Raw genomic sequence first — 57,671 nt, forward strand, 5'->3', positions numbered from 1 at the left:
CATTCCAATGATGTTCAATAATGTTGACTTTCCAGATCCAGAGGGACCCATGATCGAAATAAAATCCCCCTCTTCAATATTTAGACTGACATCTTTTAGTACAAATGAACGTGTACTTCCAACATTATACCATTTAAATAAGTGTTTTAACTGTATCATTTTATCTATTTTTTTGTTGGTTATTTGAGCTGTATATAATAATCAAAGTTTCTAATATAGTTTATGCTGGATATCTTGCTATTTTTACTTATTCGTCTTTTAAGCTTTCCATTGGATTAGCTTTAGTTGCTTTTATAGACTGCAAGCTGATTGACAGGAGTGTAATACTGAGCACAATAAATATAGCAATCAAGAAATACCACCATTGGATTTGAATGCGATAAGCAAAATGGTTTAACCATTTATCAAATACCAGATAAGCCATTGGTACAGCCATGATACTGCCTAAGATACAAATTCTTAAAAAAGGTCTGTTTAACTGTAAAAAGATTATCTTAATAGAAGCACCTAAAACCTTACGGATACCAATTTCCTTCTTTCTTACCGATATATGATAAGCAGACATGCTTACTAACCCCAATGCAGCGATAATCACTGATAAGAGCGTGAAACTATTAAATGCAGTCTGTAGTTGTACTTGCTTTTGATTCAATAAGGCATATTGCTGATCCATAAAAGTATAGTCTAATGGAAGGGATTCAGAACTCGGATTTTTTTTCCATTCTTCTGTAACAGCAGCAATAGCTTCTTGTACCTTTCCAGGGGCTGTTTTAATCATTAAAGTGGTTTGATATCTTGCGGGGCCACATTCATCTTTAAAAGAGTATAATGCTGGTTGCGCCAAGCTTTCAAATCCATATGCTTTACTATCCTTGACAATAGCAATGACCTCAAAAGTAACGTCACAACCCGCTATCTTTGTCCCAAGAGGTTGTGCAATACCCAGTGATTTTGCTGCAGTTTCATTGATAACAGCATAGTGTGCACTTGTGTCTTTTACAATTTTATCAACAGCGATTGTACTGTTTCCTGTAACAGTCGATATTCCTAGTGTTTTGAAATACCCCGCATCAATACCGATATGGTCCAAGTCAAACTTCCGTTGAGAATATGAGAATTGTTTTTTGGGAGGAATTTCTCCTTCACCAGGGATATTCGTTGCTGAACTGACAGATTCAATGTTGGGGTTTAATTGTAATCTTACCTTAAGATTTTGGTAGGTACCGTCCAATTTCGCATCATAATATAAGCCTATGCCTTTAAAGTTTATGACCTGTGCTGGTTCAAAACCTTTGTCGGTTGTCTGTACAAAGTTAAGCTGTTGTCTTACGACAATCATACCGGTGATAAAAATAACAGCAATGATAATTTGAAAGGTCAGTAGCGCATTACGGAAAGTACTTTTTTTCGATCCGGAGGTTAATTCACCTTTTAATAAGTTCACCGATTTAAAACCTGAAAGAACTATTGCAGGATAGATACCCGATAATAAGGTTGTAAAGACAATAACAACTACTAGTTGTATGATACTGGTTTTTGTTAAAAGATATTCCTTGAGATCGTCGTTAAACCATTTTTGTAAAACATTTCCTGTTAATATTAATAATATCAGACTTAATAATGCAGCGATGGAAGTTACTAGAAGTACTTCAAGTAGTTGTTGACGAATGAGGGACCAGCGTGATCCGCCAAGAATTTTTTTAACGGCAAGTTCTTTGACACGTTGATTAGCCTGTGCCATGATCATATTGGCAAAGTTGGCCGATGCCAATACTAAAATTATAAGGGACAGGATACCGATGATCCATATGATTAGATAAGGTGTGGCACTAGCAGCTTTTGGTCTCAGGTGGAGATTTGCTAAAGGATCGAGGTAAATAGAACCATGAGTAAAACTTGAAGCGGCCATAATTTCACGCTTTGCAATTTCATCCTGATAAAGCTTGTCTATTTTTTTTGTGATCGAATGGATATCTGAACCTTCTTTTACCTGAATATAGGTATTAAATAGAAATGGATTTCCAGAATCCAACTCACTAGGAGTTTCTCTGATCATCAGCAAGTCATAATCAATTAATGACTTTTTTCGATCATCTAGAATACCGTATATGTTTTCAGTCAATCCCATGGATTTACTGAGGTAAGGCAAAGGTATCGGCTCATCAAATTTGAGATCACTTTCTTTAAAAAGTACTTTTGCCAAATTTTCTTTCATTAAAGTCGCTTCTACTTGCTCCTTAGTTTTGTAGAGCGGACCTGTTTTACTTTGGATTTGAAAGATTTTTGCGGCTCCAGAATCAATTAAAGCTGTATTTTTAACATACACTGTAGATTCTCCAAACATAGGATATCCGCCATAATTATAATTTACTTTTCTGCCTGCAAGCTCAATCTCAGGTATTCGTTCTTTAATAAGCGGAGCAAAGGAAGGTGGCAGTAGATCAGAATATCCGCCATTTGCTGTCAGTCCAACCTGATAGATCCGATCATAATTGGGGTTCCATTTATCATAGCTTGTTTCTCTATTGATGTATTGGTACGACAGGATAAAACCTGTAAATCCCAACATCAGTCCAAATACGTTCAACAATGAAAAAAACTTATTTTTCAATAGGCTTCGCCATGCAATTTTGATTTCGTTTAAGATCATATGTCGCCTATTTAGTTCTTTGTTAAAAATGAAATTTATGAAGTCAGTATAAAACCCGAAGATGCAATTGCGTTGCCATTTTCTTTTATTATTGATTATCAGAGTGTTGTTTTTGTGTTGAACCTGCGTTACTGTTCGATATCGAACAGTAACCGTTCAGTATTGGACAAGAAATCTTTATTATTTGTTAATAGCAGAAAAATTAAACAAATCGTGCATAGTCAGTTAGACAGTACTAATGCGTGATTAGGATAGAAATAGGGGAGGCGGGAAATTTCAATTTGTAGGGTGGACTTTAATAAGAGACGTCAGTAATTTTTCGCTTGCTTAGTTAGAAAAGCAAGCGAAAAATTCAACACTCTTATTAACATGTAATCTATTGACTTTTATATGTTAAAATTATGGTTTAGATTTAGTTAATAGAAATCTAACGATACAGAACCTGAAGAAGTACGGGCATCTATTTTTTTGCCACCTCCATTAATTGCACCCTGAGCTAAAGATCTGTTAGATTTGCCAGAAAAATTTTGAGCGGACGGAAGATTGACCCGTGAACCTTTTAGGTCGACGTTATATTTTCCTTCTGGTACTTTAATCTTCACGCTGCCACCAGATGTAGCTAATGTAATGTCATCCGACATCCGCTTCATATCCATAGTAATACTTCCGCCACTTGTATGTGCATCAACTAATCCTTCTACATTCTTACCATTAATTGATCCGCCACTTGTAGCAATACGGATATTTCCAGAACAATTATCCAGATTTATAGATCCTCCAGAAGTGTTGAGCTGTATATCGCCCTGACTGTTACTAGCAGTGATATTGCCACCTGAAGTCTTACCTGAAATATTTCCAGCTAACGATTTAATTTGTAAACTTCCACCCGACGTTCGGAATGTTTGCTTGCCATTTAGTGCACTCAGCTGTATACTGCCTCCTGAAGTGCTCAGATTGCTGTTGACAGACTCAGGAACTGTTACATAAAAAGCGACAGAAACCGAACTGTTACCATTGTTTCCTTTTTTGCGTTTAGCAGATGCGGTCAATTTTCCACTTTCTAACTGGATGACAACGTCATACTCTTCATGCAGTAATTTTTCTAAATCCGCTGATGAATTGAGTAAGTTTCCGTTGCGAGACACCCAGACTTCAACCGAACCAGGTTGATTATTAGATCCGGTTACTTTAATTGCCCCGGCCGATGTGCTGACTTCGAGATCTTTAATTTTGCTGTTCTGAAAAGTTTCTTTCCGTACCATTTTTTGACCGAAAGAAACCTGTACCAACAATAGTAATAATGTGGTTTGAATAAATCTTTTCATATTCGTGTTTTTATTAAGATATTAATTAGCGTACCTTATTAAGGTTCAATCACAATGTATTCACTAAAACATACAATCATTTTGCCATTCTCCTTATCGATTAGTAGTCAGTGATTTGTTATTTTTATTTTAAAAATTACCTGTTCGCTATTGAACAGTTTACGTTCGGTTTTGAACAATAATGAATCTCAAACCTGCAACAAATACAGCTGGTGATCAGAAAATCCTATTCATTTCTTAAGCTATCCACAGGGTTAGTATGAATTACCTTTAACGTTTGCAAGCTGATTGTTGCCAAAGCAATCAGAATAGCACATCCACCAGCAATAATAAAATATATCCAACCGATGTCGATACGATAATTAAAGTCCGCAAGCCATGTGTTCATGGCCCACCAGCCAATAGGTGTGGCAATGACAATAGAGACAAAGACAAGTTTCATAAAATCTTCCGATAATAATTTCAATAAGCGCATATCACTTGCCCCTAAAACCTTTCTAACACCTATTTCTTTAGTTCGCTGTTGCGTGATATAGGTGACCAGTCCAAAAAGACCAAGTGAAGCGATAAAGATGGCGACAACTGCAAAGCAGGTGAAAATATTTTTTGTTCGCTCCACATCTTGATATAATATTTTAAAACTCTCATCCATAAAGCTATAATTGATCTTTTGATTTGGACTAAACTGATCCCAGACTTTTGCTATCGCATTCAGTGTCTCATCCATATGTTGCGGTTTTACCTTAATAGACAACAATGAAGGGCTATCCCGGAGTACCAGACCAACCGGAGCTGTACCTTCACCTTTGAGCGATTCGAAAATAAAATCATCGACTACCCCTAAAATTGTCCATGTTTCACCATTCGTAATCTTTGTACCGATTGGATTCTTAATTCCCATTTCTTTAACCATCTGTTTGTTAACGATGATTCCCATGCTGTCCGAGGCTATCTGCGCATTGAAGTTGCGGCCTTCAGACATTTCAATTTCAAAAGTAGCCAGATACTCTTGATCGACTCTCCAAAACTGACCCTGAGTTGCAAGATCAAGTTCGCGTCTTCCATCTAGCCAAAAAGCGTTACCATTTCTCTTTGCACCATCTATCGGAACTGGAAGATAGTCGCTAACGGAAATATGACTCACGGAGGGAATGGAAATTAGTTCATTTTTAAATGGACCAAGCTGATCGCCTATTACATTTAGGCCTCGCAGTACAATAACCTGATCCTTGTTAAATCCTAGATCTTTTTGCAGCATGTATTGAATTTGCTGATGACTGATCAATGCCCCAACGATTAAAATAATCGATGTTGAAAATTGAAAAATGACTAAACCATTTCGTAGCAACGAAGGGTTTGCATTGTTAACCAGTTTATTTTTTAATGCCGTGATAGGTCTAAAACCAGAAAGATAAAGTGCTGGATACGTCCCTGCGATGCTCCCGATCAGAATAGTCGACATGAATAAACAAGGTATAAAATACCACGTGAACCACGGAATTTCAATTGATTTATGAGCGATATTATTAAAGACAGGCAGTAATAGGTGAGCGATAAGTAGCGCTAAAAATAGAGAAATAAAGCTATAGCTTAATGCCTCCGTCATAAACTGACTGATTAGACTTTTTCGGTTAGATCCAATTGTTTTTCGGATACCGATTTCTTTTGCTCTAGTCGTGGCATTGGCAGTCGATAAGTTTACAAAATTGATACAAGCTATCAGTAGGATAAACAGAGCCACCGATGCAAAAGTCCACACCATGCGAATATCACCGCGATTTAGTGTCGATACTTGATCATCTTCGATATCAGATGAATGTAAATGAATGTCCAAAGCATTTTGAAGACTGATCTTAATTTGATGGACAATAGGTCCTATTTTTCTTCCCGCTTTTATCAGTTCCGGAATGTAATGGCCAGTGATGTAAATTTTATTAATCTCTTTTTCAACAAGATCTATATTTGCCTGTGGAGTCAGTTTGATATAAATCGTGTAATTATTGCTTGTCCATTTGTTCTGTTCACCAGGGTGAAATGGTTCTCCGGCCAAGGACATAAAGAAACCATATCCAGATAAGGTCGAATTACTGGGAATATCATCGATGACCCCAGTAATGGTAAAAGCCTTTGACTTATTGTTATTGAGATAGATCTGTTGACCAACAGGATTACCCTTAAAGTATTTAAGCGCTTTACTTTTGGTCAGCACTATGGTATTCGGTTTATCTAGAGCATGCTGTAACTGACCATATTGCATCGAGGATGGAAACATATCCAATATGGATTGGTCGATATAGACAAATCCATCATCATAATGACTATCGGGCAAATTATTAATCGATAGCTGATTACTACCTGCTCCTAATTGAGGATTTGGGAGTATTCTACCGGAGGTCTCTATGGCAGGAATTTCCTCTTTTAATGTTTTAGCTCCGGGAGCAGAAAGCGATACCCAGCGATTGATTTTATTTCCCTCTGGAGCTTGGACAATGAGACGATAAACACGATCCATTGACGGATATGACTTGTTGTAACTTATTTCATGTTTGATGTAGAGAACGATCAGTACACAAATTGCAATACTAAAAGCAAATCCGCCAATTTTAATACTGGAATAAAACTTATTCTTTGAAATATTGCGCAGGGCAATTTTAAGGTTATTTACCAACATAACAACAGTATTAATTTACACAGCCATATCCTATCACGATAATAATGTGGCGTAACTTATAGAGACAATTGTGTTGCCAAACAGTTATATTGCTGTTAATGAGTTTATTGTATCTTTTTTTGGTAGGTTGTATTTGTACGGAAATGAACAGTTTCCGTTCGCTTCCGTACAAATACTTTAGTCAGGATCTAAAAACCGATCGGTTATATTGTCATTGGACAGGACAGATCATTTTATTTTTATTATTCAGGTTCCTTCAAGCGTAGGTCTTCACATAATTTAAGCATCATCTCATTTGGATCACTATCCGTTGCCAGAGCAATAAGATACATTTCATCTAACCGCAATTTTGCTGTATCATTCATCGTTAGTTCATTGATACGTGCTTTACTTAGTCCCGTCTTGCGTGCCACCATAGATTTATTGACGGATTTCTTTGCTAAAATCTCTCCAAGTTTTGTCATTATAATACTATTTACTGTCTGCTCATCTGTATAGATAAAAATACAAAATGTTGTATTTAAATATACAATCATTGCGAATATTGCCAGTTATTCGGTTTGTTTGTATAGAATATGTATATAAATAAATTTATAAATGAGAAAAACTTAAAGGAAAAACTGATAATTAAAAAAAACTTATGTTGACAAGAAGGAAAATTTCTACATAAGAAGAATGTACATAATAGACGTTATATTAAAAAATGCCGGCTGTCCATCATCGAACAACCGGCATAACATAAACATATTAATCTCTTAAAAAGAGATTTTAAACAAACACTAAAATCCTTTATTATATTTATTACGAACCTTACTCATCGCGCAGGCTATCTACAGGATTGGTTCGAATAACCTTTAACGTTTGGAAACTGATTGTAATGATAGCAATTAGAATGGCAGAGAAGCCTGCCAATAAAAAGTACAGCCAATTTATTTCGATGCGATAGTTGAAGTCCTGTAGCCATGTATTCATAGACCACCAGGAAATAGGAACAGCAATTACGATAGCGATGAATACTAGTTTGATAAAGTTGCTGGAAAGTAGTTTGATAAGACTAATGCTACTCGCTCCAAGTACTTTTCGGATACCGATTTCTTTTGTACGCTGTTGGGTGATGTATGTAGCAAGGCCAAATAAACCTAATGAGGCAATGAAAATAGCGATAAAGGCAAAGCTTGTAAAAATATTTTTTGTACGCTCAACATCCTGATATAAACTTTCAAAACCTTCATCTAAAAAACTATAATTGATCTTTTGATTGGGCGAAAATTTATCCCAAACTTTAGTAATCTGAGTAAGAGATTGATCTATCTGACCAGTTTTAACTTTTATAGATAAGAGGGAAGGACTGTTTCCAAGAGCTAAAGAAACTGGTCCAGATTCTTCTTTTAACGATTCAAATATAAAATCGTCCACCACTCCAATGATAGTCCAGGACTGACCGTTATTGATTTTGGCACCAATCGGATGTGTGAGTCCCAATTGTTCCACAAGCGTTTTGTTCACAATAGTCGCCGAACTGTCTGAAGCCAATTTGGGATTGAAATTGCGCCCTTCAGACAACCGCAACTCAAATGTGGATAAATAAGTGTCGTCCACAAGCCAAAATTGCGCCCCTCTAGCAAGTTGCACATCTTTTTTATCATCACGCGAGAAACCGTTTCCATTTCGTTTCACACCGTCAATAGGTACTGGAAGGTAGTCTCCCACAGAAACATCAGAAATGTAAGGAAGTGATTTTAATTCATTTTTTAGACTACCTAAATCCTGAGATAAAGTGGTGATGCCACGCACTACAATCACCTGATCTTTACTGAAACCCAGATCTTTGTTTAAAATAAAATTGACCTGTTGATTGGCAATAAATGCACTCACGATTAGAATAATAGAAGTTGCAAATTGAAACGTAACAAGACCATTGCGTAATAAAGAAGTTTTTGGATTAGAATCCTGTTTATTTTTTAATGCTGAAATAGGTTTGAATCCCGATAGATAAAGTGCCGGATAAATACCAGCTAAACTTCCAATAAACAGCAAAGAAACAAGGAGCGTCGGAATAAAATACCAGCTAAATATTGGAATCTCTAAACTTTTATTAGCCAGATTGTTAAATAATGGTAATAAAATCCAAGCTAACAAAAGGCCTATGATCAGTGATATTAAACTATAACAGATAGCTTCGACCATAAACTGACCAATTAAAGATTTTCGGTTTGAGCCAATGGTTTTACGAATACCAATTTCTTTAGCTCTTGTCGCCGCATTTGCGGTAGAAAGATTGATGAAATTGATACAGGCGATCAATAAGATAAAGGCCGCGATAGATGCAAATGCCCATATCATTTTAATATCTCCCCGATTTAAGATCGAGACCTTGTCATCACGGATACCGATTGAGTAAAGATGTATATCAGAAGCATTTTGTAAATACATTTTTACCTGACGAAACCAAGGTTTAATGCTTCCACCTGCTTTTTGCGTCTCAGGGATCAGATGACCATCTATATATACTTTCTGAATAATACTTTGCGTTTGCTTTGGATCACTATTTTCTTTTAGCTTGACATACACAGTATAATTTGTAGCCATCCAATTATTTTGTTCCCCTGGATAAAATGGCTCGCCTGCTAAAGACATGAAAAAAGTATAGCCATACAGTGTCGAATTGCTTGGGATATCATCGATAACAGCGCTAATCGTATAAGCCTTCGATTTATCATTGTTCAGATAAATCTGTTGACCTACAGGATTATCCTTAAAATATTTTGAAGCTTTACTTTTGGTCAGGACGATAGAATTTGGATTATCCAGAGCATGCTCCAATTGTCCATAGATAATGGGCGATGGAAACATTTCCAAAATAGACTGATCCATGTACACAAATCCATCGTCATAATAGTTTTCTGGTCCAGATCCCAATGTTAATTGATTACCTCCAGCTCCAAAAAGCGGATTGGGCAATATCCGACCGGATTGTTCCACTGACGGGACTTCCTCTTTAATTACTTTTGCCGCTGGTGCGGTCAAAGATAAACCTCTCATCACATCATCCCCATCCGGAATTTGTGATACAATACGATAGATCCGGTTTACATCTGGATAAAACTTATTATAGCTCGTCTCATGTTTAATATATAAAACAATAAGGATGCAGATGGCGATACCAAAGGCAAAGCCACCAATCTTAATACTGGAATACAGTTTATTCTTTGTGATATTCCGCCAGGCGATTTTAAGATTATTGATCAACATAATAATTGTTTTTATTTCACAGCGTCCTATCAATATAGTTTTGGACATACATCTGAAAACAATTGCATTGCCAAATGTTTATGTATTTGATTTGTAGTTTTTTAGTTGTTTTTTCTTAGTTGAGGTTTGTACGAAAATGAACAGTTTTCGTTCGTTTTCGTACGAATGCGCTTTAAGATTTTAAAATATTCCTAGGCTATGTCCATTGTAAATATCGATTATGAGATTATTATGTTGATCAAAATTTTTCATTGAGATGTCTATACTAAGTTTGACTATTACTTATCATAAGGTTATTAATGAGTATTTTATCGCAGTTTCTCGAACTATAGTTATTGCTTTACCTATCTACCAAAAATTCGTTGATTTTTGTTGTTATAAAAACATCATATACTATATTATGATGTATAGATAAAATTATAAAATGAATTATTTATCTATATAATTGTTTTGAATTATGCTGGTAATAATGTTTCTTTGTATAGAATAACTATATAAACTTGTTGAATTATGGAAAAGACGGAATTCAAACCAATAATTAAAGTGTACAAGCGCACATGTAGAGAAAAAGAAACATACATTTACTACAGAATGCTTTTGCATCGTATTTCATGTCACCTATCACCTGAAGAAGTATCTTTCCTAATGGGAAAGCCTAATGATTATGTTAAAAAGGTAGAAACTTTTAAGATTAAATCGGTCCTTACTGTGGATCTGTATATCATGCATCTCTCTTTGGAGCTAGAGAGTATGAGTTGGATGTTTCAGATGGGTATTGTTTCTTCAGACAAGGACACAGAGTTCGAACTGCATATTATTAAAATGGAGGATCGTGTTATTTATCAGATGCAGAAGTTTGATGTGGAATCGAATCAAAATGTCATCGAGTTTAAATTAATTGACATTCGGCATGATCTCGATCTGTATAATTCAACAGAGTCGGAATTAAAGGATATTAAGAGCTTAATTGATGAGCAGTTGGTTGCTGGTTATTTTAATGAAGAGAGAACTGGAGCCGAGATTCATAAACTGTGCTGTAGTAAATTAGAAAAATACATAAAACCAAGAAATGTGATGATGACATTACAGCCATTAATTGAACGTAAGGAAGGAATTAGAATAATAAGAAAGAAATCAGATAACTTTTTTGTATTTGCTGTCGATTTAGGAAATAAGGATTGATAAATCAAAATGATGAGCAGAGTAATATTTTAAAAACTTTAAGCCGTAGGAAAACACCAATTATAAACCGCCCACCTCTCAGTCGGCTTACTTTTCTTATTTGCACCTCCTACGGCTTTGTTTTTTTATTCATCCCTTAACTTCTCAATTGGATTGAATTTAGTTGCTCGGTATATAATACCTACAATCAGTGTACCCAGCAATAATGCTAAAAACCCCAATGGGAGCAGGTATGTCACTACGTCGATAACAATACGATTGTTATAATTCTGTAGCCAGACATTCATCATCACATAACTGGCAGGTATAGTTACCAATAAAGCCAGAATAAAAATCAGATAAAATTCCTTCGAAAAAAGTAAAATTAAATGCATCAAAGAAGCACCAAGCACTTTGCGTACACCCACTTCTTTATTACGCAGGTTGATGGATAATGTAATCAACCCGATGATGCCCAAGGCGACGATCAGTAAAGATGCAATAGTTGCAATCTGGGAGGCACGTTGCAATTGCAGTTCTGTTTCATATAATTTTTGGATGCGGTCATCTGTAAATTGATATTCAAACGGTGCATCAGGAAGGAGTTCTTTCCATTTTTTTTCCAAAGCCTCCATAGATGAAGACAAAGAACCATCCTTTAAACGGATACTCAAAAATCGGAATTGTGCAGATCTGGAAATATTGATCCATGCTATTGCCGTAGCTTCATCGTTCATGGAGTTTGGAACGAAGTCTGCTGTTACCCCAGATATCATGACAGGAACGTTAGCTTCTCCAAAACCGATGGTTCGGCCAATAGCCTCTTCCGCCTTTGTAAACCCTAAAGCGAGCAGTGCCTCTTTATTAATGACTACATCAGGATTTTGGTCATTTTGAGAACTGTTAGGATTTAAAAAATGACCCGCTAATAGCGGGATCTGATACGTTTTTGCAAAATAAGAATCAGACATAATGATCTTAGAGTGCACTGTTTTTTCCGATCTGGTATTGAAAAGTGTTTGATTATTACCTCCTATAAAGCCAGGGATCTCATAAGAAAGACTAATGGACTCTATTTGTGGAAGTCTTTGGAACTCATCTCGCGTCGTTTCCATCTTTTTAAGCCCCTGTTCGGTCCAGTCACGAGGTACCTGAACGTTCAATACCGATTCTTTATTATAGCCCAGCTCACCATTTATAAATAGATTAATTTGTTTCGATATAATGATTGTAGCCATTAGTATAATGACAGCGACCGCAAACTGTGTGAAGATGAGTACACGACGAACGGCCTGCTTGCCGTTACCTTGTGTAAACTTATTTTTTACAGACTGTAGAATGTCATTGCCTGAAAGTTTGATTGCTGGATAGATACCTGCTAAAAGACCGACAATACATGCAAATAAGAAAAGTAAAATATAAAAACTAAAAGGTAGTGCTGTCAACGATGGTAACTTGCGCATAAAGATTTCTTCAAAAATAGGACTTAAAAGTACATAAATAGGAAGACTGATCGTGACAGCAATCAGCATGGTTGTCATGTATTCGGCTATCAACTGGGATATGATCTGCGAACGGGAAGAACCCATCATTTTGCGAATCCCGATCTCTTTTAATCGGGTAATGTTTTGACTGATGGTGATATTGATGAAGTTAATGATGGCCATCAACAACACAAAACCCGCAATCCATAATAAAGTAGCAATCATTTTGCGGACAGCCCCCTTGTTGTCATCTAAAAAGTAACTTTTCAAAGGTTTTAAATCTGGGGTATAGTTTGTTGAAAACTCACCATCCGTATTGCGCTTTACCAGATCCTGGATAGGAATAGCGAGTTGCTCAGGCGTAACACCTTTCTGTAGCTCAATAAATGATGCAATATAAGGGTTTTGCCAGTTGTCGATAGATCTTCCAAAATACGATTCACTCGCTATCGGTAAAAAAATATCGGACTTCATGGCGTCATTTAATTGCATGACGGAGTTTTGAGTATTTTCTTTGATTACACCTGTAATGGTGAAGGGTTGTTTATCGCCTTTGAAGTTTTTGATTTCAAGTGTTTGACCCAAAACATCTATTTTTCCAAAATACTTTTGAGCAGCTTTTTCGGTGATGACCACAGTGAAAGGCTTCGTTAATGCAGTTGTTGAATTTCCAGCAAAGATCTCAAAACCAAACATATCCAGTAATGTCGGATCGCCTAAAACTGTCCCTTCTTCAAATATCTGCTCGCCATGAGAGACAATACAGGTCAAACCGTCGATGCGGTAATAATTTGCCACCAATTGTGGATACTCTTCTTTTAAAGCTTTTGGCAAAGCACCAATACTTGTTAGTGGGATGCCGAAACCTTCTTTCTTATAATTACTTTGTAATATATATTGTTGCTCTTTGTTGCGAAGTTCACTATTGACCTGATGCACTTCCCAAACATATGCGCCGACCAGTATGACGAAAGTAATACTGCAGATCAAACCCAAAAGATTGATTAAACTTTCATACTTACGTTTTATGATATTGCGCCAGGCGATTTTGATATTATTCTTTAACATAGCTATATTTTTTACCGCAGCGCTAAGCTTCGGGTTTGATTACCTTATTTTGGGTTTATTAATCGCGTTATTTATTCATCCCGTAAACTGTCTACCGGATTTGCCCGCGCGGCTTTGAAAGATTGAAAGCTGATTACCAATAACGTAATCATGACTCCAAAGAGCAACGCTGAAGCAAAAATCCACCATGTCAGCTCAATTCGGAATGGAAAATCTTCCAGCCATCTATTCATCAAAGAAAAGGCAATAGGCGTAGCTATTATACCAGAAATGATCATCCATTTAACGAAATCTTGCGTCAATAATTGAATAATTCCTGCTATAGAAGAGCCAAGAACTTTTCGGATACCAATTTCTTTGGTTCGCTTCAGAATAGTGATCGATAACAATCCTAAAAAGCCCATAGTGCTTATGATAACAGAAACGACCGCAGCGATCCAAATCAGTTTTTCAGTTAGTGTTTCTTTTGCATACAAATTAGCGATTTGTTCATCATAAAATTTGTATTCAAATATTTCCTTAGGGTACCAATCCCTCCATTGCTGTTCAAATTCATGTATAAATTGCTGTGGATTTGTACCATTAAACTTGATGGCTATATTTTTTAAACGCCCCGCATTATAACCGATAACTGTCGGCGCTATACCTTCCTTTAGAGAGTTTGTACTAAAATCAGCTACAACACCAACAATTTTTCCGATGCTTTCTTCATTTAATCCTCCCGCGTTAAGGCTTTTTCCTAAGATATCATATGGGTTCTTATATCCGAGGTCCCTAGCCATTTTTTGATTGATCAAAAACTCTGGATTCTTGGGGTTATCATTAAAATTATGTCCAGCGATAAGTTTGATATTAAACGTTTTAATATATGAAGAGTCAGCAATAGCATAACGGGCAGGCCATTTTTCCCAATCTGACCGATCATCAAATTGAATAGTTCCTCCCCAAACTTTATCATTTGCTGGCGGATTATCACAAAAACTAAATGAGGTAATGTCAGGCCGTTTCGCAAGGAAATGCTTAATTTTTTCTTTGCTGGCAAACATTTCTTTTTTCATAGGAAAAAGGAATACCTGCTCGCGCTCAAATCCCAGATCCGTATTTTTAAGATAATGGACTTGAAGAATGATCACTAAGGTTGCGATCAGAAGTACCATCGCGATTACATTTTGCAAAATAATGAAAGACTTTCTGGTGAAACTCCATGGACCCATTGTCAGTTTTTTTAGAGCATCTTGGATAGGTGTCCTATTGACGAAAAGTAAAGGATAAACACTAGTCAGAAGAGCCGTGCAGATCCAGGTCAATCCGACAATACTAATCAGTGAACTAAAAGAAAGAATTGCTATAGGTTCATCTTGAAAAAGATATCCATTACTCCAGTTTAGGAAAATGCTTAATAAAATGAGTGCAAAAATAGTGGACAGAAAGGTCAATATTAAAGTCTCTAATAAAAACTGGTAAAAGAGTTGTTTCTTTGAGCTCCCTAAAATTTTTCTTACCCCCATTTCAACACTACGGTTCATTTGTTGCGCAAAAAGAATATTGCTATAATTCACGATTGCCATGATACTAATGCCAAGGGCAATAATTGACAATATCTGTAGTAGGGATTTTTGGGTACCTTTTCCATAGTCTTTATCAAAATGAAAATCGGTTAACGGAAGCAGTTTATAGGAATAATATTCTAGTACACTTTTATCATAATATTTTCCGACAAGCTCATGGATGGTTTTTTCTACCTGAACCTTATTTTCATTATTCCTTAAAGTCAATAAAATATTGTTGTTCGTATTTGTATAACCCCAATTATGAAAATAATCATCCTTGGTATCGATCTTAAAAAGTGTCGGAATCGATTTTAAGGAAAAGTAAACTTCCGATCTAAAGTCAGAATTTTTTCCACTATCATCGATAATACCAATAACTTTTATAGGAAACTCACCCTCAACTAGGATCGTTTTTCCTATTGCATTTTCATCTCCGAAATAAAGCTTAGCTGTAGATACAGTAAGCGCGACAGTATTAGGTGCATCTAAGTCTTTAGGATTTCCCTGTTTCCAAGGGAAATCAAGCATATTAAAGTAATTTGAAGAAGCAAAAGCTGCTTTTCCATCTGTTTTGAACTGTTTATCTTCGATTCCTATAGTGAAATCTTTTTTGTCAATATATAAAGCAGTTTTCTCGATCTGTGGCATTTCTTTCGAAATGGCTTCAAACATGGCAAATGATCCTCCTTTTTCATGCTCAACCTGCTCCAGCTTAAGATCGTAAACAACCATGTAAGTCCGATCTTTTTGATGATGAAATTGATCGTAGCTAAGCTGATAGCTATTGTAAATGTAAATGAACAAACCACATGCAATCGCTAATCCTAAACCAATAATTGTCAGAATTGAATAGTACCGGTGCTTTACGAGCTGCCTAAATGCTGTTTTAAAAAATAACTGAATCATTTACTTGTTCTAAATTATTTAAAATATCTATTAAGGCTGTTATTCATCACGTAGACTATTGACAGGATTTGAAAGAGCGGCTTTGATCGCTTGGTAACTAATCGTTGCCAAACTGATCAGAATAGCCATAAGACCTGCAATAGCAAAATAATGCCATTGAATTTCAATGCGGTAACTATAATCTTTCAACCAGTCATTCATTGTCCACCATGCTATCGGTGATGCGATAAGAATTGCTATAAGGACCAATTTTAGAAAATCTAAAGAGAGCAAAGATGTTAATTGCCCAACAGATGCTCCCAATACCTTCCTAACAGCAATTTCCTTCATCCGTGTCTCTGCCATATAGGCGATTAGGGCAAATAAGCCCAAACAGGAAATGAAGATTGTTAATCCAGCAAAAAGCATGGAAATTGTGCCAATAGATTGTGTTTCCTTAAATTTAGCTTCAAAATTTTTATCAATAAATTTATAATCAAATGGGTAGTCAGCATTGTATTTCTTGAAGATAGATTCTATAGTTTTTAAATTAACAGCAGTACTATTCTTTGGATTCAATCGATAATGTATAGTTGTAAACCAGGATCTAGGACCAAATACCACCATAGGAATAATTTCATCAAATGGAGATTCCACGATAAAATCTTTGATTATACCGACCACAGTCCAATCTCTTCCATCGCCTTTAATGATTTGCCCTAAGGGGTTTTTTAACCGCATTTTGCGAACAGCAGTTTCTGTTAAAAGCATTGCATTGCTATCGGTCTTATACTTATATACATCAATATCACGTCCCGACATAAGTACGAATCCCAGGTTTTTTACTGCATCAGCATCGGTGCTGAAACGATTGAAAGATATTTTTTTATCACTTTCGGTACTACTAGACCAGGAAAAACCCCATCCATTACTATAGCGATCGGTAACAGGAGACATATTTTTAGATACAGAAAGTACAGCATTGCTAGCCAGCAATTCATTACGTAACGTTAGATAATTTTTGTCTAATTCTCCTGAAAAACGGGTCGTTAATAAGCCATTGTCATTATAACCCCGATCCCGATCTTTCGTATACTGGATCTGTTGAAATATGATAATAGTTGCTATAGTCAGAATGATAGCGATCGAAAATTGAAGAATAACCAAAAAAGAACGTACATTGGGGCCTTTATTGTAGGTATTCAACTTTCCCTTAAGCGTTTTCAACGGTTTAAAAGAGGAAAGGAAAAATGCAGGATAGCTACCCGCTAAAACCCCTGTGATAACCGAGAAAATAATTAAAAAGAACCAGGTACTACCGGAGAGTAAAGAAATATGAAGATTTTTCTCTACAAGATTATTAAATGCAGGTAGAACCAATATCACACAGATGATGGCCAATATCATAGCCCCAAAACTGATTAAGATACTTTCTACAATAAACTGTAACATGAGGCTTTTGCGACCAGCGCCTACAACCTTGCGGACACCAACTTCTTTGGCTCTTCTTTCGGAGCGGGCTGTACTCAGATTCATAAAGTTAATACAGGCGACTAACAAGATAAATGCTCCAATCCAAGAGAATAAATGTACCAGTTGAATACGACCGGCCGTATATGACCCATTGATGCTTTTATTATATAAGTAGGTATCTTTATAGGGAAAAGCAAAGATCTCATTCGTGGACTTGATTTCATTGTTACCTACATTGATATGATTTTGGCTCACGAGTTTTATTTTATCATTGAACTCCTGTAAGGATGTTCCCTCCTTCAGTAAAATATAGGTATAAGTAGAGTTGTTGGACCAGTTTTCGTCAACAAACCCTAATTTCTTAGCAAAGTCCCATGATAAGAGATAATCAAATTGAATACTGCTATAACTTGTTGGATCTTTAATTATGGCCTGAACTGTTACCAAGTTATTGGATTCGACTTTTATAGATTTTCCTATAGGATCCTCATCTCCAAAAAGAGATTTCGCAAATTTCTCAGTGATGACGACTGAATTTGCATCTTTCAAAAGGTTCGTTTTGTCACCTTTGAGTAAGGGATAGCTGAACATGTTGAAAAATCCGGGATCAACAAAACCGGCATTGGAAACCAATTTTTTATCGCCATAAGTTGTCAAGAATTTATTACCGTCTTCTATACGGCTAAAACTTTCAATTTCAGGATAATCACTTTTTAAAATAGGACCCATTATTTTGGGAGTATTGGTCCATGCCTGCATCTCACCTTGATAAAGATCGTGATTACTGATGATAAAGAGCCTATCACTTTTCTCGTGAAACCGATCCATACTCAGCATATTTTGCAACCATAGCGCAATAAGCAAAGCTCCGGCCATACCAATAGCCAATCCAATGATGTTGATGCTAGAGAAAGCCTTATTTTTCAATAAATTACGCCATGCGATTTTGATATAGTTCTTTATCATCGTTATCGTATAAAGTAGTCAATTTTTTTAATACAGTAAATTATTCATCCCGTAAACAATCAATTGGATTGACCATAGCAGCACGGACAGTCTGGTAACTTATTGTTAAGAACGAGATGAGTAAAGCACTGCCACCGGCAAGTATAAAGATCCACCAGTCAAGTTCAATATGATAAGCAAAATTGTCTAGCCATTTATGCATTGCAAACCAGCCAAAAGGAATGCTAATAGCGAGCGCAATAACTACTAACCTGAGGAAATCTACACTTAATAAGCTAACAATTTTTATAACAGATGCACCAACAATTTTCCGGATTCCAATCTCTTTCATTCTTTGTTGCACCGTATAGGTCGAAAGTGCAAATAATCCCATACACGCAATGGAGATGGTAATAAATGAAAAGAGTTGCATCGCTCGCGTTGTCTGTTGATCCTGTAGATAAAGTTGATTAAAGTCGTCATTTAAAAAATGATAGTCATAATTGTTTTTCGTAGCGATCTCTTTTACGATCGTTTTGATCTGATTCAATGCGTCTTGTGTAGGAACTCCAGCATGCAGCTTAATAAAGATATTTCCGAAATAACCATATTCAGGAAAGAGCACAACAGGAGTGATTTCATTATGTAAAGATTTAAAATTAAAGCTTTCAACCACTTGTTTTACAGTGCCCTTGCGACCATTTAAATTTATTTTCTTACCGATCGCATCTTTAGGAGTCCAGCCCATAGCAGTTGCAGCTAGCGTATTAATAATAAAACTATTCTCCGGAGCGACGGTATCTCGTGCTCTTAAGATGTCCGTATCCGATAGGGAAGAACCAGCAATAGATTTAATGTTGAACACGGATACAAAGTCTTTTTCAATAGGAATAGCAGTGACATCAATAGAGAAATCTGGAGCCTGTCCTTCTACTTCATTAATCGTATAGCCCCCCTGAATATTAACCGGACTATCATAAGATGCCGTTACGCCTTTAACACTGTTTAATTGACTTAGCTTATCCTTTAGCAATTGACGCTCTTTATCCTGCCATCCTCGGCCATCGAGCACCAATATATCTGAACGATCCAGTCCTGTATTTTTAGATTGAATAAATTCCATTTGTTGACCAGCAAATAATGTACAGATGATAAAAAATATGGAAATACAAAATTGGAACACAATCAGCACTTTACTCAAGGATATCCCTGTCTGTTTTTCGATCAGTTTACTTCTGAATATTGAAATCGGTTTTGAACTCGAAATCGAGTAGGCAGGCCAACCACCTGCAAGTAGTGACAGGATAATAAAGAAAGCTAATATTGCTATATAAAAGATAGGTTTGTTCCAAAAGTTGATCTGCATTTCTACTCCCATAAAATGACCGAATAGAGGTAACAGTAACCATGTTGCCACTAAGCTTATAATTAAGGATATCAAAATCATTAAGCTACATTCGAAGAGAAACTGAAAGAATATTGTTTTTCGTCCTGCACCCAGTACCTTCTTTACACCGATCTCTTTTTTGCGCTCAATTGCATTTGCAAGAATCAAATTGGTGAAATTAATGCAAGTCAAGACGATAAGAGCAATACCCAAAGCCATTAAAATATAAACATAGAGGATATTTCCTGTACCTGCAGTTTTTGAGTGCAAATGAATATCACTTAATTTTTCTACTTTAAAACCGAATTCATATCCCTGTTTAATAGACTCACTAAATTTGTCCTTAACCAGATTATCCAGTTTAAGTTGCACCGATTGAAAGCTTTGATCAGTTTTTAATAATCCTATAGTAATATCGTTAGCTGAATTCCATGAAGCTTCTTTATAGCGTGCTAGACCTTGGTTAGAGAGAATGGCAGAAAATCTGAACTGCGTATTACTTGGCATATCGGCTATTACCCCAGATACCTTCCAGTTCACTTTATCAATAATCAATGTTTTATTTATAGCCGATTCATTTGGAAAATATTTTTTAGCTAAGGTTTCTGTCAATACAATTTGATTAGGCTCATCCAATACATGTTTTTTGTTTCCCTCAATAAAATCATAATCTAAGATTTCAAAGATGTTTTTATCTGCATAAATCAGCTTATTTTCCTTTAAAGATTGATTTCCAATATCAACTAATCCACCTTGTATATACGGATATAAACGACTGGCCTGCTCAACTTCGGGAAAATCAGATTGTAAAGTCTGTTGTAGACCTGTTGGCGTAGTACTGGATGAAACCATTTCTGGGCTATTTGGAGCCTTGTATGATAGGCTGAAATACGCAATGCGATCTGCATGGGATAAAAAACGTTCATAACTGAATTCATGGTATATGTAAGTAGCTAATAACAAAAAGCAGGTTATTCCAATCGTTAATCCTGACATGTTCAACAGTGAAAACCCTTTATTCTTTCGAATATTCCGCCATGCGATTTTAATATAGTTTCGTATCATTTTTTATGCTTTAGAGCTTTTTCCATTAATTCATTCAGATAACGCTACAGTAAGTGTATGTTATTATTCATCGCGTAATGTTTTAACAGGATTTGTATTTGCAGCTCTGATCGCTTGTGTACTCACCGTAATAATCGCAACTGTCAATGCGGCAATCCCCGCTAAAGCAAAGATCCACCATTGAATCTCGATGCGGTAAGAAAAATCCTGCAACCATTTATTCATGGTCCACCAGGCAATTGGTGAAGCAATTAAAATGGCAATAAGAACCAGCTTCACAAAATCTCTCGAGAGCAAAGCTGTTATACCTGTGACAGAAGCACCCAATACTTTGCGGATACCAATTTCTTTCGTTCTCAATTCCGCAATGTATGATACCAGTCCAAATAATCCAAGGCAAGATATAAAAATGGCTAATGCGGAGAATATGAGTGCTAATTGAGCTGTTTGTTGTTGCTCTTTAAACTTTGCCACAAATTGCTGATCAACAAATTTGTATTCAAAAGGGTATGCCGGATTGAATTTTTTGAGTACCTGCTCCATTTGTTTCAAGCTCTGTTCGATAGGTACAGATGCAGGAGTACGAACAACCATATTTAACATCCACTCTTTTGCAGGGTGAATAAGAAGTGGAGTAACGGGGCTGTATGGAGATCCGCTGATGTAATCATTGATAACTCCTATAATCGTAAAGGTGTTACTTCCCCATTTCAGGATGCTGCCGATAGGGTTTTTTAATTTCATTTCTTTGATAGCAGCCTCATTTACGAGTACCGACATACTATCAGAAGCCAATCGCTCGAAGTCAATATCACGACCTTCGATCAATTTTAATCCCAGAGTTTTAACAAAGTCACTTTCGGCTTTTCCAATATTAAATACGATTTTTTTCCCTTGTTCAGGGGTAGATCCTTCCCATGAAAAATTACCGCTTGAGTTTGATGCATTTCGGGTAATCGACCATCCGGTACGGGTCACAGCTTGTGCAATATCCTTATTGATCAATTCAGATTTGATAACTTCATAATTTTTTGTCATATCACCTTCCATCGGAATTTCGATCAGTTGTGAAGGTGAGTAACCAACATCACGTTTTCCTGCGTATTCAATCTGTTTATTGACGATCAAGGTTGCAATAATCAAGATTAAGGCGATTCCAAATTGGAAAACAACTAATACTTCACGGAAATTGAGCGCAAATCTTTTGGACTTTCCAAATACTTTCAATGATTTAATGGGTTTAAATGCCGATAACACAAATGCAGGGTATAAACCTGCTAATATTCCTGTAAACAGAATAAACCCGAGAAGAGAAGCCCAGATGATAGGATCTGTCATCGAAAAAACTAAAGGTTTATCCAAAACTTTATTAAATAACGGTAATGCTAAAGAAGTTATTCCTATGGCAAGTATTCCTGCAATACAAGATAGTAGGACCGACTCTGTTAAAAATTGTATAATCAAACTGCTGCGTTGGGCGCCAACCACTTTACGTACCGCGACTTCTTTTGCTCGCTTTTGACTGCGTGCAGTGCTTAAATTAATGAAATTAATACAAGCGATCACTAATATCAAAAATCCAAGACCAGCGACAAGTTTAACTTGGGTAATTTTACCACCAACTGGGACGCCTTGTTCAAATTTGGAGTACAAGTGCATTTTGGATAGCGGATATAAATAGAGTGAACCTTTTTGGTCATTATTCGTCTTCTTTGCAATGATATTGATTAGTTTTTTATTGAAGGCATCTACATCTGTACCATCTTTCAGCTGGATGTAGGTCATGAATGTAATCGTGCTCCAGTTTGGAGAATATTGATCTCCTTGCGTTAAGGGAATCAGATAAGTAAAATCAAAATCTGTATTGCTAGGTAAATCTGCGATGACGCCAGAAACTTGATAAGGTTCTTTGTTATCCAATGTAATCGTTTTGTTCAAAGGATCCGCATCCCCAAATATTTTTTTTGAGAGACGTTCTGTTAGGATAATGTTTTTTGGATCGCTAAGTACTTGATTTCTTTCGCCTTTTAAAAGTTTAAAGTCAAACATCTCTATAAAAGATGGATCGACTTCATTACCCTTAGATTTAATTTTCTTATCATCGAAGGATAATAATCTGTCCGTACTCCAATACACACGAGCAGCATGCTCTACCTCAGGATATTCAGCTTTTAAAGTAGATGAAGCAGGTCCGGATGTGATGTTGATCAAATTGATTTCCCCTTCCTCGTCATATTTGTTCCAGAGTCTATATAGATTATCTTTATTGCTATAGAAATTGTCAAATTGTGATTGATTCTGTATCCAGATGCCTATTAACAATACAGCTGCCATTCCAATAGCTAAGCCAATAATGTTGATCGTTGCATATCCCTTACTTTTCAAAAGATTGCGCCATGCTATTTTAATATAGTTCCGTATCATTTGTTTAAACTTTAGACTCGTATTTTTTTGCCACTTTTTAAGTTCAATCCATAAGCCAATGTTTTAAATATCTTTAAATCAATTGCTTGTGTGTTTTTTAAGATTTGTATAACTGTACGCTTTCGAACACCTATCGTTCGTAAGCGTACATGTTATGAGGGTGCTTATTCATTCCGTAGTGTATCAATAGGATTTGATAAAGCGACTTTAATAGCCTGATAACTTACGGTGATCACCGTAATGAAAAGCGCTAAACCTCCCGTGACAGCAAAAATGGACCAGTTTATAGTAATACGGTAAACATAATTTTCTAACCATTTTTCCATAAAAAGATAAGCGAGTGGTGCTGCTATCATAAAACCGATAAAAGTAAGCCAGATATATTCCGTTGAAAGTAACTTCCATAAACCGAGTTCAGATGCCCCTAGTACTTTGCGGATACCAATTTCTTTTTCTCGTTGTTCAGTTAAGAATGAAACAAGGGCATAAAGTCCTAAACAGGAAATCAATATTGCAAGACCGGTAAATAAACTGGTCAAACTCCGAATCATTTCCATCTGCTTAAATTGCTTACCATAATCTTGATCTGTAAATGTGTATTCAAATACCAGATTCGGATCTATAGCAGAAAATTTCTCACCGATATTCTTTAGTGTTTGACTTTGATTTTCGCCATCTTTTAAACGAAGTGTAATTTTGTTTTTAGGAAGGAAATCAAGAAAATAAACCGTTGGTGTGATTGATTTGAAAGGAGATTCTGAGATCGTATTCTGGATCACCCCAAGGATATTATAGGTCTTGCCACGTTTAGTAATCTGTTTGCTATTGAGTGTGGTCAATCCCATAAATTTAGCTGCGGCTGCATTCACCACAACACCAGAAGAATCAGTCTTGAAATCTTTGGAAAAATTTCGACCTTTTAGAAAAGTCCATTGAACAGTATTAGCAAAATTTTCATCTACAGTAGAAATACCCATTATCGACCCCTCTATACGATCGTTACCTTCCCAAATAAATCCTCCTCCTGAAAGTCCCAGACTATTAATAAAATTGGATGATAGTGTAGCATCCTGAATAAGTCCTTCGCTTTCTAAAGCCCGCTTGAGGACTTCAAAATTTTTGCTAATTTCTGGACTAACGCTCAAAACATTCACTAAATTACGACTGTCATAACCGATTGGTCTATCTTTGACATGGTATAATTGCTGTATAACCAGATAGGTTGCAATCATCATAAATATGGAAATAGCAAACTGTATGATCACCATGATTTTACGTGGTTGAAATCTACTTTTGTTAACCTGTAGTTTTCCTTTGAGAGCAAGGATAGGATTGAATGAAGAAAGAAACAACGAAGGATAGATTCCTGCAAGTATTCCCAGTAGCAAGATACTTGCTATGGATATACAGTAAAATGCAGCATTATTCCATGGAAGCTCGAGATGCGCTTGTGTAAGACTATTGATCCAAGGTAATAAGAGTAGTGTAAATATTAATGAAAACAGATAAGCAATGCCAACAGCGCATATCGATTCCATTAAAAAACTTTTAATAAGTTGTTTTCGACTGACACCAATAGATTTAAGAATACCAATTTCCTTACCTCTTTTAAGACTCCTTGCGGTACTGAGATTAATAAAGTTGATAGAGGCTAACGAAAGAATTAGGAGACTTATTAAGGCGAACATCCAGACATATTGAATCTGTCCACCATTATTCTTCCCATTTTTAAAAGACTCATATAGATGCCATTTTTCCATTGGATGCAAGAGTATCTCTGGGTTGATATCGGTAAGCTTTGTTTTGAAAAATTTTGTCAATTTTGCTTCTAGAGACGGTATGAGGGCACTGTTGTAAACCTGTACATAAGTATCAAAATAACAATTATTCCATCTGTCTGCCACACCCTCATTTTTTTGTAAATATGAAGTAAAAGGTAGAATATAGTCTAATCCATAAAAAGTGCTGTTTTTAGGTAAATTTGCATATACACCTTGTACTTGGTACTGCTCTTTTCCGTTCAACTGTACAATTTTTCCGATCGCATTTTCAGTACCAAATAAACGCTCAGCTAGTGATTGGGAGATAATAAATGTATTCGCTTTAGTAGGAGTTGAGATCTCTCCCTGTATGTGTTCAAAACTAAAAATTTCGCTAAATTTCCCTAAAGTATAAAAGCCTTTGGCACTGAGTTTTTTATCTCCAACTTTGAAACTCGTGTTTTCTAAAGCAGTTGCTAATGCGACCTGTTCAACCTCATTATGATAATCAGATTCGATCAGTTTTGCCAATGGAATAGGAGTAGATGCATCTGTTAATACCTCATCATTGAAAGTGCCCGTAATCATCACCTGATAGATACTTTCGTAATGCTTAAAGTTCTTATCAAATGAGAATTGTTTCCAGATCCAAAGTATACTCAGTAATGCAACAGTAAATCCGAATGCTAGACCGGTTATATTGATAATTCCACTTAATGGATTACGTTTTATATTGCGTAAAAAAGTTTTAAAAAATAGCTTTATCATAATTTTAATCCATTATTTTATTTAGCAATCTCTTTTTTATGAAAAGGTCGTAACTATTCGTCTCTTAAACTATTTGCAGGATTGATAATTGCAGCCTTAATCGATTGAAAACTAACAGTAAGTGCCGTAATGAGCAATGTGAGAATACCTGAAAATAAAAATATAGATATAGGTAAATTAGTTCTAAAGGCAAACCCCTGAAGCCAGTCATTTGCGAAATATAAAGCAAGAGGGATAGCAATAACATTTGCAATAATGACTAAGATGAAAAACTCCCGATTCAGCATTTGTATAATGTGGAAAACCGTCGCACCTAGCACCTTTCTAATCCCAATTTCCTTTGTTTTTACTTGCGCGGTGTAAGTACATAAACCTAGAAGACCTAAACAAGATATTAAGATGGTTATGACTGCAAAGAAGTTAAATATGGTACCCTGTTTTTGTTCACTCGTATATAGTTTTTGATAGCTTTCATCCAGGAAATTATAAGTGAAAGGCATGTCATTATAGTATTGCTTCCAAATTTTTTCCATAGCGCCTATAGCATCAACAGTTTTATTTTCATTCGTTTTTATATAAAGCTGCCGAGAATTTTTTGGATTAAACTTAAAAACAATAGGTTCAATCTTCTGACGAACACTAGCGTAGTTAAAATCTTTCACGACACCAATAATAGTTCCAGGTACAGTTCGGATTCTCAAACGGGTGCCAATAGGATTTTTTAACCCCATCTCTCTAACAGCCGTTTCATTTAGGATAAAATGCGTAGAGTCCGCTAATGAGCCCGTAAAGTTTCGTCCTTCTATTAGTTTTATCTTAAAGAAATCGAGCGTATGCTGATCTGAATGCGTGATATTAAACCAAAGATTTGACTTTGCAGGTTTTCCTTCCCAATCGTTATCTCCGGTAGCATCACCGCCGTGTATCATATCACGCCCCAGTCGTATTACATCATTTATTCCTTCGCTTTTTATCAGTTCATTTCTGATGGCATCAAAATGTTCGCCCATTTTTGATCCCATAGGAACCGCGAAAATATGGCTTTTTTCGTAGCCAAGATTTTTGTCGCGGATAAACTCTAATTGACGACCAATGACAATTGTCATGGTTATCAAAACAATAGAAACCGTAAACTGCAATACAACCAATACTTTTCTCGAACTAGATTTTTTCATTCCCAGATTACCTTTTAGGACTTTGATAGGATCAAAAGTTGATAGCAGTAATGCTGGATAGATGCTCACTAAGAGAAGTGTTCCAATCAGTAAGATGAAAATGTAGACCCATAAATTAATACTGGCGAGATCCAATGTTATTTGTTTACCAGAGAAGTTATTAAAAGAAGGGAGAAAAATAAAAACGACCGTTATCGCAATGGTTACTGCAAAAAGAAACAATAATGTAGTTTCTATGATAAACTGTAAGAAAAGTTCCTTTTTGCCAGCTCCAATAATTTTTCGAATTCCGACCTCTTTGGCCCGATTTAAAGAACGTGCAGTTGAAAGATTAATATAATTAATACTCGCTATTGCTATAATCATCAGTGCAACTCCCATAAAAATATGTACAGCGCCGATTCCTCCATCACTACCATCCATGTGGTATAAATGAATTTTAGATAAGGGCTGTGCTACGTAAGGTACAGGTGTATCTTCTGGTTTATTGCGTTCATGTATCTGTTGTAACTTTTTGGTTAAAGCAGTGAGGTTCGCTTGGGGAGTTAGCAGTAGATAAGTTTCAAATGAAAAACTGGACCAATCCATATCCATGGATGACAAATATGTTTTGTTGTCATAAGTGGTTTTATTTTTTACGTACGCCTGCTCATTAAACCTAGAAAGGGGAAGAAGTACCTGCAATTGTAAACTTGAATTTTCGGGATAGTCTGCGATAACACCCGATACCACACAAAGTTCATCTACACCTATGGTCACAGTTTTACCAATGGGGTCTTCATTTCCAAAATAACGCTGGGCAGTAGTTGCTGTGATGATAATAGAATTGTTGTCGGGAAAAGGCAACTTTTGATTGCCTTGAACCAAAGGAAAATTAAATACAGAAAAATAGCTCGGATCTACAAAAGCAAAGCTTTTTTCGATAAATATTTTCTCTTTATATTTGATGGGACCATCTCCTATTTTGAGGATACGTACGGCGTCTTTTACTTCCGGAATCTCTTTTTTTGCAAAAGTACCAACAGGAGCAATGATATTCTCAAATATTTTTTTAGTTATTCCAGTTCCGCCCTCAATACCAATTTTATAGATCTGACGCTCATTGTCATGAAATCTGTCAAAAGACAGCTCATCCTGAATCCAAAGTAAGAGGAATATCCCTACGACTAATCCAGCCGACAATCCTAAAATATTAATGCCTGTATAGAATTTATTAGCGAAAATACTTCGCCATGCGATTTTTATATAATTCTTTATCATGATTGAGGTGATTGTCAGCGGTTAGATTTAATTGGTTTTCGTTAATATAGAAAGCCATCGATTTTACAAATCGACGACTTTCATTTTTCACACTTAATACTTAACTTAATAACACATTTGTTAATTATTCATCTCGTAGGCTATTGATCACATTTACTTTTGCAGCTCGAATGGCTTGATAACTGATGGTCAATCCTGCAATTAATAGCGCTATACTTGCGCCGATTAAAAATATCCAAACATTCAATTCTGTTTTAAAACTGAAATTAGCCAGCCATTCATTTGCAAAATACCAGGCAAGGGGACTTGCAATTAAAATAGCGATGATGAGTAAGCTCACAAACTCTTTTCCTAATAACTGAACAATTTGTGGTATGCTAGCACCTAAGACTTTGCGGATTCCGATTTCTTTTACTTTAGTTTGTGCCGCATTGGTGGCCAAAGCTAAGAGACCAAGTGAAGAAACGAAAATAGCGATCGAAGCAAAGATGTTGAAAAGCAATCCTGTACGTAAGTCCGATTTATACATCTTATCAATTTTACTATCCAAAAATGTGTATTCGAATGGCCTTTCCGAAGGATAGCTATTGTAAATCGTTTTTACTTTCTCAATTGCTTTTTGAGCATTTGAAGCAGTCGTTTTAACATATAAGGTGCCAGAGAAGCGATGTGTCCAAAACACCATTGGACCAATCGGTTTTTTAAGATTATTGAAGTTAAAATCCTTGATGACACCAACCACCGTTCCGGGGACTTCATGCAATGACATTTGCGCGCCAACATATGGTTTTTTCAGTCCCATTTGTTTGGCCATGGTTTCATTGATGATATAACTTGAAGAGTCTGCTGGAGTACCTTTGATGTTACCGCCCTCTACGAATTTCATACCCATTAAAGGAATAAAATTTTTATCAATCGTAGCGCGTCCAACAATGAGTGTGTAATCTTTTGGACGATTTGGCCAATCGATATCCCCAGTAGAATTACCATAGCTCATAGGATCATAAACACCATTGATGGAGTATGCAGTGATAGCGGGATCTTCTGCCAATTTAGTTTCTACTGTAGATTTATTTTCTATAGAGCCTTCATTAAGTGAGACCGTAAAAATATACGAGGTATCATATCCTAAGTTATAATTACGGATGTATTTCATCTGTTTTTGAATAACTAGAGTGCAGATAATTAGAATGATGGATGTCGCATATTGAAATACAACCAGGCCTTTTCGGAAGATACTATTTGTGGGTTTGGATGATTTGCCTTTCAGTGCCGCAATTGGCTTAAAAGATGACAGTTGTATGGAAGGATATATACTGGACAATAAAACAGTCAGTAACAATGCAGATCCAATTAAAAGCCACAACGCTGGATTTTGCAGGTCAAATACCATTGATTTACCCGAAATACTGTTATATGCGGAGAATGATAGCATCACCCAGATACCTGCAGCAAAAGTTGCTAAGGTAAATGTTAGGAAGGTTTCGGCCATAAACTGAAAAAACAGTTGCTTGCGGCTAGCGCCTACAATTTTTCGGATGCTTACCTCCTTAGCGCGATCCATAGCCCGAGCTGTAGCAAGATTAACATAGTTGATAGCTCCAATAAAAAGTAGGAGTAAAGCTACTGCACCAAATATCTGCACCATACGCAAGGCCGATTTATTTCCATCAGGAGCAATTAAATGTTTATCAGCTAGTGATCCAAGTTTAAAAGTAGTTTTTGTATTTCCATTACGAGCCTTGATGAAGCTGTTATTAATTTGAGCAATTGCCTGATCAGGGTTTGATTCGGAACGTAATTTTATGTAGGTGTCAAAATAATAATTACCCAGATCCTCATCAATTGTTTTCCAGACGCCATTTCCTCCATTTTCAGTAAATGATTTTGCAAGGAAGCTCATTGGAAAGATAATATCGTATTTTAAAGATGAATTTTGTGGCATATCTTGAAATATACCTGTCACTAGGAAAGGAGTTTTCCCCAATAGTAGTGTTTTTCCAATTGCATCCTGACCATTAAAAAGTTTTTTATTCAGCGTTTCGCTAATCGTCACTTCATCTAGAGAAGTCAGAATATTAGGCTTACTGGATTGAAGTAGTGGAAAGGAAAAGAATTTGAAAAATGTACTGTCAGCATAGGCTATAGCTAGTCCAGTGTAGACATCTTTTTGCCCCTTTAAGCTAATGACTCCTGAATCTTCTCCTACTAACCTAACCGAAGATTCAATGGCAGGAACATCTTTTGCATAAAATCCGACCGGACCAGGTGTACTATTGGAAATTTGTTCCTTATCTCCATCTTTCCAGATGTTATGTACATTATATATCTGTTTATAATCTTTATGGAAACGATCAAAACTGATTTCGTCCTGTACCCATAATAAGATCAAGATTGCTGTAGCAATACTGATCGAAAGTCCTAAAATATTGATTGCGGTGTAAAACTTGCTTTTTTTTAGATTACGCCAGGCAGTTTTAATATATTTAAAAATCATAAAGGTTTTGCTTGATTATATTTTGTTCCTTTTCTAATTTTAAAGTCCAATCCCTAAGCCATTATTTTAATAGTCTTATATATAGGTGTTTAGGTTATTTTGTATGCTCGCATAAGTGTACGTTTCCGAACAGTTGGCGTTCGCAAACGTACAGGTATACTAAATTACTGATCTCTTAAACTATCAACAGGATTTGCCTTTGCAGCTTTTAAAGCTTGATAACCGACAGTTGCTAAAGCAATGAACAGCGCACTCAGTCCCGCTATACCAAACATCCACCATTGCATATCAATGTGATACGCAAAATTATTGAGCCACTTACCCATTGCCCAATAAGCTAACGGTATGGCAATACACATGGCTATAATAACCAGCTTGATAAAGTCAAAAGATAATAATTGTATAATTCCAAAAACACTAGATCCGAGGACCTTACGGATGCCAATTTCTTTGGTGCGTTGTTGTGCGGTGTAAGTCACAAGTCCCAAGAGCCCTAAGCAGGCAATAAAAAGGGCAAATCCTGAAAAAGTAGTGAAAATTCTTTGGAAACGATAATCCGCTTCATATTGACGTTGAAAACTCTGATCTAAAAATGTATAATTAAATGGAATATGAGGAGCGAGGCCTGTCCAAGTTTTTTCGATGCGGGCAATAGTTTCAGGAAGATTAGCCTGTTGCAATTTAATCGTTATAAATTTGCTGCTCCACGGTTCTAAGCGTAAGGCAAGTGCTTCCACTTTATTATGTAACGATAAATAGTTGAAGTCTTTTACGACACCAATAACCTGTCCCTCTTTACCCCATTGTGCAAAACGTTTTCCAATAATATCCTGTGGATTGCTATAGCCCCAAAGTTTAGCTGCAGCTTCATTGATAATCATGGAGTGCGCACTGTCGGCAGGAAAATCTCGGGAATACGCTCTTCCTGCAACCATTTTAATACCCATATTCGGGATAAAATCAATATCAACCTCAAAGAGAGCGGGAGCCAGTGGCACCATTTTTCCTTCGGTAGATTCTATTTCTGTACCTGCATTAGGGAAAAATGCGCCGGGAACACTGCGTGATGAGGATACAGCAATGACGTCCTTGTCTCTTTTGAACGTATTTTTAATCGATTCCAAATTCTTGTTGATCTCATTATCAAAATTATAATCGATAACCAGCATCTGATCTTGTTGAAAACCAAGATTCGTATGTTGCAGGTGATGCAATTGTGAAAAGACAATACACGTTCCTGCAATAAGTACAATGGATAAACCGAACTGAAAGATCACTAATCCCTTTCTTAAAAATTGACCACCAGCAGCAGTTTTAAATGTTCCCTTTAAAACTTCAACAGGTTTAAAACGTGCTAAAATAAAAGCAGGATAGCTGGCCGCAATAATTCCGGTTATGGTCACGATACCTAGAAAGATACTGAATGTTGTCAAATTGAATAGACTGCTCCATGCAAAATGTTTCCCTGCAAAGGCCTCCATGGAAGGAAGAAGAATGATGACTAATAGCAAAGCCAGCAGTGCCGCGATAAAAACTAAAGCGAGCGATTCGAACATAAACTGTAGGATCAGGTTACGATGACTGGCTCCAATCGCTTTTCGCACACCTACTTCTTTCGCTCTCTCCATGGAACGAGATGTAGCTAAATTCATGAAATTTACACAAGCTATAAAAAGGATAAATAGACCTATAATGGCAAATATGTACAGATTCTGTACGCTTCCTGTTACACCAGGCTGTCTACCTGCAGTCGAATGCATATAGGCATCTAGCATTGGTTCAAGATTGAAATTATATTTACCCTCTGAAGAAGCACTATACTTTTTGAGAAATTGAGGAATTTTTTTATTGAAATTAGATAGATTAAATTGATCAGAGACCAGCACGTAGGTGTAAAAATCAACGTAGCCCCAACTGTCAAAATAATCTGGCAAAGCTTTTCTGAAGGTGCTCATCGACAACAAAGCATCGAAAGTAAAATGCGAGTTGGTAGGTACATCTTCAATAACGGCAGTTACTTTGTATAGTCCCGGGTCAGCCCGTCCTGCTGCAAGACCGCCTTCTAATGTTTTGCCAATCGGATTTTCATTTCCAAAATATTTTTTGGCTGTACTTGCAGTTAAAACAGCAGTATAGGGTGCTGTCAAAGCAGTTGTTGGATTACCAGCCAGTACTTTCCAGCTAAAAACATCAAATGCAGTTGAGTCCATGAAAAAAACACGTTCTTCCTGAAAAACCTTCTCATTATTCTTTAAAGAAATGGACGTAACTCCTGAAAATTGAACCACATTCTTGACTTCTGGAAAATCAGCTTTTAAAGCTGGACCTATAGGCGCAACACCCCATACATCGTGTCGTATCAGTTTTTCATTTTCTTCAAAAGAATTGATAACACGGTAAATCCGGTCTTTATTTACATGGTATTTATCATAAGATAATTCATCATGAATATATAAGACGATTAATAAACAGCAAGCTAACCCTATGGCTAACCCAACGATGTTGATGGAAGAATAACCCCTGTTTTTCCAAAGGTTTCTCCAAGCGATTTTTATATAGTTCTTAAACATTTTTCTAAAATTTAGATGAGCTATTTTGTGAGCTTTTGATATTTATGAATATTATTATTCATCTTTTAAACTATTAACAGGATTGGCAACTGCTGCCCGTATAGCTTGTGAACTGACTGTAAATAGCGCAATGACGACAGCTAAAAGTCCTGTAATAGCAAACATCCACCATTGAATGTCGATGCGATAAGCAAAATCTTCCAGCCACATGTGCATCATCCACCAGGCAATAGGTGAGGCAATAATGATGGCAATGACCACTAATCGAATAAATTCAAAGGATAGCATACGCGCAATATCAGGCACAGAAGCACCGATTACTTTTCGGATTCCAATTTCTTTTTTACGTTGATGCGTGGTGAAAATCGCCAATCCCAATAATCCAAGGCAGGCAACAAAAATGGTCAGTGACGCAAAGATAGTTAGTAATTGTCCGGTCTTAAGTTCAGATTGATAGGTCTGATTATAACGATCATCAAGAAAAGAATAATCAAAGGGAAGATCCGAAGGGTATGCATGGTAATACTGTTTTATTGTTGCCAGTAATTTTTCCATGTCTGTTGCTTTAGTTTTGATAATCAGATTTCCTGCCTGATCATTCAATACCATAACCAAAGGAGCAATAGTTTCATGCAGCGGTTTAAAATGAAAATCTTCAACAACACCGATCACCTGCAATACTTTATTATCCTTATCGGTTAATGTTCGACCAATGATATTGTCTTTCCAACCTAAATTTTTGGCTGCAGTTTCATTGATCACAACCGATAGGCTATCGTTGCCGTAGGTTGTTGAAAAATTGCGCCCTTCTTTCAACTTCATACCCATGGTAGGAATGTATTGCTCGTCAACATCATAACGGAGAGTTTTTACCCATTGGTTAGGAATCTCTTTTGGATAGATAAAAAAATTGTTATTGTAGGTAGCTCCGGCAGGTAGATAAGACGAGTGTGAAACATTTAGTACACGGCTATCCTGAGTTAGGCGTTCAGCGAAAGCTTTTTCGTTAACCCCTAGAGGCCAGCTTTGAATAATGACAACATTTTCCTTGTCATAACCAAGTTTGATATGACGCATGTAATCCAGCTGACGACTTACCACCACAGTGCTAAATATCAATCCGACTGAAACGATAAATTGAAATATTACAAGACCACTTCTTAATCCCAGGCTATTTCCAGAAACATTGAACCTATTTCTTAAGATCATTATAGGATTAAATGATGATAAGTAAAGAGCAGGGTAGCTACTGGAGAATAAGCCAATAAGTAAACCAAAACCAAGTAATAAAGGAATTGTTGTGATGAAGGATAGCTGTCCGATTTCTAATGATTTTCCAGAAAAGTGGTTGAACAAAGGAAGCGCAAGGAATACAATACCGATAGCCAATAGTAAAGCAATGTAAGTTGTAAGGATACCTTCTGTAAAAAACTGTATCAGCAATTTTTGTTTCCCAGCTCCTAATACTTTTCTTACGCCAACTTCTTTAAATCTTTTAGACCCACTGGCAGTCGATAGGTTCATAAAATTGATCGTAGCAATCAGGAGCATAAAGATGCCGATGACTCCAAAAATATAAAGGTATCTAATATTTCCAGAAGGACTCAGATCATAAACAAAGTCAGAGTGTAGATGGATATCGGTTAAGGGCTGTAGATAAAGTCCGATCTTATTCCCGGTTTTTTTATAGTCCTCATAGCTCATTCCGAAACCTGCCATAAACTGAGGTCCCACATGTTTGTCAAATAAGGTTGCAAGTTTAGTCTCCACCTGTTTAACTGTTACATCTTTTTTTAATAGTGCATAGGTGTAATATTCCGAAGTCATCCAGGAAGTAGATCGTGCATCTTCAAGCGCATCGATGGAAGTGAAAATATCAAAATTAAAATGAGAGTTTTCGGGTATATTTTTCATTACACCCGTTATTTTAAGAATTGTCCCATTTCCCTTTATTGGTAGTTCTTTTCCAATCACATCACTCGTATTGAAATACTTGTTAGCCATTGTTTCAGATATAATGGCAGTATTTGGCTCTGCTAATGCGGTTAAAGGATCACCTTTCAATAGAGGTAATGTGAATATCTTGAAGAAAGATGCATCAACATATGCTAAATTGGCATCGTGAAAAACCTGGTTGCCTATTTGAAATAGCGGAACTCCTCCCATTCGTAAGCGAGCCGTTTCTTCGACATCCGATAATTCAGCTTTCATCGTTGAAGCAACAGGAGGCATTACATGAGCTTCCTTGATATCACCACCCTTTACTTTTCCTTTAAAAACTACGCGTACGATGCGGTCAGACTGTTTATTAAAACGATCAAAGCTAAGTTCATCTGTGATATACAGACTGATGAGTAAGCAGGTCGCAATGCCTAAAGCTAATCCACATACATTGATTAATGAAATAGAAATATTTCGCTTTAAGTTTCTTATTGCAATTTTGATGTAGCTCTTGATCATGGCTGTAATTATTTAAGATGTTACCTGGGTGCTTAAACTTTGTCACTATTCGTCGCGTAAACTGTCAACTGGATTAACGCTTGCTGCTCTGACAGATTGATAGCTCATGGTGATAAATGCTACAAGTAAAGTAATCACTGCAGGAATAGTAAACATCCACCAGCTGAGCGTAATTTTGTAAGCAAAATCATTTAACCATTGATGCATAGCCCACCACGCGATCGGAGAAGCAATTAAAATAGAAATGAAAATCAATTTTAAATATTCTTTGGACAGTAAGCCTACTATACCCGAAATTTTGCTTCCTAGCACTTTACGGATGCCAATTTCTTTTGTTCGTTGAGCCGTTGTGATGGTAACCAATCCAATCAGTCCCAAACAACTTAATAAAATAGTAACAGAGGTAGATAAATTGATTATTTTTGAAAACTTTACATCGTTTTCGTATAGATTTTTTATCTGTTGATCGTAGAATTCATACTTAAATGGTGCATTGGGATAGTGTTTTTTCCATGCTTTTTCAATCTGTTGTAAAGAAGAAGACCATGTTTTTTGATTATCGGGTAATTGGATGCTGATCGTATTTAGTTGTCCTTTTTTGATGGAGGGTCTGAGCTCTAAAGGACCAATCTCACTGTGCATATTTTTACTATGGAAATTATCAATCACTGCAACAATCTGCTTATCCTGATCATCGATTTTTACAAAATTTCCAATAGCTGCAGAAGGCGATTTGAAACCGAGTTTTTCAATAGCCACTAAGTTTAGGGCAATACCTGAAGTTGTATCTGAAAGTTTAATCTCACGGCCAGCTAGTATATGGATATTATATAGGCGAAAATAATCTTCATCAATAAATTTAAACTGATGATCAATTCTCACTTCGCCGGTATCACTTTTTGCAACGATTGAATTGCCCCAATGATCACCGCTCATCGGAAGATGTCCCAAAGCAACCTGTTTGATCGCAGATAAACCTTTCAATTCTTGTTTAAAGGTAAAAGGGTCTGTATCCGAGTTCTGATAACTTTTGGACGGAAGCTGTATCGAAATGATAGCCTCTTGGGTAAAACCAAGTTTGCTGTTTAAAGAATGTTTAAGCTGCATTCCTATTATAAAGGTGGAGACAACAAATATCTGAGCGATCGCAAATTGAAATACAATCAGAATTTTTCGTAGCGATAAGCCCCCCATTTTTACTTTACCACCTCCAGTAATTTTAATGACCTCGGATATTTTGACTTTATTGATCAATAAGGCAGGATACCAGCTTGCTAAAAGCGTGATAACAATCGTGAGACCGCCCATAAATAATAATACAGTAAGATCATCAGCATATCCATACATCTCTTTAGGTATATAAGAACTTAAACTTACTTGGATAAGCTGAACGATTGGCCAGGATAAGAGCAGTGCAAATAAAGAAATGATAAATGTTTCAAGAAAAAATATAAACGTTATTCTTTTTTGACTTTCTCCTAGTGTTTTTCTTATACCGATCTCTTTTGCTCTATGCGGAACTTGTGCTGTTGTCAGATTAATATAGTTTATGCAAGCAAGCACCAATAAAAACACACCTATACCGATAACACCATACATTGTTTTTTTGTCGCTACTTTTTTGTGCAAAGGCTGTGAAATGTAATTCGGAGAGAGGAATCAAATTTGATGACATACTAAAGCCATATTTTTTAAACTCCTCATTGGTCATCTCATGGATTTTAGCATCAACCGATTTTAAAATCGGAGCGATAACATTTGCTGATTTTACCTTAATGAACATTTGCCAATTTGAATTCGAATTCGTCCAAGTTGTACTTGTCCAATCTTTTGCCGGGATCTGCATAAATTCTTTACCGATAAAACTACTCGGGTAGGTTAGGTCCTCTACGATTCCAGCAACTGTAAATAAAGTACTGTCGTAGGATAGGGTTTTGCCAATAATATCTGCAAAGGCGTTCTTAGGGAAATACAATTTTGCTCTTGATGCCGTCAAAACCACTTCATTAGGGTTCTTAAATACGATATCTTTATTTCCCTGCAACCAGCGATAATCAGTGAGTTTGAAATAATCTGGTGTAGTTCCAATAATTTCCTTTTGATCTTCGAAAACTAATGCCTTATTATTCGGTAAACTGACCTTTTCAAAATATTCACTGAACACAGGAACAGATAATGCTACATCAGCAAAGTTTTCTTTTACAAAGGCGGGTAATGGTGCAGGAATAGCATCAAAATGATCTGTTTTGTTATTTTCGAGATAGCTCGTGTGGACTTTATAGATCAATTCCTTATCAGGATGTTTTTGGTCAAAACTAAATTCATAATTGACAATACGGAATATCACCCAACAGGCACTGATACCGATGGATAACCCTACAATATTAAGTAAAGTGAAGAGGCGGTTGCGCCATAATTGTCTAAATATTAATTTAAAATTGTTCATTATCTTAAGGTTTATTATTGATTTTACTGACAGAATCAATAGTGTTTTTTAGCATTGAATTAAAATCGGTTTACTCATCTCGCAAACTTTCAACAGGATTTATTAAAGCTGCTTTTAGCGCTTGATAACCTACGGTTATAAACGCGATTATGAGAGCAAATAGGCCGGCAATCGCGAATGACCATAATGGGAATGCAATTCTATCATTGAAATCTTGAAGCCAATGAGAAAATAACCACCAAGCTACAGGTATAGCAATAAATAATGACAGTATAATCAAACTGAGAAAGTGACCGGAAAGCAATTGAACGATTTTAAAAGTGCTTGAGCCAAGTATTTTACGTACTCCAATTTCTTTTTTTCGCTGCTGAGCGGTAAATGCCGCTAAACCAAATAAACCCAGACAAGCAATAAAAATCGTTAAAATGGAAAATGTTGAAATGATATTATTTGTTCGGTTCTCGGCTGTGTAATATTTCTTGATGTGTTCATCTAAAAATTGATAATCAAATGCTGCCTCAGGAACCTGTTGTGTAAATAATTGTTGGATTTGGGTAATATAGGAAGAGACGTTTTGTGTATCATAGCGAACAAGTAAATAACGATAACTTTCATTGGGGTTGCGCATACGGTAATACATATACCCACCAATGGATTCTTTTAAACTGTGAAAGTTAAAATTTCGAACGACTCCTACTATAGTCGTATTTGGAGTTATTTCAGTTGGAATATTTTGTCCTACAGCATCGCTTGGATTTTCATAGCCTAAATAGGCCGCAACTACTTCATTAATCAAAATATAACAGGTAGAATCTGTAGGAGCTAATACTCCCGGCAGATCCTTTCCTGCAATCAGCTGTAGTCCTAGTGTGGGAACTACAGCTCCAAGACTACTTGAAGTATTGATTGGTAGACCTTCATTTGTATCACCTGGTTTATGCATTGTTTTTCCACTTTCACTAAAACCAGGGAATGTTTGTAAAGTAGCGATACTGACAGTGCCTGTTAGCTTTTGAATAGATTCTTTAATATTCTTCAAATTATCCAGAGAAGGTACGGAGCGTATTGGAATCGTAACAACGTTAGTTGGTTGATAACCAAGATCTTTTTTAGAGATATGTCTCATCTGTAGCGAAATAATGATAACGCCAATAATCAATATAATAGAGCAAGTGAATTGAAATATAACCAAACCCTTACGCAGGTATTGAGCAATCTTACCTTGTGTGATGATATTTTTCATAAGGGAAAGGCTCGGAATATTGGCCATCATAAAAGCAGGATAACTGCCCCCTATAAGCGTTATAATTAACCATATAGTCAGGCAGATGCCTATATTTTCTAGGGTAAATAAATGAGGAACAGCGAGACCAGAGCCAATAATGTGATTAAATGTAGGAAGTGCTACAAGAGCCAAAATTATTCCAACAGTAATAGACAAAAATGCAATAATACCTGTTTCAATGTAAAAACGAAATTTAATCTGGTTGCGATGTGCTCCTAAAACTTTGTTAATTCCTACTTCTTTTGCATTTTTTTGCGAGCGAGCTGTCGCAAGATTCATATAATTAATGCACGCAATCATGATAATAAGAAAGGAAAGAAAAAATACTGTTTTAACAGTTTTTATATTTCCTTCTCGAGTAGACATATTATCGCGTAAATCCTGTGATCGTAAATAAACTTGGGATAAAGGTTGTAAGTAAAATTTTGTGAAATATTGATTGTCCTTTGGTACATACTTATCAATAAGGGCTGTTGCTTTTTTTTCTATTTGAGCAGGATCAGTATGAGTGCTTAATAAGCAAAATGTATAATAGCTTGCGTTAGACCAATGCACATTTTTTCCCATCCAAGAATCCATCATATTCAAAAAAATGTCGCCTTCAAAGGAACTATTTTCCGGAAAATCCTGAAACACCCCCGAAATGTTTAAAGTATCTCGCTGATTGATGATTATTTTTTTATCTAAAGCGGGTTCTGTACCAAACATTTTGTTTTTCTTACTCGATGAAATGACAACATTTTTTGGATTTGAAAAGGCAGTAATACTATTTCCTTCTATAAATTCCACATCAAATAAATTAAACAAGGAGGAGTCGGTGAGATAAATATTTTTTTCGATGAAATTATTATCATTAGCACGGACAGAACCAAATCCTGTAAAATCTAGCCTTACCAATCGGGCGGTTGATTTAACTTCAGGAATATCATCTTGCATTGCGGGGCCAACCGCATTAGGAAGATTGCTCCATTTCTCATAATTATTTTCCCCGTTGGACTCCAATAAAACACGATATATATTGGCTTCCTTCTGAAATTGCTTATTAAAACTTAATTCTTGGCGACCATAAGTTATCAATAATATAGCAACGGACAAGCTAATGGCTAGACCAAATATATTCAGAATACTGAAAAAGCGATTTTTCCAGAGACTCCGCCAAGCGATTTTGATATAATTCTTTAACATATTATTTTTATGACACGGACTATTAAAACCGGTAAATGCATTATTTTTTATATACTACTCATTCCTTAGATTATCAGAGATATTTGAACGGGATGCTTTTACAATATGAATGCATATCGTACAGGCCGAGACAATAAGTAAGACAGCTGCCGATAATACAAATTGCCATACACTAAAAGAGATTTTATAAGCGAAGCCTTGCAACCAAGCATTTGCAGCCCACCAGCCAAGCGGGATCGCAATCAATACAGCTAAGGCAACTAGACGTAAAAAGTCTTTACCAAGTAATATTCCCAAATCACTTAGGTCTGCTCCCAGAATCTTACGGATACTGATTTCTTTTGTGCGACGTCCAATTAAAAAAGCGGTTAGCGCGAATAGCCCGATAATGGCCATTGCAATGGCTGTAAATCCAAAGAAGGTGACGATGCGTTTTAAGCGCAGATGACTCGCAAATAGTTGTTGAAAATTTTCATCTAAAAAAGAGTGACGAATTCCTAAACCAGGTTCAATATCTTTCCATAATTTCTCAATAACTGCAACCGTTTTGTCCATGTCACCGCCAGAAAGTTTAACCAAAATCGCACCTCCTGATTGAAAAACACAAGCATCATTGCCTATAGTGAAAACAGTCGGTTGTATTTCCTGTTCAAAGCCCGTCACATTGAAGTTTTTTACTATTCCTACCACCTCAATTGGAATACTATCGCAGTCAGGGTAGCTGATATATGTTCCGCCAGCATGTTGTATACCCAACCTTTTAGCTGCAGCTTCATTGATAATAGCCGATCTTGTATGCTGGTCAGCATGACTGTCATTAAATGACCTACCTTCGATTAAATCAATGTTGAGCGTTTTAAAATAGTCCTGACTTACTTTGACCGACCCCAAGCGATAGGAAGCCCCTTCATGTTTAAAATTCATTGTTGATGTATCCGATAAAACATCACCAGGAACCTTGGTTGTTTTCGCTACGGACTGTATTCCGGGAATACGGAGTAGTTCTGTTTTGACTTGCTCAAAATTTTCTTCCCTATTTTTCATCATCAAAGTCTGTACACGCAACACCTGTTCACTCGAGAATCCTTTGTCAGAATTCTGCATATAAGTTAATTGCCGATTAACAACTACAATACTAATAATGAAGAATGCCGCCACTACAAACTGTACCACAATTAATCCATTACGTAAAGCAAGTCCCTGTTTTCCTCTTGAGTAATCACCCTTAAGAACTTTTGTGGTGTTATACCGGGAGAGGAAGACAGCAGGATAAAGACCAGAAAGCAGTGTGACGATAATAAGGCACCCTACAACCTGAGCAATTAATGACCAAGAAGATCCTGGACCAAACAAATTTAAAGAGACGCCGAATTCTTGATTAAAATAAGGTATGGCTATACTTATGAGTAGGAAGGATAAGAATAATGCGATAGTACATTGCAGGGTAATTTCAATCATAAATTGCCAAAATAAATTAGCACGGCTAGAGCCAAGAACTTTTTTAATGCCCACCTCTTTCGCGCGTCTCAAAGAAGATGCGATCGAAAGGTTACTGAAGTTAATTGCTCCAGTAAAGAGTAATAATATGGCTAAAACCAATAAGATTGAAATCGTACCGATATTGCTAGTTCCATACTTAGGAAAATTATGGATATCATGTACGGCGTCGACAAAAAGACTTGTGTGATTGGCAGATTTGACATACTGATCATACGTCTTGCCTGTTTCTTTCATAAGTCTTTCCGTATAATAAATACGGTCTATTGCTGTCTCCAAATCATTTCCAGCTAGAATATTTTTGGTTTTAACATACGTATGGAAGGACCAATTTTCCCAATGATAGTTTTGTTTTTCAAATGGTGAACGGTATACGATTTCAATATTCAGATGAGTCGGCCCTTCTGGATTTTCCATAATTGCAGTCACCTCGAAATCAAAAGAATTGAATGTTTTTATAGTCTTTCCTATTGGGTTTTCATTTCCGAATAGTTTATTAGACATTGATTCACTAATGACCATGGCATTTGGTTTCTGTAGAGGATTTAATGCATCTCCTGCTACAATCTTATAAGGAAAGACTGAGAAAAAGAGTGAGTCTGCAGATATGGTACCACTTTGTGAAAATGTTTTTTCTCCTACAGAAAGAGGTACTTCAAAAGTAGCATCTGTTGAAATTTTAGTGCTAGATTCGATTTGAGAACCATTTTCACGCAATAAATTCGCTAAAGGTGCCTGTGTATTGGGAGAAATATCATTCTCGGCGTCACGAAGCGATACTTTATATACCTTTTCAAGTTCCGGGTCCCAACGGTCATAATTAAGTTCATAGTTGAGGTATAATAAGATCATCAAGAAACTAGTTAGACCTACAGTGAGTCCAAGAATATTAATGGCCGAATACCCTTTGATTTTCCAAAGGCTACGAAAGGTTATTCTTAAATAGTTCTTTATCATCTTAATTTTGTTGCTTCAACTGGTGTACTTTTCCTTAAAACCCTGATTCAGCTTTTAAACTTGTTATTATAATTATTTATTAAAGTGATCAATTATAAAGTTGCCGTTTCCATAATGACCTGTCCATCTAACATGCGGATCACACGATCGGAAAATTTGGCATCATGTTCACTATGTGTTACCATGACGATTGTTGTTCCAGCTTCATTCAGTTCAGTTAATAATTGCATCACTTCGTTACCATTATTGGAATCTAAGTTACCTGTAGGCTCATCGGCAAGAATTAGTTTTGGATTATTGACCACAGCTCGGGCTACGGCTACACGCTGTTGCTGACCTCCAGACAGTTGTTGAGGGAAGTGATTGCGTCGGTGCATGATCTGTACTTTCTCCAAAACCTCTTCGACACGGCGTTTACGCTCTGCTGCAGGGACATTGGTATAAACCAGTGGTAATTCCACGTTTTCAAATACCGTCAATTCATCAATCAGGTTAAAGCTTTGGAATACAAAACCAATATTATGCTTACGTAAATCCGAACGGCCACGTTCTTTGAATTTAGCGACTTCGATTTCATTAAATAGGTAGCTTCCTTCATCCAAATCATCCAGAAGCCCGATAATATTGAGCAACGTAGATTTACCACATCCAGAAGGTCCCATAACGGCAACAAATTCCCCCTCCTTAACATGGATATTCAAATTGTTGAGTGCCACGGTCTCTACTTCTTCTGTACGATAGTACTTTTGAAGGTTACTGATTTTGATCATATTTTTTGTGCTCATATCTTTATGTATTGTTTGTAATTGTTCTGTTGAATTATTGATCTCTTAATGAGTTGGTAGGGTTAGATAATGCCGCTTTTAAAGCCTGACCTGAAATCGTTATGATGGCGATAAAAAGTGCAAGTGCTCCACTGATTAAAAACACTGTCCAGGAGATATCAATGCGATAACCATAATTACCTAACCACTGATTCATCATATACCACGCGATCGGAAATGCGATCAGGCAAGATAATATAATGAGTATAATGAATTCACGGTTTAGCATATTTATCAGCCGTGTAACAGATGCACCCAATACTTTTCGAATACCAATTTCTTTTGAGCGCTGTGCAGTTGCAAAAGCTGATAGTCCAAATAGACCTAGGCAAGAAATGATAATAGAAAGTATTGAAAACACTGAGGCTAATTTTTGAATAAAAAGTTCAGATTGAAATGTATTATTAAAAGAATCATCTAAAAACCGATATTCAAAAGGATAAGAGGGATTATGCTGTTTTAGAATTTTTTCAATTTGCTGTACAGTAGATGGAATGTCAACTCCGGCTTTGGTTTTGATATTTAAAATACCAATAGGGGCATTAAAAGGAATAAAGATAAGCGGGCTAGGTGCTTCATAGACACTGTTATATAGAAAGTTTTTAACAACACCTGCTATTCGAAAGGATTCTGTTCCATAGGTAATTGTACTTCCAGCAACCATCCCATCTTTTTTGATCATTTTTGCTAGAGTCTCATTTACGATAATAGATGTACTATCTCCTAAAAAATGCGGGTTAAAGTTACGTCCATCGATCATCTTCATGTCCATACTTGGGATAAATTCATCATCAGTTCGTAACATACTGATCAGTATACTGGATTTAGGATCTTTTCCTTCCCATTCAAAGCCACTTGAATTGTTACCGATATTTAAAATACTCATATCGCTTATGCCTATCTGTTCAATACTGCCTGTAGCCTTTAACTGATCTTTAATTAAATCAATATGTTGCGCTAACTCTCCCTGTAGATTTGTAGTAATGACTTGACTACGGTTGTAACCTAAATCTCGACCTTTAGCATGGTTTATCTGTTGATAGATAATAATGGTGCTAATTATAAGTACAATAGACGCTGTATATTGTAATACCACCAATCCTTTTCGAATGAAAATAGACGCACCTGTTTTTTGTTTATGTCCTTTTAATGTCGAAATAGGATTGAATGACGAAAGATAAAATGCGGGATAACTTCCAGCAAAGATGCCACAAGACAATACGATGGTGAGTAGGAATAATAAATGGTTTGTACTCAATAAATCCACTTCGAGTTTTTGATTGATAATACTATTAAATGGTCCAATTGAGATGTAAACAAACAGAATCGCCAATAGTGCAGAAAGAAAGGCGAAAATCAACGATTCTCCTAAAAATTGTGTAATTAGAGAATTTTTAGTAGCTCCAACCACCTTGCGCATACCAACTTCTTTGGCTCTTTTTTCAGATCTGGCTGTAGCCAGGTTCATGAAATTGATACAGGCAATTAGTAACACGATGCCAGCGACAAAACTAAATAGCTTAACATTTTTAATTCTTCCCTCTTTTTCGTTTCCATCTTTGTCGAAAGCATTGTAAAGACGCCAGCGATTCATTGGATAAAGGTAGTTCTTGGAAAATGTCACTTGACCATTAGTTTTATTTTTAACAAAATCTAGAAGTTTAGCATTGATTTGATTAATGTTGGCATTTTTTTCAACCTGAACTAAAGTCATTAAACCATTATTTCCCCATTCTTTTAACCATTCCTGTCCTATTTCAAATTTTTTGAATGGAATAATCCAATTGAATTTTAAATTGCTATTATTTGGAAAATCTTGTACTATTCCAGAAACAATGTAAGATTCATTGTTACCTATACGAACTGACTTTCCAAGTGCAGGTTCATCACCAAATAGCAGTTTTGCCCCATCCGAACTGAGGATAATATTATTTGGATCTTTTAGTGCTTCAGAGCGATTCCCCTGTAGGAAATCGACTGATAATAAATCGATAATTTCTGGATCAGCATGATAGCCATTGAGGTATAGGTTATTTTCTCCATTCGAAAATAACAAGGAATTATTTGATGCCATTCTTACTGCATATTTTATCCCTGGAATTTCTTTTTCGATGGCTTGACTTAAGGGACCAGGAGTAGACTCAAATACAAAGGTTGAACCATCATAAGTTTGCTTAGATTTGACAACATAGATGTCATCTACATGAGCAAAGTGCTTATTATAGTTGACTTCATTTTCTACCCATAGAAAAATTAAGGCTGCTGCGGCAATGCCAATAGCGAGCCCAAAAATATTAAGAAAGCTGTAGCTTTTGGTTTTCCAAAGGTTACGAAAGGTGGCTTTTATAAAATTTTTAATCATGTCTTTAATGTATTAGAATGAGGTGTTAACTATGGAAAAACACCTCAGAAATTTTCTCTTTACTTTTTTGGAGGATTAGCGCGAGCATCCTATCATAAGTTTTATTAGCGTTTAATATTTAACTCCTGTACTTTATCATAAGTCTCATAGCTGGATACAATTACTTTATCACCAGGTTGTAAGCCTTTAATGACTTCATAATATTCAGGATTCTGTCTTCCCAGTTGAATATCCACACGGTAAGCAGTATTCCCATTTTTATCTAGTTTAAAGATCCAGTTACCACCGGTTTGCTGATAAAATCCTCCCTTTGCAAGTAATACGGCTTTGGTCTCGTCACTCAAAGCCAATCTGATCTGTAAAGTCTGCCCCCTACGGATACCTTTAGGAACTTCATTGATAAATTCCATATCGACCTGAAAACGTCCATTTGTTACTTGTGTATATACTTTTTTGATTCTTAACTTATATGCTTTATCACCAATCGTGAATTCACCTTGAAGATCGGGGAAAATTCGATTGATATAATGCTCGTCAATATCCGCACGAACCTTAAATCCCGTAAGTACGTCTATCTGTCCAAGACGTTCACCTGCATTTTTATTTTGTCCAATCTCAGCGTCAAATGATGTTAATTGACCATCTACAGGAGAACGAACGATCAAATCGCCGATTTTTCTCTTCATCAATTCAAGAGCACTTTGTGTACGTTGATACGTTTCTTTATCCTGATGCGCTTTTTGATTGGTCGAAACCTCATCCTGTTTTAGGATTTGTTTTGTTAAGTTAACCCGTTCTTTTTGGTAGTTATATTCATTTTTTGATTTTTCAAATTCTTGTGATCCTATCGCTTTTTCATTCAATAATTTTTTATTTAATTGATATACACGTTCAGCCTCTTTATAAGCCTGTTCTACATCTGCCATCTGGTTACGGTTATTGATCGAAACCTGTTGTGCATTGGTTTGGGCAATCTGTGATTGTGTCAAGAGGTTTAATACCTGTGTTTCCTGTTGAATAAGATTAAGTTCCTGATCGGTATTGGACAACCGCATGATTGGATCTCCCTTTTTTAAGGTCGCACCATCTTCTACATATTTTTCCTCCACACGGCCTCCAACAGAAGCATCTAAATAAATACTGCTAATAGGAAGAACAGATCCATTGATTGGAATGAATTCCTGAAAATTGTCTTTTTTAATCTCAACGATGGAAATACGATCTGCTTCTACATTCAACTTGCTGTTACCGCTTGTAAAATAAAAGCTTGCGGCTATAAGGCCGACCAAACCTGTAATTCCGACTAAGGTTAATATGCGTTTGTTATTCCACTTCTTCTTTTCTAAAGGTCTGTCCATAATACGTTTCAATTTTGTTATTATCTATGAAAGATGTGCCATAAATGTAATGTGTTGATATTCATTTCATTATTGTGTTTTAACTATTTGTCTAGTGTTCGTATTCGAACACTTATTGTTCGGCTGCGTACAACTTGATAATTGAGCCATTTTTTTTCATAAAAAATGAGTGTATTATTGAAGTGTTCGCTTTCGAACACCTGCATGTACGAAGATGAACATAAATCGTTGTTGCTTATTGTTATTTAGTTGATAATTAGTGATTTGTTTGTTTGGCATGGCCTGTGGTTAAAGATTTGGAAAATATGAAATATGAAACGAATCTTTATATACAGTTTGTGTTTTCTTTATAGCTTGACTTTTGTGCGTGCACAAGTTCAACAGCGCTCGTTGAGTGAATGCATACAGATAGCTATAAAAGAAAATCCGGCCTTAATGCGGAACGAACTAGATGTAAAAAGAGCAGGTATTAATTTGAATCAGGCAAAAGCAAATCGATTGCCAGATGTCAATGCAGGTTTGAATCATAGCTTTAGTACGGGCCGGTATTTGGATAAAACAATCAACCAATATACAACAACAAACAATTCTTCGGGAGGAGCTTCTTTAGGAGTAACTGTTCCTGTGTTTAACGGATTTCGAATTTTGCACGACGTACGTATGAAAGCTGATGCAAAAACTGCCAGCAAGTTGGAATTCGATTCGCAGATCAATACGCTTAAACTGGATGTGATCGAATCGTTTATTCAGATTTTGACTGCTCAGGATGTCTTGAAACAGTCCGAATTGCAAACTGAGGTGACCAGTGAACAGGTGCGTAGGGCAGAAGTACTTCATAAAGAAGGTGCAATTGCACCGGGAGATTATTTTGATCTGAAAGGACAATTGGCGAATGATATCAATGCAATTGAAAATAACAAACAGATTTTGTATCTCAATAGACTGAGGTTATCTACTTTATTGAATGTAGATGAAACAAGTCTGGGCGAGTTGAAAGCAATCGAATTTAAACAGGATGCCGAAATTAAAACTGCAGCGCAATTGTTTGATGCTGCAAGTGAGAATTTGCCAATTATACCAGCACTGGATTGGCGGATCAAGGCTGCTGAACGCAATATTAAAGTGGTGAAATCAAATTATTGGCCATCCTTGTCTTTCAGTGCAGGTTTATCTACAAATTATTCAAACGGTGCTGATTTTGGTTATTTTAAGCAATTCAACAATAATTTAGGGAAGTCAATTGGACTCAATTTAAACATTCCGATCTTCAATCATCTCGCTGTATATAATCAAGTGAAATTAGCTAAATTAGATTTGGAATCTGCTAAATTTCAAAAAGATGTTAGTCTCAATGAATTACGTACCGAGACTGCTAAGGCTGTTTTTAATTTGAAAAATGTCAGTAATAACATCGTTCAATTGCAAGAACAGCAACAAAGTTATTCGGAATCATTTCGTATCGCACAGGTACATTTTGAGGCAGGAAATAGCAATTCCGTACTGTTCTTAACAGCAAAGAATAAATTGGACAGTAGTCAGATTCAGTTGCTTGTGAAGCAATATGAATGGTTGCTTCAAAAATATATCAATGATTATTATGCAGGCTCGTTGAATTTATAGTTATCTTAGTATCTGAATAAATGCATGCATGAGTATTCTTTTAGAATTATGAACAATAAATTACTCATGATAACCTCATTGCCAGTGCAGAACAAATTATTTTAATGAAAAAGTCAGCAGTTTTAGTCGTCGATGATGACCATGATTTATTAACAGCAGCACGTATATTACTCAAGCCCAAAGTGAGCCATGTGCAAGTAGAATCTAATCCAGAAAATCTCATGGGACATCTGGATAAGATGTCGTACGATCTGGTTTTACTGGATATGAATTTTAAAAGTACAATCAATACGGGTAATGAAGGATTGTTCTGGTTGTCACGGATAAAAGAAAAATATCCAAATATTCGGGTTATCATGATTACAGCGTATGGAGCTGTTGACCTAGCCGTGAAATCGCTCAAACAGGGAGCTTCAGATTTCGTGGTAAAACCATGGATTAACGAACATCTATTGGCTACAATAGAAAGTGCGCTGACAGAAAATAAAAATCAAGACAAAAAAGTTAAAAATTCGCTTTTAACGTTGGACGGTGTTCCCGATTTAATTGGGCAGTCGGTCGTAATGGATGAGTTGCAATATAAGTTAGAGAAGATTGCTCCGACAGATGCAAACATATTGATTTTAGGAGAAAATGGTACTGGAAAGGATCTGATCGCACAGGCCATTCAGAAACGTTCACTTCGTGCCAATGATGTCTATGTGAAAGTAGACGTAGGCTCTTTAACGGAAAGTTTGTTTGAAAGCGAATTGTTTGGATATAAAAAGGGAGCTTTTACGGATGCACGGGAAGATCGTCAAGGTCGGTTTGAAGCGGCCAATGGAGGGACTTTGTTTTTGGATGAAATTGGAAATATCTCGCTGCAGCAACAGTCTAAGTTATTGACCGTCCTTCAAAATCGTTATGTGACGCCATTAGGATCACATCAGATGATTCCTGTCGATATCCGCCTCATAACAGCTACAAATGCAGGATTGAAAGTACTTGCTGATGAAAATAGATTCCGAAAAGATCTGATTTACCGGATCAATACCGTAGAAATACAGGTTCCACCTTTACGACATAGGGGACATGATATTCAGCTTCTCGCAGAACATTTTTTAAACGTTTATGCTAAGAAATATAATAAACGGATTGACGGATTTGAAGCAGATGCCATAAAAAAACTCTTTTCTTATCATTTTCCGGGTAATGTACGAGAATTACAATACAGCATTGAACGCGCGGTTATTATGGCCGACCAAGCGAGTATTAGCGGTAACGATATCTTTTTTTCCCCAATTGAGCAACAGCCCGAAGAAAGTTCATTTGACACGAGCATTGCTGGTACAAATTTGGAAGAATTAGAAAGAAAAGCGATTAAAGCGGCGATAGACCGATTTAATGGAAATATAAGTAAAGCTGCAAAGGAGTTGGGACTGACACGGGCAGCCTTATACAGAAGATTGGAAAAATATGATATCTAAAAAATGAAAGGTAATCGATTCTTTAATCTAGTTAAGTTACTGATTTTGTTGGCAGGATGTGTGATCGATGCCTTTCTGGTGTTTAAGGGTTTTTATGCCTATGCTGTTTTGATTTTTCTTCTGCTTGCCTGCTTAGCTTACAGCATCTATCAGCAAATCCACTTTTTATCGCAGCAAGTGGTCGAGTTTTCCGAGGCGGTGAAATACCATGATTTTACACGTAGATTCGTTGTTAAAAATGCGAAATCAACGGAAGGTAGACTTTTTACCTCTTTTAATCAGATTAACGACACCTATAAGGAGATCAGCATGGATAAAGAGATCCAGCATCAATATCTCGATAGGGTTATTAATATGCTAAATTCGGCTATTATTTTCTATCAATTGGACAGCGGAAAAGTGATGTGGGTAAATGATGCTTTTAAGCAATTGTTTCATATGCCACATTTAGGAAATATTTCTGCCCTAAAGAAAAAACACGAAGAATTGTACGAAAAGACCATGCGTTTGGATGTTGGACAGCAACAAATGGAATCTGTACAGTCAAAAAAAGGAAAGATAAAGTTGCTTATTCAGAGTTCTAGCTTTGAAACACAAGACGCGGTCTTTCGGATTGTCGTCTATCAAAACATCAATGAAGCGATGGATGAGACTGAAACGAAAGCCTGGCAAAAGCTTTTAAGGGTGTTGACGCATGAAATCATGAATTCAATTGCTCCGATCAGTTCGCTAGCAGAGACTTTAAACGGAAGGCTAAATCATTTCAGAGGACAGGAAGATATAGAGGATTTAAAAGTAGGAATTTCGACCATCCAACGCAGAAGTCAGGGACTTTTGCATTTTGCTAAAAGTTACAGGATGATCAATAAGGTCGACGAACCTTCGCTGGTTCCCATTTCTGCAGCACAGCTTTTTGAACATATTTACCAATTATTGGAACCAACAATTCTTCAAAAGAATGTGGATGTAGATATTATTTTGAAGAATACCCGCTTGATTCTTCACGCTGATGTTAATCTGATTGAACAGGTTATCATCAATTTGATGTTAAATGCTATTGATGCCGTTAAATTAAATGACAACCCTTATATCAGTCTTTCTGCCATAGAAGCCGATGGTAAGATACAGGTTAGGATTGAAGATAATGGAATTGGTATACCCAGTGATCTGCAAGAACAAATTTTTACACCATTTTTTACAACAAAAAAGACCGGTACAGGTGTTGGCTTGACCTTGAGCAAGCAGATTATGCTGCTGCATAAAGGGACGATTTTTGTTAATAGTGAAGAAGGAAAAGGAAGTGTTTTTATCTTACAGTTTTAGATCATTCCTTGCTATTGACTTATTTTATTGCTAACAGTTCTACGCTGGTTAGCCCTATGCTTCTGTGTTTTATCATCAGCCATTCACGAATGTTTCATGTGAAATATTTCCTGTTTTATACTTTTTTAGAGAAATGAAGGTAGATCATGTTGTTTCTTAATAGGAAATATGTGTAGACCTTATTGTTATTTTCTAAAGGATTTATAGAGCTTTTATAGAGGTTTGATAGAGGGTTTATAGAGGTAAAGCTATATAAACCCTCTATTAATACTAAGTAAAATGAGTATAAACGCTAAAGAAATATCCAATAAGCTACACAGGTGATCCAAATATGTATAACTCTATGTACATTTGTCCTCGAAATGCAGTTTTATCTAAAATATTTACGTCATTACTTAATTTCTCATAGCCGTCATGGGACTCATTCACCGTTTGTATATAAATTGGTTGATGAAGTTCTTTATCGAAAATCTACTGTTGAAGAATTGAATGTTGTGCCATTATTCTATAAGAGGGCAGGGAAGAAGGCTATCAAAAAATATTTATTTCTAGAACGTTTGTTGCGGACATTTGCCTTTAGAACCTTTAAAGTAAGAGGTAAAATGGTCCAGCAGGATCTTTTAGAATTATTTAGGCAAATAAGAAGTGATGACTTCCCTAGGGTTATTTATTATATTGATACCGATGAGGATTATCTATCTGTATTGGAGGATGTTGATGAACATGCTATTTTAATTATTGAAGAGCCACATGCTTCTAAAAACAATGAAAAATACTGGGACCTACTAAAACAAGCTGAAATGGTAGTCGTGACTATTGATCTTTTCCATTTAGGATTGGTTTTCTTTAAAAAAGGTCAAAGAAAAGAAGATTTTCTCATTCGTTTTTAAGAGAAGGGGTATTTATGAAATTGATCATCTCTTATTCGGAAAAGATGATCAATTAACTATTGGTATGTTATTTTAAAATGCTTCGCTAAGAGAAAGGTAGAATCCCGATTGTCTTTTTTCTCCAGGCCGCTGTTCGCCGTAAGCGTAATCAATTCGAATATTACTATTATGTTCTAAGCTGAAAAAATAACGAAAACCTCCTCCATAGGATGGAATAAATCGAGCATTATATTCCTTTGAAAAGACAGATCCCACACCTGTAAACGCTGCTGCTGCAAATCTGGGATGAAACCTGTAACGTAATTCTGCTTGTGATGCCAGATAGTTTTTATCTTTATAACGACCGATATAGTATCCACGCATCATCATATCACCACCTAAATCTCTATAGGCGTAATATGGAATGGTTTTGCCAAAGGTAGATCTATAAATAGCCTGAGCAGCCAATGTTAGTTTGGGATGAAGAGGAAAAAATGCACGCAGATCAGCGTCAAAATTGCCACCTTCGAAATCTTCTTTTGTCCATAGTTTTGGAGCATAAGCTAGTTTAGCTCTTGCGTAATATCCTTGAGTTGTGTAGGATACATTGTTTCTGCTGTCAAAAAGCTGTGAAATACCCAGCAGTAACTGCTGGCCACCTTTTTTTCCTAGTAATAATGCGTCGTCAAAGATACCGTCGATTTCTTTGTCCCTAAATTGTACATAATCATATTGTATATTGACACCAGCGTAATATTTGGAAGCAATTCTTTTTTCTATCTCTAATTTGGCACGAAAAAGTTTCTGACTGATGAGATCTTCATCCGCTTTTTTTGTATCCATACCTATACCATAGTAATTCGAGGGCCAATTGCGGTATCGGAGCTCTGAAATAATGTGATAATCATTATTATCTGTCCAAATATCAGCTTGTAATTTAATATTGGATTGTTTTTTAGTTGTATAGGTACCCATTAATAAAATGTTTGATGACCTAATACTTGAATCTTTTTTGTTAAAATAGAAATTGTAATTGCTGGCGATTCCATATTCAGCACCTGTCTCTTGCGCATATCCCAAAGCCGGCAATACCATGAATACGCCCGATCTTGTTGAGTCCTTTGAGGTCGAAAAAACTTTTTTCGTAACTTTTTCTATTATATTTTGAGCTTTTACAATATGTGTATCGGTGATGAAAACAATGAATAGTATTGAAACTAGTATTTCGATCACTTTACGCTGATCTCGATTTTGCATGGCCAAACTTAGATAAATTTGTTTTATTTACAATTTTAATTGCGTCATATAGATAACAAATTTATCGATTAACATTTATTTTTTAGGCTTTATGATGGAAGCTCTGTTCTGGATCTCGATCTGTCAAGGATAATAATCTAGCCTATGCAATAGTGAATTTTGCACCCGTGTTATTAATTGTCTTATTTCGCTTGAAATTTATTTATCTGCGTATCAGTAGTGTTGTGAAAAAGTAGCGTTTTTTTTAAAAAAATATTTTTGTAATGTGGGTTTAGTGTATATCTTTGCATCAGCAAACAAGGAAATAGCGATGCTAACACAGAAAGTTTGATAGTTCTTTTAAGAGTGAAAAAAAATAAAAAAAAGCTTGCAAGTGTCAAAATTAAAATAGATATTTGCACTCGCTAAATAAAAGAAATTGAGTTTAGAGATTAGAAAGAAAGCTTTTAAATAAAGACGCCTCTTTAGCTCAGCTGGTAGAGCAACTGACTTGTAATCAGTAGGTCATTGGTTCGATTCCGATAAGAGGCTCAAACATAACTTTATAGTTATGGGGGGGTTCCAGAGCGGTCAAATGGGACGGACTGTAAATCCGTTACTTCGGTTTCGAAGGTTCGAATCCTTCTCCCCCCACACTAAACAGTTTGCGTACTGTTGGTAGGTGAAAATCTAAATAAAACGCAAACAAAGCGGAAGTAGCTCAGTTGGTAGAGCGATAGCCTTCCAAGCTATAGGTCGCGAGTTCGAACCTCGTCTTCCGCTCAAATTTTTAAGTATTGATTTTTAGTCTCTGTCTTCTTTGATAATATTATATCTAAAGGTGGAGGCATTAATCTGTAAACAGGATTTTCGAAAAGCCGAAGTAGCTCAGGGGTAGAGCACTTCCTTGGTAAGGAAGAGGTCGTGGGTTCAAATCCCATCTTTGGCTCGTACAACATTGTATAACAAGTATAGAAATATTTATAATTACTAATTCGCATAAACATGGCAAAAGAGAAATTTGACCGTAGTAAACCACACTTAAACATTGGTACAATCGGTCACGTTGACCACGGTAAAACTACTACAACTGCAGCTATTACTAAAGTATTAGCAGACGCAGGTTTATCAGAAGCTCGTTCATTTGATTCAATTGACTCTGCTCCTGAAGAAAAAGAGCGTGGTATCACGATCAACACTGCACACGTTGAGTATTCAACAGCTAACCGTCACTATGCACACGTTGACTGTCCAGGTCACGCCGATTATGTGAAAAACATGGTTACTGGTGCTGCTCAAATGGATGGCGCTATCATCGTAGTTGCTGCTACTGATGGTCCTATGCCTCAAACACGTGAGCACATCTTATTAGGTCGTCAAGTAGGTATCCCTGCTTTAGTTGTTTTCTTAAACAAAACTGACTTAGTAGATGATGAAGAATTATTAGATTTAGTTGAAATGGAAGTTCGTGAATTATTATCATTCTACGATTATCCAGGAGATGATGTTCCAGTAATTAAAGGTTCTGCTTTAGGTGCTCTTAACGGTGAGCCTGAGTGGGTTGCTAAAATTATGGAATTAATGGATGCTGTTGATAACTACATTCCAATCCCTCCACGTTTAACTGAATTACCTTTCTTAATGCCAGTAGAGGATGTATTCTCGATCACAGGTCGTGGTACTGTTGCTACAGGTCGTATTGAAAGAGGTGTAATCAACTCTGGAGATCCAGTTGAAATCTTAGGTATGGGTGCTGAGAACTTAAAATCTACAGTAACTGGTGTTGAGATGTTCCGTAAAATTTTAGATTACGGTGAAGCTGGTGATAACGTAGGTTTATTATTACGTGGTATTGAGAAAACTGATATCAAACGTGGTATGGTTATCTGTAAACCAGGATCAGTAACTCCTCACGATTATTTCAAAGCTGAGGTTTACGTTTTATCAAAAGCTGAAGGTGGTCGTCACACACCATTCTTTAACAAATACCGTCCTCAATTCTATTTCCGTACAACAGATGTAACTGGTGAGATTTCATTAGCTGAAGGTACTGAGATGGTAATGCCAGGTGATAACGTTACGATCACTGTTAAATTGATCTCTCCTATCGCTATGGAAAAAGGTCTACGTTTCGCTATCCGTGAAGGTGGTAGAACTGTAGGTGCTGGTCAGGTAACTGAAATTTTATAGTCTTTTAAAGATTCTAAAATCACATATAATAAGCTAATCAGTTCATACTGATTAGCTTATTTTTTCAGTCGATATTATTGATTAAAAAACAATAAAAAAAGATTAAAAAAATTTGCAGGGAATAGTTTAAAACACTATATTTGCATCATCAAAATAAGATAATACACGGGAATAGTTCAACGGTAGAATAGAGGTCTCCAAAACCTTTGATCAGGGTTCGAATCCTTGTTCCCGTGCTTAATAAATAAACTGAAAATGGCAAAAGTACTTGATTTTTTTAAAGACTCTTATGTCGAAATTACAGAGAAGGTTACTTGGCCTACTTGGGGTCAATTACAGAACTCCGCTGTAATTGTACTTGTTGCTTCTGTTATAATAGCGTTATTGGTTTTTGTAATGGATAAAGCTTCAAGTAACGTATTAGAGTTATTGTACGGTATTGCTTCTTAATTTCATCAAACATTATTTATGGCAGATCAAAGTTTAAAATGGTACGTAGTTCGTGCAGTGAGTGGTAAGGAGAAGAAGGTAAAGCAATATATCGATGCCGAAGTTAGCCGTTTAGGAATTGAGCATTTGATTACTCAAGTGTTGATTCCGATGGAGAAGTACTATTTGATGCGTGATGGAAAGAAAGTGGCTAAAGAGCGTAACTACTATCCTGGATACGTTTTGCTAGAAGCTGCTTTAGATGGTGAGTTGGAACACATTATAAAAGGAGTTAATAGTGTCATTGGATTTTTAGGGGATAAAGCAGGTAATGCTATTCCGTTGCGCCAAGCTGAGGTTAATCGTATTCTAGGTAAAGTGGATGAGATGGCTGAGCAGGGTGAGACAATTAATGTACCATATTACGTTGGTGAGACAGTGAAAGTGAATGATGGTCCATTTAATGGTTTCACAGGTGAGATCGAAGAAGTTCATGAAGATAAGAAAAAACTGATTGTAATGGTGAAAGTTTTCGGAAGAAAAACACCATTGGAATTAAACTACATGCAAGTAGAAAAAGAATAATAAAAAGAGCAAAGTACAACTTTGCTCTTTTTATGTTAAAATAAATTTGCAAATAGATTTAATTCTATATATCTTTGCACCTCATTTGGTGGTTAAACGCAAGTTAATAACCAGGTGAAATAATAAATGTTACGTTATTTGCTTCCAACTTACTAACAAACATTTAATAATTTAATTCAAAACAAGATGGCAAAAGAAGTCAGTGCGTTA

The 57,671-nt window shown here is 36.2% G+C and carries 32 protein-coding genes and 5 tRNA genes (2 of these 37 only partly in view); 14 read left to right on the top strand and 23 right to left on the bottom strand.

Annotated features, from left to right (window positions below; translation table 11 throughout):
• From ACFS6I_RS05440 to ACFS6I_RS05465, 6 genes are all read right to left on the bottom strand, one after another.
• Positions 1 to 159, bottom strand: partial view of an ABC transporter ATP-binding protein gene (locus ACFS6I_RS05440; protein WP_132773453.1) — the 5' portion only. It extends 501 nt beyond the left edge of the window; the window shows 159 of its 660 coding nt (coding positions 1-159); its start codon is at positions 157 to 159; its stop codon lies off the left edge, out of view.
• 88 nt (positions 160 to 247) lie between these two features.
• Entirely contained in the window at positions 248 to 2,650 is a 2,403-nt protein-coding gene (locus tag ACFS6I_RS05445) for an ABC transporter permease (RefSeq protein WP_380918676.1), read from the bottom strand.
• Positions 2,651 to 3,066: 416 nt separating this feature from the next.
• Positions 3,067 to 3,975: a DUF4097 family beta strand repeat-containing protein gene (locus tag ACFS6I_RS05450; RefSeq protein ID WP_380918678.1), complete on the bottom strand. Its 909-nt coding sequence runs from the start codon at positions 3,973 to 3,975 to the stop codon at positions 3,067 to 3,069.
• A 226-nt stretch (positions 3,976 to 4,201) separates the two neighbouring features.
• The gene (locus ACFS6I_RS05455) at positions 4,202 to 6,646 is read right to left on the bottom strand and encodes an ABC transporter permease (protein WP_380918680.1); all 2,445 of its coding nucleotides are present in this window, start codon (positions 6,644 to 6,646) and stop codon (positions 4,202 to 4,204) included.
• Between the two features lie 242 nt (positions 6,647 to 6,888).
• On the bottom strand, positions 6,889 to 7,110 hold the full coding sequence (locus ACFS6I_RS05460) for a helix-turn-helix domain-containing protein (protein ID WP_031289462.1): 222 nt from the start codon (positions 7,108 to 7,110) through the stop codon (positions 6,889 to 6,891).
• Positions 7,111 to 7,456: 346 nt separating this feature from the next.
• Positions 7,457 to 9,898, bottom strand: coding sequence for an ABC transporter permease (locus tag ACFS6I_RS05465; RefSeq protein WP_380918682.1), 2,442 nt, complete (start codon positions 9,896 to 9,898; stop codon positions 7,457 to 7,459).
• A gap of 510 nt (positions 9,899 to 10,408) precedes the next feature.
• Here ACFS6I_RS05465 and ACFS6I_RS05470 point away from each other — a divergent pair.
• The gene (locus tag ACFS6I_RS05470) at positions 10,409 to 11,080 is read left to right on the top strand and encodes a hypothetical protein (protein WP_132843702.1); all 672 of its coding nucleotides are present in this window, start codon (positions 10,409 to 10,411) and stop codon (positions 11,078 to 11,080) included.
• A 125-nt stretch (positions 11,081 to 11,205) separates the two neighbouring features.
• Here the strand turns inward: ACFS6I_RS05470 and ACFS6I_RS05475 are convergent, their stop codons facing one another.
• The 16 genes from ACFS6I_RS05475 to ACFS6I_RS05550 form a co-directional block, all read right to left on the bottom strand.
• Positions 11,206 to 13,611, bottom strand: a complete 2,406-nt coding sequence (locus ACFS6I_RS05475) for an ABC transporter permease (RefSeq protein ID WP_380918684.1) — start codon at positions 13,609 to 13,611, stop codon at positions 11,206 to 11,208.
• A gap of 71 nt (positions 13,612 to 13,682) precedes the next feature.
• Entirely contained in the window at positions 13,683 to 16,067 is a 2,385-nt protein-coding gene (locus ACFS6I_RS05480; RefSeq protein WP_380918686.1) for an ABC transporter permease, read from the bottom strand.
• Positions 16,068 to 16,106: 39 nt separating this feature from the next.
• Positions 16,107 to 18,485, bottom strand: a complete 2,379-nt coding sequence (locus ACFS6I_RS05485) for an ABC transporter permease (RefSeq protein ID WP_380918688.1) — start codon at positions 18,483 to 18,485, stop codon at positions 16,107 to 16,109.
• A gap of 40 nt (positions 18,486 to 18,525) precedes the next feature.
• Positions 18,526 to 20,916: an ABC transporter permease gene (locus ACFS6I_RS05490; protein ID WP_380918690.1), complete on the bottom strand. Its 2,391-nt coding sequence runs from the start codon at positions 20,914 to 20,916 to the stop codon at positions 18,526 to 18,528.
• Between the two features lie 63 nt (positions 20,917 to 20,979).
• On the bottom strand, positions 20,980 to 23,340 hold the full coding sequence (locus tag ACFS6I_RS05495; RefSeq protein WP_380918692.1) for an ABC transporter permease: 2,361 nt from the start codon (positions 23,338 to 23,340) through the stop codon (positions 20,980 to 20,982).
• A 164-nt stretch (positions 23,341 to 23,504) separates the two neighbouring features.
• Positions 23,505 to 25,868: an ABC transporter permease gene (locus ACFS6I_RS05500; RefSeq protein ID WP_380918694.1), complete on the bottom strand. Its 2,364-nt coding sequence runs from the start codon at positions 25,866 to 25,868 to the stop codon at positions 23,505 to 23,507.
• A gap of 53 nt (positions 25,869 to 25,921) precedes the next feature.
• Positions 25,922 to 28,303: an ABC transporter permease gene (locus ACFS6I_RS05505; protein ID WP_380918696.1), complete on the bottom strand. Its 2,382-nt coding sequence runs from the start codon at positions 28,301 to 28,303 to the stop codon at positions 25,922 to 25,924.
• Positions 28,304 to 28,427: 124 nt separating this feature from the next.
• Positions 28,428 to 30,800 (bottom strand): ABC transporter permease, encoded by a 2,373-nt coding sequence (locus ACFS6I_RS05510; protein ID WP_380918698.1) that lies wholly within the window; start codon positions 30,798 to 30,800, stop codon positions 28,428 to 28,430.
• Between the two features lie 164 nt (positions 30,801 to 30,964).
• Positions 30,965 to 33,370 (bottom strand): ABC transporter permease, encoded by a 2,406-nt coding sequence (locus ACFS6I_RS05515; RefSeq protein WP_380918700.1) that lies wholly within the window; start codon positions 33,368 to 33,370, stop codon positions 30,965 to 30,967.
• 54 nt (positions 33,371 to 33,424) lie between these two features.
• Positions 33,425 to 35,830 (bottom strand): ABC transporter permease, encoded by a 2,406-nt coding sequence (locus tag ACFS6I_RS05520; RefSeq protein WP_380918702.1) that lies wholly within the window; start codon positions 35,828 to 35,830, stop codon positions 33,425 to 33,427.
• Between the two features lie 45 nt (positions 35,831 to 35,875).
• Complete coding sequence (locus ACFS6I_RS05525) at positions 35,876 to 38,275, bottom strand: ABC transporter permease (protein WP_380918704.1); 2,400 nt, start codon at positions 38,273 to 38,275, stop codon at positions 35,876 to 35,878.
• 70 nt (positions 38,276 to 38,345) lie between these two features.
• Positions 38,346 to 40,745, bottom strand: coding sequence for an ABC transporter permease (locus ACFS6I_RS05530; RefSeq protein WP_380918706.1), 2,400 nt, complete (start codon positions 40,743 to 40,745; stop codon positions 38,346 to 38,348).
• Between the two features lie 54 nt (positions 40,746 to 40,799).
• Entirely contained in the window at positions 40,800 to 43,199 is a 2,400-nt protein-coding gene (locus ACFS6I_RS05535) for an ABC transporter permease (protein ID WP_380918708.1), read from the bottom strand.
• A 92-nt stretch (positions 43,200 to 43,291) separates the two neighbouring features.
• Positions 43,292 to 43,969, bottom strand: a complete 678-nt coding sequence (locus ACFS6I_RS05540; RefSeq protein WP_132773513.1) for an ABC transporter ATP-binding protein — start codon at positions 43,967 to 43,969, stop codon at positions 43,292 to 43,294.
• Between the two features lie 49 nt (positions 43,970 to 44,018).
• Complete coding sequence (locus ACFS6I_RS05545) at positions 44,019 to 46,385, bottom strand: ABC transporter permease (protein ID WP_380918709.1); 2,367 nt, start codon at positions 46,383 to 46,385, stop codon at positions 44,019 to 44,021.
• Between the two features lie 104 nt (positions 46,386 to 46,489).
• A complete protein-coding gene (locus ACFS6I_RS05550; RefSeq protein ID WP_168128205.1) occupies positions 46,490 to 47,743 on the bottom strand; it encodes an efflux RND transporter periplasmic adaptor subunit in 1,254 nt (417 codons plus the stop codon).
• 363 nt (positions 47,744 to 48,106) lie between these two features.
• Between ACFS6I_RS05550 and ACFS6I_RS05555 the strand changes: the two genes are divergently transcribed.
• The 4 genes from ACFS6I_RS05555 to ACFS6I_RS05570 all read left to right on the top strand — a co-directional run bounded on the left by ACFS6I_RS05555 (position 48,107) and on the right by ACFS6I_RS05570 (position 53,042).
• Positions 48,107 to 49,363: a TolC family protein gene (locus ACFS6I_RS05555; RefSeq protein ID WP_380918711.1), complete on the top strand. Its 1,257-nt coding sequence runs from the start codon at positions 48,107 to 48,109 to the stop codon at positions 49,361 to 49,363.
• A 104-nt stretch (positions 49,364 to 49,467) separates the two neighbouring features.
• On the top strand, positions 49,468 to 50,829 hold the full coding sequence (locus tag ACFS6I_RS05560; protein WP_208700135.1) for a sigma-54-dependent transcriptional regulator: 1,362 nt from the start codon (positions 49,468 to 49,470) through the stop codon (positions 50,827 to 50,829).
• A gap of 3 nt (positions 50,830 to 50,832) precedes the next feature.
• The gene (locus ACFS6I_RS05565; protein WP_380918713.1) at positions 50,833 to 52,152 is read left to right on the top strand and encodes a sensor histidine kinase; all 1,320 of its coding nucleotides are present in this window, start codon (positions 50,833 to 50,835) and stop codon (positions 52,150 to 52,152) included.
• Positions 52,153 to 52,514: 362 nt separating this feature from the next.
• A complete protein-coding gene (locus ACFS6I_RS05570) occupies positions 52,515 to 53,042 on the top strand; it encodes a hypothetical protein (RefSeq protein WP_380918715.1) in 528 nt (175 codons plus the stop codon).
• 72 nt (positions 53,043 to 53,114) lie between these two features.
• Here the strand turns inward: ACFS6I_RS05570 and ACFS6I_RS05575 are convergent, their stop codons facing one another.
• The gene (locus ACFS6I_RS05575) at positions 53,115 to 54,278 is read right to left on the bottom strand and encodes a BamA/TamA family outer membrane protein (RefSeq protein ID WP_208700131.1); all 1,164 of its coding nucleotides are present in this window, start codon (positions 54,276 to 54,278) and stop codon (positions 53,115 to 53,117) included.
• A gap of 458 nt (positions 54,279 to 54,736) precedes the next feature.
• Here ACFS6I_RS05575 and ACFS6I_RS05580 point away from each other — a divergent pair.
• The 9 genes from ACFS6I_RS05580 to rplK form a co-directional block, all read left to right on the top strand.
• Positions 54,737 to 54,809, top strand: a tRNA-Thr gene (locus ACFS6I_RS05580).
• A gap of 21 nt (positions 54,810 to 54,830) precedes the next feature.
• Positions 54,831 to 54,911: transfer RNA gene (locus ACFS6I_RS05585), tRNA-Tyr, on the top strand.
• A 56-nt stretch (positions 54,912 to 54,967) separates the two neighbouring features.
• Positions 54,968 to 55,040: transfer RNA gene (locus ACFS6I_RS05590), tRNA-Gly, on the top strand.
• 94 nt (positions 55,041 to 55,134) lie between these two features.
• Positions 55,135 to 55,206, top strand: a tRNA-Thr gene (locus ACFS6I_RS05595).
• A gap of 56 nt (positions 55,207 to 55,262) precedes the next feature.
• Positions 55,263 to 56,447: an elongation factor Tu gene (tuf, locus tag ACFS6I_RS05600; protein ID WP_045752394.1), complete on the top strand. Its 1,185-nt coding sequence runs from the start codon at positions 55,263 to 55,265 to the stop codon at positions 56,445 to 56,447.
• 165 nt (positions 56,448 to 56,612) lie between these two features.
• A tRNA-Trp gene (locus ACFS6I_RS05605) sits at positions 56,613 to 56,683 on the top strand.
• A gap of 19 nt (positions 56,684 to 56,702) precedes the next feature.
• Positions 56,703 to 56,897, top strand: coding sequence for a preprotein translocase subunit SecE (secE, locus tag ACFS6I_RS05610; protein WP_031288930.1), 195 nt, complete (start codon positions 56,703 to 56,705; stop codon positions 56,895 to 56,897).
• An 18-nt stretch (positions 56,898 to 56,915) separates the two neighbouring features.
• Positions 56,916 to 57,461 carry a transcription termination/antitermination protein NusG gene (nusG, locus tag ACFS6I_RS05615; protein WP_132773503.1) on the top strand — a complete coding sequence of 182 codons (546 nt, stop codon included), beginning with the start codon at positions 56,916 to 56,918 and terminating at the stop codon, positions 57,459 to 57,461.
• 186 nt (positions 57,462 to 57,647) lie between these two features.
• Positions 57,648 to 57,671, top strand: partial view of a 50S ribosomal protein L11 gene (gene rplK, locus ACFS6I_RS05620; RefSeq protein WP_045752391.1) — the start only. Its footprint extends 420 nt past the window's final position; 24 of the gene's 444 nt are visible here — the first part of the coding sequence; the start codon lies at positions 57,648 to 57,650; its stop codon lies beyond the right edge, outside the window.

This window comes from Sphingobacterium anhuiense (genome assembly GCF_042686355.1).
GTDB classification, from domain to species: Bacteria; Bacteroidota; Bacteroidia; order Sphingobacteriales; family Sphingobacteriaceae; genus Sphingobacterium; species Sphingobacterium anhuiense.

What these genes read in the sequence shown, in the direction of transcription:
- ACFS6I_RS05445 (WP_380918676.1), bottom strand. Translation starts at nt 2,650, where the DNA reads ATGATCTTAAACGAAATCAAAATTGCATGGCGAAGCCTATTGAAAAAT.
- ACFS6I_RS05450 (WP_380918678.1), bottom strand. Translation starts at nt 3,975, where the DNA reads ATGAAAAGATTTATTCAAACCACATTATTACTATTGTTGGTACAGGTT.
- ACFS6I_RS05455 (WP_380918680.1), bottom strand. Translation starts at nt 6,646, where the DNA reads ATGTTGGTAAATAACCTTAAAATTGCCCTGCGCAATATTTCAAAGAAT.
- ACFS6I_RS05460 (WP_031289462.1), bottom strand. Translation starts at nt 7,110, where the DNA reads ATGACAAAACTTGGAGAGATTTTAGCAAAGAAATCCGTCAATAAATCT.
- ACFS6I_RS05465 (WP_380918682.1), bottom strand. Translation starts at nt 9,898, where the DNA reads ATGTTGATCAATAATCTTAAAATCGCCTGGCGGAATATCACAAAGAAT.
- ACFS6I_RS05470 (WP_132843702.1), top strand. Translation starts at nt 10,409, where the DNA reads ATGGAAAAGACGGAATTCAAACCAATAATTAAAGTGTACAAGCGCACA.
- ACFS6I_RS05475 (WP_380918684.1), bottom strand. Translation starts at nt 13,611, where the DNA reads ATGTTAAAGAATAATATCAAAATCGCCTGGCGCAATATCATAAAACGT.
- ACFS6I_RS05480 (WP_380918686.1), bottom strand. Translation starts at nt 16,067, where the DNA reads ATGATTCAGTTATTTTTTAAAACAGCATTTAGGCAGCTCGTAAAGCAC.
- ACFS6I_RS05485 (WP_380918688.1), bottom strand. Translation starts at nt 18,485, where the DNA reads ATGATAAAGAACTATATCAAAATCGCATGGCGTAATTTATTGAAAAAT.
- ACFS6I_RS05490 (WP_380918690.1), bottom strand. Translation starts at nt 20,916, where the DNA reads ATGATACGAAACTATATTAAAATCGCATGGCGGAATATTCGAAAGAAT.
- ACFS6I_RS05495 (WP_380918692.1), bottom strand. Translation starts at nt 23,340, where the DNA reads ATGATACGGAACTATATTAAAATAGCATGGCGCAATCTTTTGAAAAGT.
- ACFS6I_RS05500 (WP_380918694.1), bottom strand. Translation starts at nt 25,868, where the DNA reads ATGATAAAGCTATTTTTTAAAACTTTTTTACGCAATATAAAACGTAAT.
- ACFS6I_RS05505 (WP_380918696.1), bottom strand. Translation starts at nt 28,303, where the DNA reads ATGATAAAGAATTATATAAAAATCGCATGGCGAAGTATTTTCGCTAAT.
- ACFS6I_RS05510 (WP_380918698.1), bottom strand. Translation starts at nt 30,800, where the DNA reads ATGATTTTTAAATATATTAAAACTGCCTGGCGTAATCTAAAAAAAAGC.
- ACFS6I_RS05515 (WP_380918700.1), bottom strand. Translation starts at nt 33,370, where the DNA reads ATGTTTAAGAACTATATAAAAATCGCTTGGAGAAACCTTTGGAAAAAC.
- ACFS6I_RS05520 (WP_380918702.1), bottom strand. Translation starts at nt 35,830, where the DNA reads ATGATCAAGAGCTACATCAAAATTGCAATAAGAAACTTAAAGCGAAAT.
- ACFS6I_RS05525 (WP_380918704.1), bottom strand. Translation starts at nt 38,275, where the DNA reads ATGAACAATTTTAAATTAATATTTAGACAATTATGGCGCAACCGCCTC.
- ACFS6I_RS05530 (WP_380918706.1), bottom strand. Translation starts at nt 40,745, where the DNA reads ATGTTAAAGAATTATATCAAAATCGCTTGGCGGAGTCTCTGGAAAAAT.
- ACFS6I_RS05535 (WP_380918708.1), bottom strand. Translation starts at nt 43,199, where the DNA reads ATGATAAAGAACTATTTAAGAATAACCTTTCGTAGCCTTTGGAAAATC.
- ACFS6I_RS05540 (WP_132773513.1), bottom strand. Translation starts at nt 43,969, where the DNA reads ATGATCAAAATCAGTAACCTTCAAAAGTACTATCGTACAGAAGAAGTA.
- ACFS6I_RS05545 (WP_380918709.1), bottom strand. Translation starts at nt 46,385, where the DNA reads ATGATTAAAAATTTTATAAAAGCCACCTTTCGTAACCTTTGGAAAACC.
- ACFS6I_RS05550 (WP_168128205.1), bottom strand. Translation starts at nt 47,743, where the DNA reads ATGGACAGACCTTTAGAAAAGAAGAAGTGGAATAACAAACGCATATTA.
- ACFS6I_RS05560 (WP_208700135.1), top strand. Translation starts at nt 49,468, where the DNA reads ATGAAAAAGTCAGCAGTTTTAGTCGTCGATGATGACCATGATTTATTA.
- ACFS6I_RS05565 (WP_380918713.1), top strand. Translation starts at nt 50,833, where the DNA reads ATGAAAGGTAATCGATTCTTTAATCTAGTTAAGTTACTGATTTTGTTG.
- ACFS6I_RS05570 (WP_380918715.1), top strand. Translation starts at nt 52,515, where the DNA reads ATGCAGTTTTATCTAAAATATTTACGTCATTACTTAATTTCTCATAGC.
- ACFS6I_RS05575 (WP_208700131.1), bottom strand. Translation starts at nt 54,278, where the DNA reads ATGCAAAATCGAGATCAGCGTAAAGTGATCGAAATACTAGTTTCAATA.
- tuf (WP_045752394.1), top strand. Translation starts at nt 55,263, where the DNA reads ATGGCAAAAGAGAAATTTGACCGTAGTAAACCACACTTAAACATTGGT.
- secE (WP_031288930.1), top strand. Translation starts at nt 56,703, where the DNA reads ATGGCAAAAGTACTTGATTTTTTTAAAGACTCTTATGTCGAAATTACA.
- nusG (WP_132773503.1), top strand. Translation starts at nt 56,916, where the DNA reads ATGGCAGATCAAAGTTTAAAATGGTACGTAGTTCGTGCAGTGAGTGGT.